We start from the raw sequence: 57,671 nt of genomic DNA, 5'->3' as shown, positions 1-57,671 counted from the left end.
TCTGAAAAAAGCCATTATTGCTAAATTCAAAAACGATAACGGCCTAAACTACGAAGCCAACCAAATTCTTGTTAGTTGCGGTGGCAAGCAAAGCTTCTTTAACTTGAGCCTTGCATTATTAAATCCAGGCGACGAAGTCGTTATTCCTGCACCTTACTGGGTAAGCTACCCAGACATGGTCAAAATCGCCGAAGGCGTACCTGTAATTATTGAAACCGATGCCTCAGCACGTTTCAAAATTACACCAGAACAACTTGATAACGCCATTACAGACAAAACAAAGTTAGTGGTCCTTAACAGCCCATCTAACCCATCAGGTATGGCTTATACCAAGGCCGAGTTCGAAGCGCTTGGCGACGTGCTGCGCAAATATCCAAATGTATTAATTGCAACCGACGACATGTATGAACACATTCTTTGGACCGAAGAAGACTTCAACAACATCGTCACCGTCAATCCAGATCTATACGAGCGCACTATCGTACTTAATGGCGTAAGCAAAGCGTACAGCATGACAGGTTGGCGTATTGGTTACGCAGCTGGCCCACAGCCATTGATTGCCTCCATGAAGAAAATTCAAAGTCAGAGCACATCTAGCCCTACCTCTATCGCGCAGGTTGCGGCTCAAGCCGCCCTTGAAGGCAACCAACAGTGTGTGAAAGACATGGTCACGGTATTCAAAAAACGTCATGACTTCATGGTCGACGCCCTAAATGAAATCGACGGTATTGAATGTTTAAATGGCGACGGTACCTTCTACTTATTCCCAAGCTTTAAAGGCGCTCAAGCCAAACTTAACTGCGAAACCGATACGGATCTTGCAGAAAAGCTACTGGAAGCGGGTGTTGCCCTAGTACCAGGCAGCGCATTTGGCACACCGGGTCACATGCGTATTTCTTTCGCTACTAGCGACAGCAACTTAGAGCAATCGATTGAGCGCTTGAAGAAAGCGCTTGGATAAACACCGGGTTATTCTCGCGGTACACTGTGATTCTCGCGATATACTGTGATTCTCGCGATACACTGTCATTCCCGCAGTACTCTTCGTCATTCCCGCGAAGGCGGGAATCCATTACGAGCAATACCCGACTTGATCTGGTATCCAATACCCGACTTGATCGGATATCCATTGATTGACTCGAAATAAATTAGATGGCTCCTCAGTCAAGCTGAGAATGACACGCCCCGTCATACCCGACTTGATCGGGTATCCATTGATTGACGCGAAATAAATTAGATAGCCCCTCAGTCAAACTGAGAATGACATGCCCCATTGTCATTCTCCGGCGTCGCGAAGCGACAGACCGGAGAATCCATCAATATGATGCAACATTCACAATTCGACATTCTTCCGCTCTTCCCGCGTCGAACAAGAAGAATGGGAATGCACCTGAGACGCCAAAAAGAGAACCGTTAAAACATAAAAGTGATTAAAAATATCATGCTCAAACAACGCAACACTCAAACCCGCCACAAAATAAACAATCAAAACCGATATTCCGCAGAAGGACAAATAAGCAACACTACCAGTGCCTCTATTCACCAGGAATGCCTTTAAAAACAACAACCCTGGAGCGACAAACAGCAACAGCATAGAGATCAGGCCAATCACTCCTTTCTCTACAGTTGCGTTCAAAATCTCATTATGAGGGTTATGCCAGCGCCCCACTTCAGGGTTCATGCCTGGTGTATTTTCACGAATCTCAGTCGCATTAGCGCTATAGCTATTCAAACCATGACCGAACCAAGGGCGCTCATTAATTAACCACCATGCGGTTTTGAACATGTCTAGGCGTGCGCCGAGTGAAGAACCTGAATTCCCCTCCATATACATTTCAAAGGCACGCTCAGTCTTGTGTATACGTTGCTCCACAAAATCAAACTGCGCTACAGATACCACAACGATAATTGCTACAGCAAAAAAAGCTACCACTCGCTTTCGATACCCTAGGTAAAAGAACGCACACCCGTACGTAAACACCAAGGCAAAAAAGGCCAACCACGCTCCACGAACCTGAGTCAAAGCACATGCAATACCCGCAGAAATCATCGCCACAAAAAGTAAAGTCTTAATTAATGCAGATTGTCTTTTTACAAAAACCAAAGCATTTAAAGCAAAAGCAAAAAAGATCAATGAAATCGCTGCGTAACGCATAGGATTCACCACACCACTCGGGCGATTCCAAAACTGGGCCATTGGATTATCAAAGGTCATAAAATAACCACTTCCCGACTGCATACTCCAGAGTTGGAGCAAAGACACCACACCTAGCAGGGTCGCCACAAAAGAGAAAAGAACTACAATCGTGTTTAGCTTAAAACGCCACTGCCTAAGCAACAGAAACATAGGTAATATCAACATAAAGGTCGCATAATCCTCCATACGGTAATGGCTCATGCGGCTGTACGGAAACACCAGAAAACTAATAAAAGAAATAAAAGTAAACGCAGAGAAAACCCAGATCAGCAAACGCTCCTCCGGAGAGAAACCAATCAATAACTTACCTCGATACACTGCAAAGCCGACAATCCCCACCAACAGCAGAAGCAATGCGATTCCCTTTGGCACGATGGGAAGCACTAGCAAAGTAATAAAAAAGACTGCATAGAGCGAAAACACGAAATTCCGAAGAGAAATAAAAGATCCCATTGCCGTAGCCAACATTGTCACCCAAATCTTTAAATAAACTAATTTTGCGCGCGCACTATAACAAACTAACGTCATTCAGTAACCAAACTAGAAGCTGCTAGCAGACAAATGATTTCAAGCAGTCTACACTTTAACAAGTATTTGAACGCCTGCTACCAAACGACAATCAAGTATTGACAAAACCTGATAAATCAATAACATAGCAAATGTTGTTCCCCGATAGCTCAGTTGGTAGAGCAGTAGACTGTTAATCTATTGGTCACTGGTTCGAGTCCAGTTCGGGGAGCCACTTTAACCAAAAGGTGCTAGGATGCACATATCCAACATTAGCAACGATGCACAGATACTCCCCTTGATTCAAAAACCTTATACCCAAAGTAAAGTAAACACGCATCGATCAAAGATCCTACTGGTACGCTCTTTACTTGCCGTTGCATGCTTTTCAACCTTATACGCACCTTTTATTAATTCCAATGTGAGCAGCGCGGCACTGAATTCTATCATTGCCTGCATGATGACCTTCATTGGCACAACATATGCCATGACCAAGCTGTCTCGCTACCCTGGCAACTCCTCACTGATGAGCTTGCCGAGCTTAGTGCTCATTCACGTAACGATCGCCGCCCTTATTTTTATTAGCTTTCGATTAGAATATTCAAGACTGGTACTAAGCATAGGTATCCTAAGCGTCCCGATCACACTATTTGTACAGCATCATTTAATTAAAAGACTGACTCAAGCAAGTACATACCTAGTGACACCATTTGGGTGCTTTCAATCACTGAAGTCAAATAGTCACAATCAGTTTATATTACTAAGCACGCCAGGGTTTGGTGAAAACAACATCAAGCACATCGATGGTGTGCTGTTTGATCAGCATGAAAAACTGGATGGCCATTGGCAACAATTCCTTGCTTCCTCAGCCAATCGAAACATCCCACTTTACGATACAACAGAAGTTTACGAGTCTATTAATGGTAAAAGCCCTTTAGATCACCTTCCTGAACTAAGCTCTGGTTCGTTAAAACCCCACTGGTTATACCGCTCGACCAAGCGAATTTTGGAATCATTATTAATTCTTGTAACAAGCCCGGCCTGGCTATCACTAGTATTATTCACTGCTCTATTAATTAAGCTTGAGTCGAAAGGACCAGCTTTTTTTATTCAGCGACGCGTCGGCCAAGGCGGAAAGGAGTTTAGCATGGTGAAGTTGCGCTCGATGAGAACCGATTCGGAAGCCAATGGCGCACAGTTCGCTGGGGAAGACGACCCAAGAATCACCAAGATAGGAAAGTTTATTCGCAAAGTTCGTATCGATGAAATACCTCAATTCTTCAATGTTTTAAAAGGCGAAATGGCATTAATTGGGCCGAGACCAGAGCAAGCATCGTTTGTAAAAGAGTTTGAAGAAAAAATCCCCCTTTATTCCATGCGCCACGTAGTAAAACCAGGAATTACTGGCTGGGCACAAGTAACCCATGGCTATGCTGACGACGAAGAATCTACCAAAGAGAAGTTAGCCCACGACTTTTACTATGTGAAGAATATTTCACTTTGGTTGGATATCATGGTCGTCTTTAAAACAATTAAAACTATGTTGATAGGGTTTGGGGCAAGGTAGTTTCTTATTCTCATAACCAAGACTATTTCAGTGTAGGCAAATGCTCCCTTAATTTTGTAGGAGATCCGCTTGCCATATCGCAGGAAACGAAGCACGATAGCATTTAACGCGCGAACTTATAAAACATAACTTTTAAAAAATTCGGCGATAAACGCAGAGCACTCCTAATCAAAATAATCTTGCAATATTCAAAATATGAAATAAAACCTTCAGCTCTCATATACTGATATATTTTTATTTCGCCCTTTAAAAACTCGTAGCCTCTGCGTGTAATAAAGGCCTGATCTGTACGCATTTTTAGAAGAACTTCAGGGATATTAGCTAAATTCGAACCATTAATTATCATTTTAACCCAGAGCAAATAATCCTCTGGATATAACTCAGGATAACCCCCTACGGATAGAACCGCTTGTTTTCTGAAAATAGTAGCTGGGTGACTAAGCGGACTACGCTTTTTCGCAAAAATTTTAACATCACCCGGTAAGATAGGTAATTTTCGTGTCGAAACGACCTTACCAGAAGCATCGAACTCATCAATATATCCACTTGAAGCATCAATATTAGGATTTTGCTCCATAAAATCTAATTGTTTTTCAAAACGGCTTGGTAGCGATATATCATCAGAATCCATTCTAGCCACCAAATCGTATTCGCAGAACTTTAAACCTTCATTCAATGCCTTTGCGAGACCCTGATTTTCTTCGAGCGTTACTGAATGTATATTTAAAGTTTGCCTATATTCTTCGATAATTTCATGTAAAGAATCAGAAATCGGGCCGTCTTCAACCAAGACTACTTGATTAGGCTTGACGCTTTGTCGGCACAAACTATCGAGGCATTCTGCCAAATTTTCAGATGTTTCTTTAATATAGACAGACATTAGAACAGAAAAATTCATTGCAAATACACCTTATTACTTACGATAATCAGATTTTGATAAGGTTTCAAACTCTCGAAGAATAGATTGCTTACGAGTGATCAGTAAAAAGCCCATAGTACGATAAACTAAGTAATAGAAAGCAATCACTGCATAAATCCGATTACCGTTGGCACCAACCAATACGAAAATCAAGAGTAAAAGGACGACAAAGAAATAGTATTTAATTCTGAAAACATCAACATTACCAACAGCCTTAGACAATAAATCCAGACTAAACTTTTCTTGTTTTGAAAATTCAAGTGTTTTGGAGAGTGGATATAAAATAATAGTGAAACACAAAAACTCGAAGCTTTCTCGCACAGGAACAAAAGGTAATATAAAGCCATAAAACCTAATATAGCTAAGAGGCAGTATTAAAAATAAGTTAATACGGCCTCGACACGAATTATAAACCAAATACAACGCCTGCAAGACCATTGAAACAAATACAAGGTACAGCGTTTTGAATAGATCCAAATCAATTAGATAATACAACCCAAGTAACGCGGCTAAAATAAAAACTCTTAACGATATCAACCTACCCCAATACAAATTAAGTTTTTTTAAAGTGGCAAGTTCCAATCTCATTGTTGGATTTGCCTCATTCTGAACTGTTTTTACATCGTTTTGAAGATAGCCGTTCTCATAAATGTAGTTAATAATCAAAATTCCAAGTACACAATTGAATACACCAGCATAGGATAAACTCTCTTGGAATGTGAAAAATAAAAGAATACTAGGTACAAAATATATAAAGCACCATGAGAGCCGCTGAAAGCGACCTATCAATCGTGTTTTCAAAAAATAAGCGTACGGTATGACAGTATAATAAGGCACACGCTAAACCTCTATTAAAGAAAGGTTAGTTAAAGATTTCTCTTTCCAATATTGCATATTCGCTCTCTTGGATACAATAACGACTTCACGGGCCTGCTTGCACAACAAATAATCACTCTTATTATCAGTAACCACCAAATCAATATCAACGCCTTTAAACAAGCTATGTTTATTACCTAAAAGATCGTTTTTGATTTCTCCATCGTACCTGCCCTTTTTGATGCATAACGTCGATGCCAAGTATGAAGGCACGCCAAGATATTCAGCTATAGCTTTTGCAACAGGTTCAATAGTTGCCGAAACTAAAACAACACTGCTCAGATCCTTGCTTTCAAGAATCTGGTGTACTGGCAACACCTTGAAGTCGGCTAACACTTCTTTCACAAACCTTCTAGCTGAGATTTCAATCTCCGACTCAGAGCAACCCTTTAGAGTACGCAAGTGCAAAACGCGAATTAGGTCTATTGCAAAAAATTTTTCAATCAGCCGATTACCTGCTTTTAAAGGTAAGGTTTTGGTTAGCCACAACAAAGACCGATAAACTAACCTTCGCTCGCGCCATTTACAAAATTCAAAGGTTGTATTACAAGAATACAAAGTTCCACAGATATCAAAGATGCTCATACTAACTCTCTTTAAGGACCGTACTTGCCATAGTGGGAAAAGCTAATCCGATCCATAGTACAGGCGAATACATCATATCCACAAAAAATACAGAAGCAGATATTGCAGAAAGCATAGCAAAATTAATGGATAAAAGCTCTTTACTGGTGGATCGTATACAGCCTAAAACTGCAAGAAAAAAAACAAGAAGAAATATAAAAAATCCGATTAAGCCAAACGACAAAAAAATCTGCAAATAAGTATTATGCATTGTAGTACCTTTAAACCAATCAAATAAATCTATTAAACCAACTCCAAATAAAAACTCATGCAAATCTGAGGACCAAATACGATCAAGGTAAAAAGACCATTTAAGTATACGCGGGTTATCGCCAACGTCCTCTCCAAATAATTTCAAGTCAACAAAATCTTTAACAGTAGCCTCATTCACATATAAAAACATAATGAAACTCACAAAAACAAAAGAGAAAAAAATGAATTTAAACTTCTTTATCCAACTAGGAGTTAAAGAAAAATACACGAACAAAGACAAAAAGAAAGCCACATAAGTGCCACGAGAAAATGTTAAAACCAAGCTAATAACTGACAAAACCATCGTAAACAAAAATAGCTTTTTCGAATAGAGATACCCTTCTTCCCTAGCTATGCATACTAAAACGACAAGAAACCAAAATGCGAAGAGAGCATAAACGCCCCAGACATTGGGATCTAAGTTATATCCGTTGAACCTTAAAATAGATCCACCGTACTCCGGAAATACAAATGAATACCAAGTATTAGCAACATCTACTCGAGATTCTAAGCTATGAAATAAATGATAAAAGTCGGAGCCTTTGTAATAATGGGTGATTCCTAAATAGATGAGAATTGATAAGGAGAAAAGTAGAGCATGAATAAACAGGACAATATTAGGGTGCCTTAAAAATAGAGGAATATTTGAAACGAACACCAACGAAAATGCAAAAATAATGAGCAAGTAGGCGGTGTACTTTACACTTTGAATCCCAAAAACCGATGTGCACGACGACACCAAGGCCAATACTATTAGTAGAATATAGAACTTTGATATTAACAATATAAGATTGTATTCCCACATTTTGAACGAATAGTACCCAAAACAAAGAATGAGAAAAGCAAACACTATTGCGAGGTGATGAAACTTTATACCTAGAAAAAATGAAATGCTATGCACATATAGGCCTCCAATCATCAACGCTATTAAAAGCATCAATCCAAAATTAGAGACCCTCACAAATATCCCTCCATTTCTTAAAATTCTCCCTGATTATAAAGTTTTCTGTGAACTCTATTACTTTTTTCCTGTCAAAATTTTTAGGACAAGACAGTATGAACGAAGCAGCATCAATATTATCATCAACCAAGCAACCGGTATTTAAATCAACGACTTCTACTGTTCCTCCTTTATTCCTTCCAATAGATCGCGCTCCGCACGCCTGAGCTTCAAGATAAACCAAAGGAAAGACCTCATCGTAATTAGATAACAACATAAAGATATCAATAAACGAATAAAACGAACTCAACTCTGTGTAGTCAAACGCACCTAAAAAAGTCACAGAGTTTTCTAGTCCAAGAAATTTGATATAGTCTTTAATATCTAAGGCATCTTCTCCATCTCCTGCAATATACCATAAAAGACTTGAATCTTTCTTATGAGCCATGGCAAATGTATCCGCCATTTCTTTGTAACCCTTCTGCCAAATCAACCTACTACAAGTACCAATTACTTTTGATTCCACAACACTCTGAAACCTTTGATCTCGTTCTAGCGTGGGCTTGTAATGAAAGATCTCTGGATCAATCCCAAGGTATGCTACATCAATAAATCTTCTATAGTCTGAAGGCAATGCACGACACATTTTAGCTCTCATAGCTTCGCTTAACGCGACAACCTTTTTGCTAATACGAACGGCTCTTTTATAAAATCTAGATAAACCAAGTACCCTGTGAACTAATTGCTTACTATTGATCACACCTTCTACTTCAAGCCCATGAGCAATAATTACACACTTTGATAAATCTGATTTCGAAAAAAACATACCAGCTGCAATGGTGGGGGCTGCTTCATTTAAGTAGATCACATCGGCTTCGCGAAAAAGGCGCCGATTAAAAAAGTAAAACAATGCATAATTGAGAAACCAGATCTTTGGTAGTGTAAAAACCCGATTTACTTTAACTCTATTAATCAACTTCGGGGTTGGTTTGGAGCGCGTGACGAGTGAGGCTTCTACACCTACAGTCCGTGTATAAAGCTGAAGAAGATCGTAACCTATACGACCGACACCGCCAATATAAGGAGGAAACTCGTGTGAAAACAGAATTACTTTCATAGTTTATTTAAATTTAATAAAACCGAGGAATGGGCTAAATTCTAACGGCATTATTTTTACATTTTCTAGCATTCTAAATAACTTCCCTAACCGCTCTACTTGACCAATAAATTACGTAAAATTCTCTTCTAAACGACACTAAGCTATAATTCTATTTTTTAGCTTTAATAAAAATCTCAAAATTTTAAAATTTCTCTTAAAAATCACCAATACTGCTTGATTAAAATTAATATACTTACACTCACTATATGAAGTTGATTTTTCAACCAACGATTTAGCAAGTTCATCACAATTATTTTTCATTGAATTCCATGCGCAACTCACCAGCTCAAATGCTAGAGCTCGCAAAATTTCATTTTTAAATTTAACATTTTCAGCACCAAAAGCAGTGAAACAGTATATGTGATTATTGGCATATTCTTCGATTTTTTGACATTCCATTTTTATATGCATAGAGGACCAAGACCCAGGAATATTGGTTCTATAAGCTCCATTCTTTTGAGGCATGTATATTGCCCCACCTCCCAATGAAGCAATCATTTGTATATACATATCGCCAACCGGCGCATGCGTAGAAAACCACTCAGGTAGATTCTTTAGAATAGCTGTTTTAACCATTAGACTATTTGTGGGCATAAATATTCCTCCGCCCAAAATAACTTCTTCTGGACTATATTGCCTTATAACGTCACTATAATCGCATAAAGTCTTAGCCTTACTAAATTCAAAACCTTCAACTTGATAGACAGGATGAAATGAAATATTGATATGTGGGTATTGCTTCATAAGCGTAATTTGTTCTTTTAGCTTATCACTAGCGACCCAGAAATCATCACCTTCACATAAAGCAATATACTCCCCTTTAGCTCGAGAAAAGTTATATACTAAATTAATCTTAATTCCTTTTGAGTACTTATTTTCAGTTTGATATATGGGCTTAATGATATTTGGATATCTTGCTTGATACCTTCGAACAATATTCGCCGTATTATCCTCAGAAGCATCGTCGTGAATTAATATTTCAAAAGGAAAATCGGTTTCCTGAATCAAAAAACCTTCTAACGCATCTTCTATATAGGGTTCATGATTAAAAGTAAGACAACAAACACTCACTACAGGCTTATCAATACCATTTTTCCAGTTGGAAATAATTTCTTCTTCGGTTCGTAAATCTCTCATATTAATTCTTTAATAGTCTGAAAATTCTTTGTCGTATTGCTGATGAACTCAAAGCAGACACTGATAAAAGTAGCAAACCAAGGCTTATCAATTTAGCGAACAAATCCAATCTATTCTGGTTTAAGTCTAAAGTTATCAAGAAGTGCATAGCTAAAGCTACACACATTGTAACAATAGCTATTGGCAATATTCCCTTAAGCATCCACCTCAAATGAAAGCCTGGAATGAATTGCCTGTGTACGACTGGTGTCCAGCACAAAAACCAAATAGTCCTAAATGCAAACCACGTTATACCCGCTCCTTGTGCCCCATAGTTCGTTGCAGCATAAAATATTAACGGTACCTGTATTATTGCGGATAATGTTGAACCAATCACATGAAGCCTTAATTGACCAAATGCACTTTGGAGATAGTATTGAAACGCAGCAATAGCCAATACACCATTGCCAAGAGCAAACCATATCAGTACACCTGCACCCCACTCAGCAGCCTCTCTATCACCAGCCCACGCGTAAATGAGAGGTTCAGCGTACAAACCAATCATTAGTGATACAGACAAAGAAGTAACAGTAACTAATTGGCTAGCATCACTATAGAGGCTTAATAGTTCATTCTTATTATCTTGAGAATATAACATTGTTAGCCGTGGCATTATTGCCTGTGATATAGGGCCCGAGAGCATAACTATACCCCCTGCTACCAAAGAAATCATGCTAAAGTACCCAAACTCAGCCAACGACAGAACACCCGATAAAATTAACTTATCTGTTTGTGTGATAAGTACCCATGTACCTGCAGTGTAAGCAATGCCCACTGCAAAAGGCGCAACGTCTTTGACAACTGACCAATAGAAAGCGACTAAAGGCGTTCTTGTTTTTGTCACTGGTAGGATACTGTAAAAGCGTATTGAAAAAGCTGCTAACTCTATTAAACCAATAAGAACTTGATATTCAAAAAAGTGTCTAATATCCTGACTGATGAACGCTAGTAAACATAGAGCTCCAAGAAACTTTAGCGACGTTAATATTATATTAGCTACATTTAGCCAAACTTGATCTTCTAGTCCATTAATCCCACTGCGATACAAACCTGAAAACCATCTTAAACCAATCATTACTCCCATTAATACAACACAATATACAAGCGTCTCTATGGCAATGCTTTCTGACTTAATCCAGCTAATTGCAATCCAGTCACTAAGAATATAAATGGCGAATACTATAATTACCGCCAAGACAAAGAAAATCACTTCAAAACTTTTTAATAAGCGCTTAAAAGTCTCAAAGCCTTCTACTTGACCTCTTGCATAAGCGGCTTGACGACCTAGCGTTGGGCCCAACCCCATATCCAACAGATTCATCCAAGCTTGCATTAATGCAAAAAAGCCTACTAAACCATAGGCTTCAGCACCTAAGTGCTGTAGGTATAATGGTGTTACTACGATGCCGATTAGCATCATGTAGGCTTGACCAATATAATTCGCCAATGTATTTTTTCTTAACGAATTGCTATTGATCAAGCACACTCTTCAGAACCTCAAAGTTTTGACGTGCTAGTTTTTTTACAACCGGTATACGCTTATTTAGACTCTCTTTATATTGCTCTCTCTGCGAGTAACATTTAAAAACTTTGGTTTTTAGATCCGTAAGGGAACAAGGATCAGCCACATACTCTTCAACTTGTGCGACCTTGGCAAATCCAACCAACTTATGAGCTTTGGGTTCGTGTCCATAATCAATTATAACTGTTGGTACTGATTGTGATAAACCAGATACCGCTGCATGTACCCTGCCACTAACGAGCATGTCAAACTCATTGATAATAGCTTTAGTTGTCCATGTGTCGTATACACCATTTAAAGTAAAGAAATCTTTAGAAATAGAACGCTCATCTAGTATTTTTTCTAATTGCTTAGTGATAACGTAATCTCGGCCATGTTTTAATTTAAAGGGTGCAGGCGGTATATCAAATCCGTTTGAATGAGACATTAAGCAAACCCTTACCCCAAGCTCCTCCGTAAGATATTCAACGGTCTCAGCAAACTTGGTGAAATCCTCATCATCTCTGTTCTCTTTATCAAATGGACCTACTTCAAAGTTCCAACCACATAGAATAAAACCAACAATTGGCTTATCCTTATTGCGTAACCCCTCTTCACTGAGTAATTTATCAACATCTGCACCTTCAGCACGATCAAACAAGAACGCCGGGCAAGCTAAACTTAAAGTTTTAGAAGTGTCAAAACCATCTTTTTTGAGCAAATCAATGCTTATTGGTTCTCGGTTTGTTATTAAGTCAAAACACTTAAAAACTTCTCGGGCAAATGGGAGGTTATCTTTGTTCGAAAAAGGTCCTGGTGAACCCGCTAACATTACAACTTTCTTGCCTAGTAATTGAGCTACTCTATCTTTTATGAGGCCAACCAAAAAACGGTCATCGCCAAGAAAGTTCGCATTGTCCCCCCAAATATCGCCACTAAAGTCAATCACAAGATCTGCTTGCATGACCTCTTGAATATAAGGGGTTTCTTTCTTTAAACAGCCAGATTCAGCGTAGGCTTCGGCGAGCTTAAGCTCTTCTTGAGCAATCTCAAGATCATTCCCTGTCCAACCATAATATAAATTCATTGGCAATAAGGTAACTCTCTCACCCTCACAAAACCTTTCTGACATTTGCATTGTTGTTTTAATAGAGGCATTAGGAAAAACCCTATGCAGTTCCCTCATAAACGGCTCAATGATATAGTAATTCCCAATATTTCCGAATTCCATTCTTCCCCAGTGTAAGGAGCATTGGCCAATAATTAGAATATTCATAAGTGTAATCCAAGGTAGTTTTATTCGATGTTGTAAATTAGTGAATTTTCTTAAAAGCTAATCGACATTAATAGCTTAGCATCACAGTCTTGTTTAATTTTAAACCCATGTTTTTCATAAAGTTTAATTGCAGAAAGATTATCCTTGCGTACTTCCAAACTACATTTTTCAAATTTATTTTTTTTGCAGTGTTCAATCACATAATTAATCAAATTACTTGCTAGCCCTTTACCCCTAAACTCAGGTGCCAGAAGAACTAAAGTAATAAACGCTATTTTTTTTGTTGGTTCATTACAATAAAATGCTATAAAACCTGCACATTGGCCTGATGTATAATGGGTAATAAATTCGGCATTACTTTTTATCTTAAATATATATTTATCTATATCATCTGTATCAATAAAGCTTTTTTTCTGACGCATTTGTTCAGCTTTAATTAAAGATTCTATTTCCGAATAACTCATCTTTCTTCCGTTAAAACCAAAATATCATTTTCCATATTATCGGTCATATCTAACATCGTCTCCATAGACGGATATTTGAGAATCATCATTCCTAGAGTATCTTGTGAGCCGCTAAATTGCCTTACTTCATCACCTGCCTTAGCATAGATATGCTGCTCGACAATATATGGCTTGACTCTTTCTGATAGATAAAGCTCTTTAAATATACCATCCTCACGCGCATGTACGATATAACTTGACCAGTATCCGTTTAGCTCTCTATTGACGCTTTTGTCAAAAGACTTGCCGATGGATTCGTCAACAGTTGCAGCAATCATGTCAACATTTGAAACGTACTTTATTACCTGTGGTATAAGATTGCCACCGTTTCTGGGTCCAATCTCAATAACCCACACATCGCCTTTTTCATCAACGACAAACTCAACATTGAAAGCACCAAACATAAAGCCTAGTTTCTTGAGAATTGCTTCAACTTCATTCTTTGCCTTAACTTGAGCTTCTGCTGATAAAACAGAAGGAAAGCTGATAGCAATAGGAGCATATGGGTGACATAAAATATCCTGATGCTGATCTCCCCAGATCCAAAATACAATCTCGCCTCGGCTCATAAAAATATCACTATCGACTTGGTAACCACTCCGAGCTATCGCTTCTTCCACGACTACTTTTTTCTCACGAGAAAAAGAAAGTGCATAATTAAATGCTTTCTCTAAGTCATTTCGGTGCTTAATATTTGTCACACCTTTACTTCCAGACGAGTCAATTGGTTTAATAAAAGCGGGGGTACCGATGGTATCTAACCATTTCTTTGCTTGATCCAGTTCATAGAAAGATTCTGAACGTGGTGTATTGAAGCCATTCTTTACAAGAAACTCTCTAAAATAGTCTTTTCTTGCCAATATTTCTACAGATTCATACGGATTCCCCACCAACTCCATTTTTTCAGCCACGTAGGCTTGTGTGGGTGCTGCTGGATCAGACGCATAGGCAACGATACCATCAATCTTTAGTTCTCTAGCTAGCGAAAGTACAGCCTCTTTATCAGTTGTAGAAACATTATGCCATTCGTGCGCAAGTTGATGACCTGGATTTCCCGGTAAGTAATCGCAGGTAATAACATAATGTCCCTGATCTAGTGCGTATTTAATTGGTGGAATCTGTTGTGCCGAAGCACCTAAGAATAAAATACGTTTTTGGCTCATTTCATTAGTACCTTTATAACTTTGCTACGCTCTTCATCTGTCATATTCGGAAATAACGGCAAACAAAGTATACGACTGGCAATATCGCGAGAATTGGCACAAACCTGTTCTGATTTAAAATGTTCAAGGTTATCTAAACTTGGATAAAAATAACGTCTTGAGAATATATTATTTTCTTTTAATTTAGCTTCTACTGCCAATAGCTCAGTTTCAGATTCGAATAACACAGGTGCATAAGCATGGTTACTTTCACCATGCTTATTCCATTTTTGAAAAACAACTCTGCCTCTTAATTCTCTTTGATAGGATTGTCCAATCTGTTTCCGATTATTTGTAATCGTTTCCATTTCATCCAGTACACACAACCCCATTGCCGCCTGAAACTCATTCATTTTGGCATTAATACCCGGTCCGGAAATATCTTCGGGTCCAGCAAGGCCAAAGTTAATTATCTGCTGTGCGCGTTCCAGATCGGCCTTGTGTTTAAATACAATCGCACCACCTTCAATGGTGTGAAACAACTTAGTCGCATGCAAGCTCAGGGTGGCGGCATCGCCCCAGTTCAGTAAGCTGTTACCTTTATAGTTCACAGCAAATGCATGAGACGCATCGTAAACCACTTTTAACTGGTGTTTCTCTGCTATCTGGTCTATCGCTTCAACATCACAAGCATTACCAAAAACATGCACTGGTACAATCGCGCGGGTCTTTTCAGTAATGGCAGATTCAATGTTAGCAGGATCGAGGCACCAGCTATCGGCAGAGATATCGGTAAATACCGGCTTCACTCCTTCCCATTGCAATGAGCTGGCTGTTGCCACAAAGGTAAACGGTGTCGTAATGGCTTCTGCGTTTTCAGTACAACCGGTGTTGCTGATACCCAAAGTTTTATAAGCTACCTGTAACGCCAGCGTGCCATTAGATACTAGCAGGATATTTTCTACCCCCAAGTATTCTTCCAACTTCTTTGTCAGCTCTTTTAACAGTGGGCCATTATTAGTTAGCCAACTGCGCTCATAAATACCATCAATATAGGCATCCAGTTTTTCACGGCTAGGTAAATATGGTTTTGTAACAGGTATCATAATTCGCCTTTTGCAAGACTTAGCATATACTTTCCGTAGCTGTTCTTTTGCATTGGTTTTGCAAGTTCTTTCAAATCGGACTTGCTTAGCCAACCATTATTAAAAGCAATCTCCTCTAAACAGGCCACTTTATAGCCTTGCCGACTTTCGATGGTTTCAACAAATTGCGCGGCTTGCAGTAAGCTTTCATGAGTACCTGTATCTAACCATGCAAAGCCGCGACCTAGAAGCTCAACGTTAAGGCTGTTTTGCTCTAGGTATGCATTGTTGATGCAGGTAATTTCTAACTCGCCTCTGTCAGACGGTTTTACTGTCTTAGCGATATCAACAACTCTGTTGTCGTAAAAGTACAACCCTGTGACTGCATAATTCGATTTTGGGTTTTTTGGCTTTTCTTCGATGGAAATCGCTTTCATAGATTGATTGAACTCTACTACACCAAAACGTTCAGGATCTTTTACCTGGTAGCCAAAAACTGTGGCTCCCTTACCTCCTTTCGCGTTTTCAAGTGCTTCTTTTAGCTTAGGTGTAAAACCTTGCCCATAGAAAATATTATCCCCTAAAACCAGAGCCACATCGTCATCGCCAATAAACTCTTCGCCAATGATAAATGCTTGCGCTAAGCCATCTGGGCTTGGTTGTATTTCATAAGAAAACTTAACCCCAAACTGACTACCATCCTTCAACAGTCGCTGATATCCAGTCATGTCCTCTGGTGTTGATATAATTAATATGTCTCGAATACCTGCAAGCATAAGCACAGAAATCGGATAAAAAATCATAGGCTTATCGTATATAGGAAGAAGCTGCTTAGAAACGCCCATGGTAATTGGATACAAACGTGTACCTGAACCACCGGCTAGAACAATACCTTTCATACTATACACTCACTCCTAGACGCTCACGTTGATAGCTACCATCTTGAACATGCTGCACCCACTCTTTATTTGAGAGATACCATTCAACGGTTTTACGAATACCTGACTCAAAGGTTTCCAAAGGCGTCCAACCCAATTCTTTTTGGATTTTACTTGCATCAATTGCATAGCGAAGATCGTGGCCTGGGCGATCTTCTACATATGCAATAAGTCCTTTGAATCCTGATGGATTACCGCCCATTCGAGAATAAGCATTCTCTGGAACGAGTTCCTCAAGTAATTCACAAATGGTTTGAACAACTTCTATATTCTGCTTTTCATTGTGGCCACCAATATTATAGGTTTCACCGATTTGACCTTCGGTAACTACCTTATATAGAGCTCGTGCGTGATCCTCAACATAGAGCCAGTCGCGCACTTGGTCACCTTTACCATAGATGGGTAACTCTTTACCTTCTAAAGCATTAAGAATTACAAGTGGAATTAGCTTTTCTGGAAAATGATATGGGCCATAATTGTTTGAGCAGTTCGTTATTATAGTTGGAAAGCCATAAGTACGCTTCCATGCTCTTACAAGATGATCCGAACTTGCCTTACTGGCGGAGTATGGAGAGCTTGGTGCATAAGCTGTTTCTTCAGTAAATAGATCTTCTGGGTTTTCGAGGTCACCATATACTTCATCAGTTGATATATGATGAAATCGGAATGAATTCTTTTGTTTTTCAGGTAATCCATTCCAATACGCTCTAGCAACTTCTAAGAGTGTGTACGTTCCCACAATATTCGTTTCAATGAAGGCCGCAGGACCGTCAATTGAACGATCAACATGACTTTCCGCCGCTAGATGCATTATCGCATCTGGTTTATGCTCAGCAAACACACGCTCTAACGCTGGTCGATCACATATGTCGACCTGCTCGAAGGCGTATCGCTCAGAACCGGCGATCTCATTCAGGCTCTCTAAGTTTCCGGCATAAGTTAACTTATCAAGATTAACAACTGAATCGTGCGTATCATTCAAAATATGGCGAACGACTGCCGAACCGATGAATCCAGCACCACCTGTTACGAGTATTTTTTTTGACATTTTTCAGTATCTATTTTTGTGGTTTACCGCCTTCGCGGGAAAGACATATATTTGTGTCATACCGATTAATCGATTCCCGCCTTCGCGGGAATGACATTATGTTATAGGGTTCCCGATCAAGTTGGGAATGACGTTGTTTTCTTTGGGTCCTCCGGTCAAGCCGGAGGATGAGGCTACTCACGAGAATGACGCTACATCAGCTATTTGTATCCCGTTGGGTTTTTTTGCTGCCAATGCCAGCTATCCTTCGTCATTTGCTCTTCATTATACTCAGTGCGCCAATCCAATAACTGCTGGGCCAGAGAGGAATCTGCGTAACATGCTGCAACATCACCTGGTCTTCTATCAGTAATTTTATGCGGGATGCTAACTGAGTTTTGTTTTTCAAAGGATTTCACTAAATCTAACACGCTTAGGCCGTTTCCAGTACCAAGATTAATGGCTTTTGCCCCTGTCACGGTGTGACCGATAGCTTCGATGGCTTTTACATGGCCTTTTGCTAAATCCACTACATGGATATAGTCGCGAACCCCCGTTCCGTCATGAGTATCATAATCGCCACCGAATACCTGTAATTCTTTTAGCTTACCAATAGCAACTTGAGTAATATAAGGCATTAGATTATTAGGGATTCCATTAGGGTCCTCCCCTATGTTGCCACTTTTGTGAGCACCCACTGGATTAAAATATCTGAGAATGGCAATGTTCCATTTGATTTCTTGCTCAGTGAGCTGGTCTGCTACTTCTAAGTCACGTAGCATATCTTCAATCATTAACTTACTGCGGCCATAAGGGTTAGTTGCAGAAAGCGGCATATCTTCTGTTAACGGCAATCTTTCTGGGTCGCCATATACCGTTGCAGATGAACTAAACACTAAGTTTTTCACGCCAGCTTTTTCCATCTCTTGTGTTAGAACGATGCTGCCATAGACGTTGTTGTCGTAATAATGCATGGGCATTTCGCAGGACTCGCCGACAGCTTTTAAGCCGGCAAAGTGAATAACACCATAGACATCATGTTTATTGAAAATAGCTTGTAGTACTTCTCTGTCTCGCACGTCACCTTCAATAAACTGTAATGTTTTATCTGTAATCTCTTGCACTCGGTCGAGGGATTTTGGGTTGCTATTACTTAAGTTATCGAGCACCACTACGTCGTAGCCGGCTTCGAGTAGTTCGACACATGTGTGGGAGCCTATGTATCCTGCTCCGCCTGTTACGAGTATTGTTTTTGGCATATTGTTTCGTTTTTATGGATTCCCGCCTTCGCGGGAATGACGTTGTTTTGTTTGGATTCCCGATCGAGTCGGGAATCACGCTTTCTTTTTTGGATCCTCAGTCAAGCTGAGGATGACGTTCATATTTACCTGGATTCCCGATCAAGTCGGGAATGACGCTTGTTTCTTTGGGTCCTCCGGTCAAGCCGGAGAATGACGATGCCCTAACCATTCACCAAATGCTTCGCCGTCAGCTTGGTGTTTTAAGCCATATTCTACAAAGCACTTCATGTACCCGAGTTTACTGCCACAGTCATGACTTTTACCGTTCATATAAAACGCATCCACGCGCTCTTGTTTCATCAAATCAGCGATAGCATCGGTTAACTGGATTTCATCGCCTGCGCCAGGTGGCGTATATTTTAGTAGATCCCAGATTTTTTCACTTAGTACGTATCGGCCAACTACCGCTAAATTGCTTGGTGCTTCGTCTACCTTGGGCTTCTCTACTATTGCTGTCATCGCTTGGCTATTACCAGCTTCTAAGCTTTCGCCATTGAGGTCTACTACACCATAGTTGCTTACCTTTTCTTGCGGTACAGCCTCTACCATGATTTGGCTCACATTGGTTGCATCAAACGTTTTGATCATTTGCGCTAGGTTTTGCGTTTTTAAGTCGCTTTCGTATTGGTCAATTAATACATCTGGCAAGACCACTGCGAATGGTTCCTCTCCTACTACAGGTAGCGCACATAACACAGCATGGCCTAAACCTTTCGCATGGCCCTGGCGAACATGCATGATAGTAACGCCATCAGGCGTGATGCTTTGCACTTCTTCTAAGAGTTGGCGTTTCACTCGCTTTTCAAGTGTGGATTCTAATTCAAACGATGTATCGAAGTGGTTTTCAATGGCGTTTTTTGATGAATGCGTCACCAATACGATTTCAGTAATGCCCGCAGCGGCGCATTCTTCCACGATGTACTGGATGAGGGGCTTGTCTACAATGGGGAGCATTTCTTTTGGAATGGCCTTGGTGGCTGGCAACATTCGTGTGCCTAGACCTGCTACTGGGATAACTGCTTTTTTGACCATATTCTTATCATGTTTCGTTTTTATAGATTCCCGCCTTCGCGGGAATGGCGTTCTTATTTGGATTCTCCGGTCAAGTCGAAGAACCACGGTTTCTCTCAATAACGAATAACTCGTTAATTTATTCCGTTAAGTAACTTCAACGGCCTTCCTATACAGTTACTGACGGCCAATGGATTCCCGCCTTCGCGGGAATGACGTTACCCCCATGGATTCCCGCCTTCGCGGGAATGACGTTACCCCCATGGATTCCCGATCAAGTCGGGAATGACGTTACACACATGGATTCCCGATCAAGTCGGGAATGGCGTCACTTTTTTGGTTCCTCTGGTCAAGCCAGAGAATGACGTCACTTTTTTAGACGACGCGTTTATTTCTCTGGGATGATGACATCAATATCAGGGAAGTCATGATTTAGTTGTGCTCGAAGTTCCCTTTTGGCTGATCCATCTCCGTGTATTAGGCGTATCTTCTTTGGCTTTTGTTTCATACCACGAACAAAAAACTTCAAGTCGCTTTGGTCAGCATGAGCACTGTATCCGCTAATGGTATGAATGTTGGCCTTTATTATTATGCGTTTGCCATCTATGTCGACGTATCCGCCTTTTGGCCCATACTTTTGTATCAAACGACCAATTGTACCTGATGCCTGATAGCCAACAAAGAGCAAATCGTTTCGATTTTCGCCTAACATAGCCTTTAGGTAGTTCATTATTCGTCCACCATTACACATTCCGCTAGCCGCGATAACAATGGCCGGTTTTCTACTGCGCACTAAGTAATCAATCGTTTCTAAATGTTCTTTATGGCTTTCTATTGTAGTCAATTCGTCAAAGTTAAGTGGATGCCTGCCTTGTTTTAGTTTTGCTTGTGCTTCGTCATCCCATAGATGCTTAAGTTCACGGTAGCTTTGGGTGAATTGCGCGGCTAAAGGACTATCTACCATAACATTGAGTTTTGAATGTTTACTGTTGCGCTCATTATTGTGCAGGATATCTTCAATTTCGTAGAGCAATTCTTGAGTTCGACCAATGCTAAACGCAGGAATGAGCACGGTTCCGCCATCTTCCAATGCGCGCTCTAGGATCTTTTGTAGACGCTGCTGCCTTGTTACGCGATCTTCGTGGTTTTTGTCGCCATAGGTGGATTCTAGGACCAGTTCGTCACAGGCTTCTGGTGACTGAAATGAGCGAATAATTGGGCTTTGGGATGCGCCTAAATCTCCAGAAAAGATGATGGTTTTGGTTTCTTTTGGGTTGGTTCCCCGCCTTGGCGGGGATGACGACTTTAGTTCGCAGGTTACATAAGCACTGCCCAATATATGACCTGCCGGGCTTAGCTTAATACTCAAGCTTTCGTCTATGTGTTGAATTTGGTTGTAAGCCAAAGGTCGGATCTGCTGTTTAATCTTACTTAGGAACATATCGATTAACGCCTGGTTACGCGTAAAACCGACCTTTAGCGCATCTTCTAGGACTAATGGGAGTAAGTGGGCACTAGCAACCGTGCAATAAATTGGGGCGTCAAAGCCTTTAGCGATTAAATATGGTATGCGACCCACATGGTCGATATGCACGTGGGTGACTACCAGTGCAGCGATATGATCTATTGGGAAAGGAATGTTTTCGCTCAGTAATTGTTCTTGGGTCTTATCTGGCCGCCCTCCGTTTTGGAGTTCCGCATTAAGCGCTTCATCTCCTTGGAATAATCCGCAATCAATTAAAACGCCTTTTTCTTGGCCTCGGTGTGTATAGCGTAATTCGTGACACGAGCCCGTGACGCCCGATACCGCTCCGTGGTGATTTATCATAGTTTTTAGTTTCCAATACTGTCATTCTCAGCTTGACTGAGAATCCATCCAATTGATTCTCTACTGAACAATGGTTACCCGATCAAGTCGGGTATGACGGATAGAGCATTCCCGGTCAAATCGTGAATGGCGTATAAAACTGACCTAACTATCAAACATTCAAAGCTTGTGTTTCATACTTCTAAAGGCTTTGATTAAGCCAAGGGTGGATGCGTCAAAGTGATTATCGATATTCGTATCGCCTTCCGCTTGTATTGCAGCATGAACTTGGTTGCCTAATTGCTTGCCAAGCTCTACCCCCCATTGATCGAAGCTGTTGATATCCCAGATTTTGCCTTGCACAAAAACTTTGTGCTCGTATAGAGCAATGAGTGCGCCGACGATTTTGGGGTTGGCTTTATCAAAGAAGATGGTATTACTTGGGCGGTTCCCTGGTATTACCTTTTGCGGGGCCAGTACGGCGATTTCCCGTTCGCTTTTACCTTCTTTGCGCAATTCTTCTTTCGCTTCTTCCAAGGTTTTACCCTGCATTAGCGCTTGGCTTTGACTTAAGCAATTACTGATGAGAAGCTCATGAAAACTATCGACTGGATTATGCGTTTGCAGTGGCATAATGAAATCACAAGGAACGAATTGAGTACCCTGATGCAATAATTGGTGATAAGCATGCTGACCATTACTGCCTACACCGCCCCAGATAATTGGGCCTGCTTGGTAATTCAGTTTACTGCCATGTATATCGACGCTTTTGCCGTTGCTTTCCATATCTAACTGCTGAATGTGTGCGGGTAGACCTCGCAGATAATGGTCATATGGCAAGATGGCATGACTTTGTGCATTGAAGAAGTTGATATACCAAACCCCTAGCATGGCCATGATCACGGGCATGTTTTGCTCTAGCGGCGCAGTGCGGAAATGTACATCCATTTCGTGAGCACCTTGTAAAACTTGCTTGAAATTTTCATGACCAATTGTAAGCATAAGCGGCAAGCCGATTGCGCTCCATAAAGAATAACGACCGCCGACCCAGTCCCACATGGGAAAGATATTTTTTTCATTAATACCAAAGGCTTTGGCTTTTTCTACATTGGCGGTAACCGCTGTGAAATGCCTTGGTAAATCGCTTTCTTGTCCGCCGTTATCCAAAAACCATTGACGGCATTCGATCGCGTTTTTTAAGGTTTCTTGAGTACCAAAGCTTTTGCTTTGTACGATAAAAAGCGTGGTTTCTGGGTTTAAGCCTTGTAGCACTTCCGTTAGATTTGAGCCATCAATGTTGGCCAAATAGTGACAGTTTATTTTTTTACCCCAATAAGGCTTGAGGGCTTGTGAAGCGAGTTTTGGCCCTAAAAACGAACCGCCAATACCGATGGACACAACATCTGTGAAAGGCTTGTTACTGAAGCCACGCCAATGCTGATTACGAATACGCCAGCAGAATTCCTTCATGCGAGTCAGCGTTTTCCGCACCTCCGGCATCACGTCCTTGCCATCGACCATAACTGGTCCATCACTGAAATTACGAAGTGCTGTATGAAGCGCCGGTCGGCCCTCGCTGGGGTTAACCAAATCCCCTTTGAACATGGCTTCTATCGCTTCTGGGATGAATCGCGCACGAGCCAAATCCGCTAGTTTCTGCATAGTCTCGCACGCAACTCGGTTTTTCGAGTAATCAAGAGTTATGCCTGCGGCTTGAAGAGTATATTCAGTGAATCGATTTGGGTTTTGTTCAAACCATTGGCGCATGGAGGTCTGTTGAACGTCGCTATAATGCTGTGATAAGGCTTGGTATTCTGGAAGAGAAGTCAGCATATGCGTGCTTATTCCTTAGTGCCGCTGAAGATGGAGCTTATTATTTTGTCTGACGATAGCCAAATAGCTATACTAGACCATCATACTATCGCCGTTCACCAAGTCATTTACCTGCTCGCGCAGCTCTTTTCCTGGCTTAAAGTGTGGAACGTATTTACCTTTTAGTGGGACTGCCTCCCCGGTCTTGGGGTTTCGCCCTACACGAGGATTGCGAAAATGCAATGAAAAGCTGCCAAATCCGCGAATCTCGATACGCTCGCCTTGACTGAGGGCCTGAGACATTGTGTCGAGTATGGTTTTAACGGCCAACTCTATATCTTTGGCTGACATTTCAGGGTGTTTTTCAGTTATTCGCTCTATCAGTTCTGACTTGGTCATATAGGGCTCTCCCTTGTGATTAGCACAAACTAGGCACCTAAGCTGTACAACATTTCATCACCTTATTCGTCCTTGTTTAAACTTTGCCCTATTTCTTTTCTGCTGGCAAGCTAAGTTGCTGAATTTATTGGATAATTCTAACCATATGAGAACTATTAGATATGAACAATAGAAAAGCCAAATTCAGGCTCTAAAGATTTTTTACTACTTCGATAATTTCGGTAGTTGATATTGACGGCGTTCTAGGTAAGTAAACCACATCGCAAAATGCTTTCATGGTATCGAACTTACCACTCCAGTCATCACCCATTACAAGCACGTTAGCATTATACTCTTGAATATAATCAGGCTTCTTTTCTAAAGACTCCTCAACGAATACTTCGTCCACGCATGACAAAGCACTGAGTATTTTCATACGTTGAGACTGACTATAAACCGGATATCGACCTTTTTTCTCAAAATTAAGCTTATCAGAAGAGACACCCACTATAAGGTAATCACCTTGGGATTTGGCTCGTTCCAAGATATTAATATGCCCCACATGAAACACATCAAATGTTCCAAACGTAATAACTCGTTTACTCATGCTTCCTCATAATTGAGTATATATTGCACAATACGCTCACTGGCTTTGCCATCTACATTTCCGGCCAATGATAGCGTATAGCGAGACCTTTGTGATGCGAATTCATCTGGGTGTGTGATTTGTTTTTGAATGACAGATTTTAATTCTCGGTATGATTTGGCATGAGCCGCAATATCTGCATATTTATACAAATCTGGATCCATTCTCTTTCTAAACCTAAATGAGAATATTCCTCGATAAGTCCATCTGAGTTTTAAAAAATCGCACCAAACAACTGGTTTGTTCAGCGCAGCAAACTCGAACAACGTAGAACTAGCATCACTGATTAACACGTCGGCAACGACCATGAAAGGCAATATATTGGATTCATCCACATCAGCCAAATAAACGTTTGGATACTTCGCCCATCTTTCAAGAATGTTTTTTTGCTTTTCATACTTTGATACAGAAAGCGAAAAGAAGTGAGGTTTCAGAATAATGTTGTATTCAGAAAAGTGTAGAGGAAACTGATGGTCGAAGCACTCTATACTGCTTGGGTAAAACGTTGGGGCGTAAAGTAGTGTCTTTTTATTGTCATCTAACCCGTAGTCAGAAGGTTTGGTGCCTCCCAAATCACCATTCACTGCTGGATCCAACTTTGCGTATCCAGTGTCGACAAAACACTGGCCTGGGTACATTTCTTGTAACCGAGCAGTCCGGTAAGGCCCTTCTACAAAGCGCACTGTGGTTGGGGTGTCTGACACAGTGTAATAGCATGATTTTGGCCCAATGCCATGACTGACAAGGGCTGTTTTAGTATTAGGGTGAAGGTCGTCAATACCACTAAAAGAATTACCAAGAATAAGCCAGTCTGGTTTATCGACTATGCAGAGATTCAAGGCTTCTGATTTAGAGGATACAAACCGCACTTCCTCAATACCGACCCCCTCATCAAGCAATATGCGTGGTACTCTATTTGACTGCTGTCCTTGTAAGACAAACACCGTAGTAGCGCCATATAGTCTCAAAATTCTGCGTATTGGCAAATACTGAGGAAGGTAATATAACTCCTCCACATCGAAATACACCGTAACCGCGTTATTAGTTTTTGCGTTCACGTTAAACCCTAATTAGCCAACTTTAAGTATTGGTCAACCACATTGGACAGCTCTACAGCTTTAAGAATAGGCAAGCTTTCAAGATCAGGGTAGTCTACTAGTGCCTTTTTTATGTTCTTGGATAACGCAAAGGGATCACCTGTATCACATAAATACTCAGAAAGCTTGTCAGTCATTATCTCAGAGGGACCGTATGTACAATTGGTCGATACAATTGGCGTACCACATATGAGAGATTCGATCAAAACAGTTGGCAAGCCCTCATAGTCAGAAGATAAAACTGTTAGCTCAGCTCTTTTCATCCATGCGTAAGGATTATTTGTGAATCCAGGTAATACTACGCGATCAGCTACCCCATATTTATCCGCAATAGCCTTAGCCTTTTCTACATCTTTACAAAGACAAACCATGATCTGATCAGGTACAAGCGCAAGTGCAGAGAATAAGATATCATGCCGCTTGGCTTTCACAACGCGCCCAACATGTAAAATAAAAGGTTTATTTGGAATCTCGGGGGCATATTGTTCGGACATGGTTCTAATGAGAGCAACATTGCAAGGATTATAAATAGTAGTCACTGATCTTGGTTTAATTAAACCTAATGTCGCTGCCTCAGTTGCAACACCTTGAGAAACCGCGACCAAGTCTTTATCGTTCATCACTCTCTTTTGCATTATTTTGCGAAAATACTTAAAAGGCCCTAGCCGTCTTTCTCGCTTGACCTCTTTTTCCATAGCACTGTGCAAGACGTATTTGACATTATCAAATTTAGTCAATGCCACAACTCCGTTTGTCGGATCCAAATTAGAAAGGAACAAATGTATCTTACCGTGGCTCGTTTCTATTTCAGATACTAACCCCTCTAATTTTTTGGCAGATTGTAGTCGGGCCTTTTTTCGACGAGTGATAGCCTTTAAATCTCTATCGTCATAAAGAATAAAGACGGGAACTTCTTCATAAACTTGATGATCAATCCTTTTTTCTAGTGCTATAAAAAACGCATTGTGTCCAGATTGAACAATGCCGCGAGCTAGGTCAAGCATCACCCGCTCTGCGCCACCACCGCCTATAGAATCAATTATGATGACTATATTCTTTTTCGTTTTCATACCTGCTAGAAATCGCCCTTAATTTTATTCTCAAAGCATTCAAGATGCTTTGAATCTATATTCCGCTGATAGTTTTGCCAAGCACCAGGCAATAAATATTTATTTTCCAAATATGAGAAAAAAGCTTGGCGCACTTTTTGATCAGGCTGTTCTAAATTATTCAGAATTTCCGCTACTTGACGAAACGAAGTTGAGACATAAACCAGCTTTTGTATTGCATAACAAGCATTCCCTAAAACAATAACTGGCTTTCCTAACATAGACGCCTCGATACCAACGCTAGAATTTAGCGTCAAAACAGCGTCTGCGTTACGAATAAGTTCTTCAGTATTCTCATCAACAAACTGAATACGATCGTGCTTTTTATGCAACTCGGAATACGTATGACTATCAGAAGGATGCTCTTTAATATAAAACAGTAAATCTGATGGAGTTTCTTGAAGTAGTAGCTCAACAAACTCGTAAAGTTTATGCATGGAATTAACTACAGGAGAATTAACAATAACCTGACTATCAAAATTAACCTGAAATGGCACAAAGACATAGCGTTTATTTAAATCTGCCTCAGAGAACCTAAGTTTCTTACGACTTTTGTGCGGCTTTCTTGCGACCAAAGATTTATTTTCCAAACAGTCTACTTTGTCAGTACTCTGTTTAGCGTATTCCAAATAAAAATTAGGATCTTTCGGTAAAGAGCTAAATGCATTTACACCGGAAGAGTCCATGACAGTTGTATTAGGTATTAGGCCATTTTCAAAATAGAAGATCTTAATATCCAATCCACGTGCTGCAGCTTTTACTGCCATTTCAGGAAGTCGATGACCATTCCATATACAAATATTTTTCGGTCTATGACTTGTTAAGTAACGACGAAACTTCAAGTAGATCAGTGAAAAATAAAGTGCAGAAAACGCAGTATAAACCTTCATAACAAAGGCATTCGGGAACTGGTTTGAGTACTTGCGCTTTTTACGCTCTAAGTGAAAATCCAGCCCCTCATTTATCACTTTTTTGTTTAAACCGGTATTGAAAATCTTAAACCCAAATCCCGGAAACAGCGTAACCACTCTCGCCTTGAACAAGGTGTTTTTTGCTAAAGTTTTGTAATAGCGATACTGAGACCCTTTGGAAGATATAAATAAGACGTCCAAACTCAACTTTCTGGTCCCTATGTTTGTTATTTTTAAAAGTCACATGATAACTGATTTTACTGTCAACCAACAAAAAACCCGGCTTTCACCGGGTTTTTTGTACAACTCTAAGACTTACTTTGCAGTATTAGTCTTTCTGAGAGTTAAGCTGCTCTTTGATTAGGTCACCAATAGTGGTTGGACCTGCTTGCTCAGCTTCTTTCTCACGTAGTTGCTTGATCGCTTCTTTGTCGTCAACTTCGTCTTTGCTCTTAACAGAAAGCGCGATGTTGCGATTCTTACGATCTACAGAGATGATCTTAGCTTCCACTTCGTCGCCTTCTTTCAGTGCGTTACGTGCATCTTCTACACGATCACGGCTGATTTCAGAGGCACGTAGAGTTGCTTCAACACCTTCAGCAATCTCGATAGTTGCTGCTTTTGCGTCAACTTCGATTACTTTACCTTTAACGATGGTGCCTTTGTCATTCTCAGCTACGAACTCAGCAAATGGGTCACGCTCTAGTTGCTTAACGCCTAGAGAAATACGCTCACGCTCAGGATCGATAGATAGAATGATGGTTTCTAGCTCATCACCTTTCTTGTAGTTACGAACAGCGTCTTCGCCTTGCTCGTTCCAAGAAATGTCAGATAGGTGAACTAGACCGTCAATGCCACCGTCAAGACCGATGAAGATACCGAAGTCAGTGATAGACTTGATCTTACCGCTGATCTTGTCGCCTTTGTTGAACTGGCTAGAGAACTCTTCCCATGGGTTAACTTGACACTGTTTGATACCCAAAGAAATACGACGACGCTCTTCGTCGATGTCCAGAACCATAACTTCAACGTCATCACCCACTTGAACCACTTTAGATGGGTGGATGTTTTTGTTAGTCCAATCCATTTCAGAAACGTGAACAAGACCTTCAACACCTTCTTCAAGCTCTGCGAAGCAACCGTAGTCAGTAAGGTTAGTCACCTTAGCAGTTACTTTAGTGTTCTCTGGGTAACGAGCTTTGATTGCTACCCATGGATCTTCACCTAGCTGCTTAAGACCTAGAGATACACGGTTACGCTCACGGTCGAACTTAAGTACTTTAACTTGAATCTCGTCACCCACATTAACGATCTCAGATGGGTGCTTGATGCGCTTCCACGCCATGTCAGTGATGTGTAGTAGACCGTCAACACCACCTAGATCTACGAATGCACCGTAGTCAGTTAGGTTCTTAACGATACCTGTTACTTCCTGACCTTCTTGTAGGTTAGCAAGTAGCTCATCACGCTCTTGGCTGTTAGCTGTTTCAAGAACGGCACGACGAGAAACAACAACGTTGTTGCGCTTCTGATCTAGCTTGATCACTTTGAATTCTAATTCTTTACCTTCCAGGTGCGCAGTATCGCGAACTGGACGTACATCTACCAATGAACCAGGCAAGAAGGCACGGATCGAGGCTACGTCGACAGTGAAACCGCCTTTAACCTTACCGTTAATAACACCAGTAACCACTTCTTGTGCTTCAAAGGCTTTTTCAAGCTCTTTCCAAGACTCTGCGCGTTTTGCTTTTTCGCGAGAAAGCTTGGTTTCACCGAAGCCGTCTTCAACTGCTTCTAGTGATACAGGCACTTCATCACCAACAGCAACTTCTAGTTCGCCGTTGTCGTCTAGGAATTGGTTACGAGGAATAACCGCTTCAGACTTAAGACCTGCGTTTACGATTACCCAGTCAGAGTCGATATCAACAACAGTACCAGTAACGATACTACCTTGTTGCATATCTAGACCAGATAGAGATTCTTCAAAGAGTTCAGCAAAAGATTCAGACATTAAAATACCTAGAGGTTTCAACCACCATGCCAGTTGATGGGTCTGTTTTACATTGTATGAGGCGATCCACGTCTGGCAAAGACGACCTCATACAGATAGATTTGGGCGCGAATTATACAGCAGGAAATCGGGTTTGAATAGAGGTTTTTGAGTTGATTAAATGAGGTTCTTTGACTCCAGCTCGGTTATAACCACATCTAATACCTGCTCAATGCTCATATTGGTACTTTCTACGACAAGCGCATCTTCAGCTGGACGCAGCGGCGCTACTTCGCGATTCATATCACGCTCATCTCGTGCTTGAATGTCCATCAAGATTTTCTCAATATCCGCGTCGACACCCTTTTCTTGTAGTTGTAAAAAGCGGCGTTTCGCCCTTTCCTCAGCGGATGCTGTGAGGTAAATCTTCACAGGTGCATCTGGAAATACCACTGTGCCCATGTCACGACCGTCGGCAACAACGCCTGGTGCTTGCGCGAAATCACGTTGCCTCTCTAGCAATGCTTGACGCACTGCCGGCATGGCCGCTACTTGACTGGCCAAATTACCCGCCTCTTCTGTGCGGATAGCCTGACTAACGTCTTCACCCTCAAGAATAGTATTAACCAACCCTTCCTCTTGCGGAAGAAACTGCACATCCAAACATTTTGCCAAAACAGCCACGGATTCTTCGTTATCTAATTCTACATCGTGTTTTTGCGCCGCAAGCGCAGTTAAGCGATATAGCGCACCACTGTCTAGCAAATGCCATTTCAACTTTTTAGCCACCATCTGACAAATGGTGCCCTTGCCTGCCCCACCTGGGCCATCAATGGTGAGTACGGGTACCTGACTCATGCTACTAATCCTTATACTTCTTCTTGTACTTGAATGCCGCAATGGCGTGCCAAATCCACAAAACCAGGGAAGCTCGTGGCAACGTTAGCACAATCTAGTACTTTAATTTGCTTTTCGGCTCTTAGAGAAGCAACCGTAAATGACATGGCAATTCGGTGATCATGATGAGTGACAATTTCGCCACCGCCAAACGCACCTTGCGCACCGAAGCCACTGATAATGGCGCCATCTTCTGTACCTTCTGCTTCTACGCCTAAGATTTTTAGCCCGTCGACCATCGCCTGAATACGGTCACTCTCTTTGACGCGCAATTCCTCAGCGCCTGTTAAGACTGTTTTACCTTCGGCGCAAGCCGCTGCAATAAATATTGCGGGGAACTCATCGATCGCTAGCGGCACCTGATCCTCAGGAATGTTAATACCTTTCAACTGCGCACTTCGCACACGAATATCCGCCACGGGCTCACCACCCACTTCTTTTTCATTGCTCAATTCAATATTGGCACCCATCGCACGCAATATGTTGATCACACCAATACGCGTTGGATTAATCCCCACGTGTTGTAGAGTAATATCACTGTCTGGCGCAATAGACGCAGCGACCATAAAGAAAGCGGCTGATGAGATATCAGACGGCACATCAATTTTGGTTGCCTTTAATTCGTGACCTGATTCTATGGTCACTTTTGAACCCTCGACTGATACTGGGTAGCCGAAACCTTGCAGCATTCTTTCTGTATGATCGCGTGTTGGCGCGGGTTCAACCACTGACGTTGTACCTTTTGCATACAAACCAGCAAGCAAAACACAGGATTTAACCTGAGCACTGGCCATGGGCAACGTGTAGTCAATACCTGTTAAAGCGTCACCACCTTTAATCAATAAAGGTGGACGACCCTCTGCTGCAGTCTCGATAGTAGCCCCCATTTCACGCAATGGATTCGCCACTCGGTTCATGGGACGCTTTGAAAGTGACTCATCTCCTGTCATTTCGACATCAAAGCTTTGCCCCGCCATCAATCCTGCAAGCAGACGCATGGACGTGCCGGAGTTTCCTAAATACAGTGTATTTGGTGGTGATTGCAAACCATGAAGACCGACACCATGAATGGTCACGCGACCACGATGCGGGCCTTCAATGACGACGCCCATGTCACGAAATGCTTGCAAAGTAGCAAGACTGTCTTCACCTTCTAAAAAACCTTCTACTTCTGTTGTGCCAGTCGCAATTGAACCCAACATGATGGATCGGTGACTAATAGATTTATCACCAGGTACACGGAACGAGCCTCGTACCGATGCGCCTGGCGTAGCAATATAATTAATAACGGTATTTTTCATAGGCTCTAAGTAAGCTCGACGGGCTAATATTGTGGAAAAATGATCTCTGGCTACTTTAGCACGAGTAAAGACGCCCATCATAGCTGTGCTATCAGACGTTTCTACCGCACTTCTTAGCTTGTTTAAATCTTCTGTAAATAAATCTAGGGCATGTAAAACAGCATCTTTATTGGCCGTAAATATGTCATGCCACATAGTTGGGCTACTTGCTGCTATTCGAGTGAAGTCACGAAAACCACCTGCAGCGTAATTGAAAATTTCTTTATTTTCGTGACTGTGAGCTAGTGTATCCACAAGCGAATAGGCTAACAGATGCGGCAAGTGACTAGTCGCGGCAAGCACTTCATCATGATGTTCCACTGACATGGTTTCGACTTTCGCACCTGCCACTTCCCACATTTCAATCACAAACTGCAATGCCCCGGGAGAGGTTTCAGGCAAAGGAGTCAAAATCACTTTGTGATTTTGATACAGGGTTTCATCCGCAGCGGTTACGCCACTCTTTTCACTGCCGGCAATAGGATGGCCTAATATAAAATTAGGCAAGTCTTTGGCAAACACTCGGCGAATATCGCGAGCCACACTACCCTTAACACTACCTACGTCCGTGATGATCGCATCAGACTTTATTGAATCTTTTATTGTTTGCAATATAGATTCAATCGCCAAAATGGGCACAGAAATAATAATAAATTCAGCGTCCTTCACCGCGAGAGCAAGGTCTTCTGTGTATTCGTCAATGAGACCTGTCTCTTTTGCCAGCTGCATAGAATCCAGATTACGATCATAGCCAACCACAGGTCCGACTTTATCTTGGCCGCGTAATGCTTTAATCCAAGAAGCGCCAATTAGTCCAAGACCGATAATACATGTAGTCGGTTTTACTCGATTCATTACGCTAACCATCAACCTTGCAGCAACGACTTCAACGCGAGTAAAAAGGTTTCATTTTCTTCATATGTACCAATGGATACACGAAGATGATCGGGCATTTCGTAGCCTGCGACTGGGCGAACAATGACACCTTTTTCTAACAAGCCTTGATAAATCTCAGCGGCCTTCCCTGTTACCTCAAAACAAATGAAATTCCCCACAGAGGGTATCCACTTCACGTTTAACTGATCAAAACCCTGTTCCAATTGCGCCATGCCGTCGTCGTTCAACTGTATACTTTGACGAACATAGGCATCATCCTTCAGCGTAGCCTCAGCCGCAGCCAATGCTAAAGAATCAACGTTAAAGGGTGGACGCACACGATTCATTAAGTCCGCTAATTCTTCGCTGCTTATGCCATAGCCGACGCGCAAAGACGCCAAACCATAGGCCTTAGAGAAGGTACGGGTTACGACTAAGTTAGGGTAGTCTTTTAAGTAATCAATCCCATTTGGATAATCAGGCTTGTGAACATATTCGAAGTAAGCCTCATCTAGCAATACAACCACATGCTTTGGCACCTTAGCCAAAAACGCATCGACTTCGGCTTTTGTATTCCAAGTGCCTGTTGGATTATTTGGATTGGTAACAAATACGACTTTGGTTTTATCCGAAATTGCTGCGGCCATGGCCTCTAAGTCATGCCCCCAATTTTTTGCAGGGACCTGAGTTACAACGCCACCTTGCATCTTTGCTACTAAACCATAAATAGCGAATGCATGCTGACTCACAACAACTTCATCACCATCATTCACAAAGCACTTAACAATAAATTCTAGAATGTCGCTTGAACCATTTCCTAAGGTAATTTGGGCAGGAGCCACTTCAAGCTTCTCACTCAATATTTTTTTTAGGTTAAAACCATTACCGTCCGGGTAACGGGTCAATTCCTTAAGTGCTTTTTCAATAGCTGTGATCGCCTTCGGGCTGGGTCCTAACGGATTCTCGTTACTGGCAAGCTTGACAATATCTTCGACTGCTAGACCAAATTCACGGGCTAGCTCATCAATGGGTTTGCCGGGTTGATAAGGACGAAGTTCCTTAACCGCTTGTACTGCGTGATCTAGTAAAGTCATAAATGGTTTAGTGTTGAATGCTTAATATTTAATATTTAATATTTAGTGTTTAGTGTTTAGTGTTTAGTGTTTAGTTTATCGTCATTCTCAGCTTGACTGAGAATCCAGCTAGTTTATTTCATACCGCTCAATGGATTCCCGATCAAGTCGGGAATGACGGGTTGAACTCAACATTCAACACCAAACACTCAAAACTATCAAAGTACGGCTTTTGGATACGAACCTAATACTTTCACTTCCGTTGCTGAGGCCGACACCTTGCCTAAAACCTCTTTTATGTTTTCGTTTGTCACATGCCCTTCAAAATCAATAAAGAAATTATAATTCCAAGTACCGACACCTGATGGACGTGTTTCAATACGCGTTAAGCTAATGTCTTTTTCGTGAAAGGGCGCGAGCACATGATACAAAGCACCTGGTTGGTTACGACTGCTTACCATAATCGATGTCTTATCATCACCGCTTGCGTCAGTTTCGTCTCGTCCAATAATCAAAAATCGAGTCGTATTGTCTGGCATATCCTCAATGGAAGAAGCCAGCACCTTGATACTATACAACTCTGCAGCGGCATCACCCGCTATGGCTGCGGCACCCTCTTCGCTCGCCGCTCGTCGAGCTGCTTCAGCATTAGAACTGACAGGAATGCGCTCGATCTTTGCCCAACGACTATCAAGCCACTGACGGCACTGAGCTAAGGATTGCGGATGACTATAAACGCGTGTAATTTTTTCTGGATCCGTATTGGATAAGAAATGATGATGAATACGCAACGCAACTTCGCCACAGATCTGTAGGCTGGAGCCAGCAAAACTGTCTAGCGTGTGAGTAACAACCCCTTCAGTGGAATTTTCGACAGGAACAACACCGTAATTCATGGTTCCGGCTTCCACTTCACGAAAAACATCAGAGATAGAAACTTGGCTTTCACAAAGGACGCTATGTCCAAAGTGTTTGAGTGCAGCAGCTTGTGTGAAGGTACCTTGTGGACCTAAGTATGCAACCTTAAGCGGCTCTTCTAACGCCAAGCACATAGACATCACTTCACGGAAAAGTCGCGCCATATCTTCATTAGCAATCGGACCTTGATTACGATCCATTACCTTTCGAAGCACTTGAGCTTCACGTTCTGGGCGATAAAACTGGATCTGCTGTCCCTGAGCATAACGCTCTTTCACTTCGGCCACTGCTTGTGCGCATTTCGCTCGATCATTCACTAGCTGCTGTATTTGCTGGTCAATTTGATCAATTTGATCACGCAATTTGCTTAACTCTTGTTCTTCACTCACTGTTTATTCTCAGTTTTAACAGCCAACTTTGTTTGGTTATTAATGCTTAGTATTTAGTTTATCGTCATTCTCAGCTTGACTAAGAATCCATCTAGTTTATTTCATACCGCTCAATGGATTCCCGATCAAGTCGGGAACGACAGGTTGTATTCGTCATTCCCAGCTTGACTGAGAATCCATCCAATTTATTTCATACCGCTCAATGGATTCCCGATCAAGTCGGGAACGACAGGTTGTATTCGTCATTCTCAGCTTGACTGAGAATCCATCCAATTTATTTCATACCGCTCAATGGATTCCCGATCAAGTCGGGAACGACAGGTTGTATTCGTCATTCTCAGCTTGACTGAGAATCCATCCAATTTATTTCATACCGCTCAATGGATTCCCGATCAAGTCGGGAACGACAGGTTGTATTCGTCATTCTCAGCTTGACTGAGAATCCATCCAATTTATTTCATTTCGTCCAATGGACTACCTATCGAATCGGGAATGACATGTAAAAATCAACACTTAACATTCCAAACTCAATACAAATTAAATAGATTCTCCGGTCCATGTCGCTTCGCGACGCCGGAGAATGACGATATTGTTTGACATAAGTATCAATAAATAAATCATCGAACACTCACGACTCAACACTAACTATTACTATTAGCAAATTCATCCATGTAGGCAATTAATGCATCTACCGCCTCTTCTGGTACGGCGTTGTAAATACTCGCACGCATACCACCAACACTGCGATGCCCTTTTAAATTCAACAAACCGGCTTTATCGGCACCCTGCAAAAACGCTTTGTCTAAATCACTATTCTTGAGAGTGAAAGGTACGTTCATTTTAGATCTGTTATTGACGGCCACTGGATTCGCATAAAAATCACTTTGATCAATATATTTGTACAGTTTACTGGCTTTGCGATCGTTAATCACAGCAATGCCTTTCACCCCACCCTGCTGCTTTAACCACTCAAACACCAAGCCTGCTAAATACCAAGAGTAGGTTGGCGGCGTGTTATACATTGAGTCATTATCCGCTGCCACTTTATAATTCATGGAGGTCGGCGTTTCAGTTCGTGCGTCGCCTAATAGATCTTCACGAATAATCACAATACATAAACCTGCCGGACCTATGTTCTTCTGAGCCCCCGCGTAAATCATACCGAACTTAGAAACGTCCAACTCCTCACTTAAAATAGAAGAGGAAAAGTCTGCTACTAACGGAACATCTCCAGTTTCGGGAATGTAATCAAACGCAACTCCCCCAATCGTTTCATTGGGAGTGTAATGCACATAGGCGGCATCAGGATTTAAGTTTAAATCTGATTGTGTTGGAGCATAACTAAAGTTTTTATCTTCCGAACTCGCTACAACCTTCACGTCACAATATCGTGACGCTTCTTTAATAGCCTTAGCAGACCACTGACCGGTATTAATGTAATCCGCACTTTTTTTATCGCCCAACAAATTCAATGGGATCATAGCGAACTGGGCGGTTGCACCACCCTGCATAAACAACACTTTATAGTTACTAGGAATATGCAATAAATCGCGTAAGTCCTGCTCGGCTTTTTGTGCTATCGAAACATACTCGTCACTACGATGAGACATTTCCATTACAGACAGTCCCATACCGTTCCAGTCTAGCATCTCTGCTGATGCCTTCTCGAGAACCGCGGTCGGCAAGGCCGCAGGGCCTGCACAAAAATTATAAACTCGACTCATTTATCCGTTCTTCTTTTCTAAACGCTTTAACGCTCTGCGACGACGAGCTTCTTTATGTCGCTTAAAAGCCGCCATTATTAGGGCTAGCATTATACCGCCAAACAAGCCTGCGACACCTGCTAGCGCTAAAATAAGTAATTTCTTCGGCTTGATTGGGGAAGTTGGCGGAATAGCCTCCTCGTCGATCAATGCGAGTTTTACTTTTGAGTAATCTACTTCCAGTTTTTTCAGCTGATCAATACGATAAAGCAACTGAGAAACGCCTTCGATAAAGTATTCTTCACCAAAGGAAAGATCTTTTGCCATTGAATCTCGATTCTTGATAGCACCAATTTCTGCATTCAACGCTTTAGAGCCATACATATACAAAGGCGGCTCTTCAGTTAACACTTGATTTTTATCAAATGCTGGCTTGTTGATACCTACTTTTTCAGCAATGTGTTTCGCTTCATTAAGTAATAATAGGGTGCGATTGCGCTCACCCTTATACTCTTCTTTTAGCTTATCTACTTGATACTGTAGATTTAAAATTTCTGCCTGTACCTTACCTGAAAGCGTTGTTTTGATTTCCTCAAGTTTTTTAACCAAAGCATACACAACAAACGCGTTTAACAGCTCGGCACTTTCTTGGGAATCAGGGAATTCAAAGCTTAGCTTGGTAAACTGCTCTGTATCTTTTTTAGCATTGGAAACAGAAAAAGAGAAAAGCCTATCGAAGTTGGCAAAGTTCTGATTCATCAATAGCTTGTCACTATAAACCGTACCGAACTCCTCAATAACAGGAATGTGATCCTTAAAAAAAGCTTTTCGATATTCTTTAGACAAGACGGCCTTCTGCGCTTCTTGATAGGCCTGTTCGGCAGTTAGCCCAAATATCTCGTCCTCATATATGACTGCCTCGCCCTTACTACTGAGCTTTGTCGCACTCAACTGAGGTGGATTCAATTCCAACACATGAACATCCGATGGCGGCTTAATAACCACTTGAGTTTCAAAAATCTCAGTAGCACGCAATAGATATAATGCCGCCAAGATAATACAGCCAAGCAAACCAGCTAAAACCCAGACCTTGTTTTCGACAACATCATCCCATAAATCAAATAAATCAATTTCATCTGAATTATTTGGACGATTATCTAATTGCTCTTCGACATATCCTTCCGTCATCGATTATTCCTCACCGCTGGCTTCTTCGGAGTCATCTTCCGCAGGTAGAGTTTGCTCATTCACAACCGAATCCATATCTTCGTCTTCATCCATAATCGGCGCAATACCCACTAAACGCTCGCCTTCTTGAACACGAATTAGGGTGACACCTTGAGTATTTCGACCAAGAGTAGACACCTCACTCACGCGAGTACGAACTAGAGTACCTTGGTTTGTGATCAGCATAATTTCATTGCCATCAAACACTTGCACAGCACCCACCAACTTACCATTGCGGTCGTTAGTGACCATACCGATAACACCCTGTGTACCGCGGCCTTTGGTTGGGAATTCGTCTACGTCGGTACGCTTACCATAACCATGCTCACTAGCGGTCAGTACGGTGGCACCTTCTTTTGGAATCATTAGTGAAACGACTTTTTGATCGTCTTGCATCTTGATACCACGAACACCGCGTGCGGTGCGCCCCATGGCACGAACATTACTTTCAGCAAAACGAACCGCTTTACCCACGTCGCTCATGAGCAATACATCTTGGTTGCCGTCGGTAATTTCAGCACCCATCAAGGTGTCACCTTCTTCCAACTCTAAAGCAATCAAACCGCTAGAGCGTGGACGAGAAAACGCTGTAAGGTCAGTTTTCTTCACTGTGCCCTTGCTGGTCGCCATAAAGATGTAGTGGCCTTCTGTGTACTCCCGAACAGGCAGAATCGTTGTGATCCATTCATCTTGCTCAAGCGGCAATAGATTAACGATTGGACGACCGCGACTTTGACGACTGGCCACTGGAATATCGTAAACCTTTAACCAATAAACTTTACCAGCATTACTAAAGCAGAGGATGGTATCGTGGGTATTCGCTACTAATAAATGCTCGATAAAGTCTTCATCTTTAATAGCAGAAGCAGACTTTCCACGACCGCCTCGGCGCTGAGCTTGGTAATCAGTTACTGGCTGAATCTTGGCGTAACCACCATGAGACAGCGTCACCACCATATCTTCTTCAGCAATTAAATCTTCCATCGTTAAATGACGGCGCGTTTCAACAATTTCTGTCAGACGTCCATCGCCGTACTCATCTTTAATGCTTTCTAATTCCTCACGAATCACTTCCATCAAGCGCTCGTGACTAGCAAGAATCTGCAAGTATTCTGCTATTTCATCTACTTTGACTTTGTATTCGTCGATAAGCTTGTCGTGCTCTAGGCCGGTCAACTTCTGAAGACGCATATCCAAAATGGCTTGAGCCTGAGCAGGTGAAAGATAGTAATTACCATCACGGAAGCCAAATTGCGGATCTAAATCATCAGGACGACACGCATCAGGACCTGCACGCTCCAGCATTTCCATGACATCACCTGGTTGCCAAGCCGTACTGATTAGCTTGTCTTTAGCTTCGGCCGCTGTTGGAGACGCTTTAATGGTTGCGATGACAGGATCGATATTCGCCAGCGCCACTGCTAGACCTTCTAAAATATGACCGCGCTCGCGGGCTTTTCGCAGATCATAAATCGTACGGCGTGTCACCACTTCACGGCGGTGACGTACGAAGGCTTCCAACATATCCTTCAGGTTTAGAATCTTCGGCTGACCATCTACTAGAGCCACCGTATTAATACCGAATACGGTTTGCAGCTGAGTTTGTGCAAATAGATTATTCAGTACTACTTCAGGCACTTCACCACGGCGCAATTCAACAACGATGCGCATACCATCTTTATCGGACTCATCGCGAAGCTCAGTAATCCCTTCGATTTTTTTGTCTTTTACTAGCTCAGCGATTTTTTCAATCAAACGAGCTTTGTTCACCTGGTACGGGATCTCAGTAAAGATAATCGATTCTTTACCGTTCTTATCATCCATCTCAAAATGATGACGGGCACGCATTTGAATACGACCACGGCCTGTGCGATAGGCATCAACAATACCGTCGCGACCGTTAATGAGGGCTGCTGTTGGGAAATCAGGGCCTGTGATGTATTGCATCAGACCATCAACATCGATTTCTGGATTTTCAATCAATGCTAAACAACCAGTGATCACCTCAGTTAAGTTATGAGGTGGGATATTTGTTGCCATACCCACTGCAATACCACTAGAGCCATTCACCAATAGTGATGGGATTCGTGTCGGCAATACTTCAGGGATTTGTTCAGTACCGTCGTAGTTGTCGACAAAATTAACGGTTTCTTTATCGATATCCGCCAGCATCTCATGTGCGATTTTTGCCATACGCACTTCGGTATAACGCATTGCCGCAGCGCTATCACCGTCAATGGAGCCAAAGTTGCCTTGACCGTCAACCAATGTGTAACGCATCGCAAATGGCTGGGCCATTCGAACGATTGTGTCATAAACCGCGCTATCGCCGTGTGGGTGGTATTTACCGATTACATCACCCACCACACGGGCCGATTTTTTGTAAGGTTTATTCCAGTCGTTATTCAGAATGTTCATGGCGTGAAGTACACGACGGTGAACAGGTTTTAACCCGTCACGAACGTCTGGTAACGCACGACCCACGATTACGCTCATGGCGTAATCCATGTAGGATTGTTTCAGCTCGTCTTCAATATTTACGGGCAGGATTTCTTTACTTAAGTCACCCATGCAGGTATCCCTTGTTTACCGAAGTCGCTCGAGACTATCGAACGTATCTAAACCGGTGTTATTGTTATTTCGCGAAGCCCAGAACTTTACCACAAATCAAGGCATTAGCTCCAATTAATGGCGCTAAAATACACCCAAATCCGGTATACTGACGTACAAGCGGTATGATTTTTATACACCTCAAGGCTAAGGAGTCTCATAATGGCCAATCCGAAATCCATTATATTGTCACCTAAGTGGTTACTCACCATGGAATCGGATGATGTACTTGTTAATCACAGCGTGGTGATGAAGGCGGATGTGATCCAAGCCATCATGCTCACTGAACAAGCATTGATCGAATTCCCTGAGGCCAAACATATAGCATTGGATGATCAGTTGCTGATGCCTGGGCTAATCAACACCCATGGGCATGTGGCGATGAATTTGTTCAAAGGTTTAGCCGACGACTTGCCACTGATGGAATGGCTAAACGATCATATATGGCCCGCAGAGGGTAAATGGGTCAGTGAAGACTTCGTCGCTGATGGTGCAAAAATCGCCATCGCTGAAATGCTACAGTCCGGTACGACCTGCTTCAGTGATATGTATTTCTACCCTGATGCCGTTGCGAACGTCAGTGCCGAAATAGGGATGCGTGCAACGTGCTATGGACCGGTACTGGACTTCCCAACTCCCTATGGATCTGGCTCGGATGATTACATTGAAAAAATTGTCAAAGCCCACGATGAATTTAAACACCATCCACTCATCAATATTGGCTTTGGTCCGCATGCGCCCTACACCGTCAGTGACGAACCTTTGAACAAAATTCGTACGCTGAGCAATCAACTCGGTTTGCCCATTCAAATCCATTTGCATGAAACCGAATTCGAAGTGGCTGATGCATTAGAGAAAACAGGAAAACGCCCCACTGAACGCTTAGAAGATTTGAATTTTTTTGGTCCTGATGTACAAGCGGTTCACGTAACTCAGGTCAATGAGACTGACGTAGAAATATTAAAACGCAATGGAGTCCATGTGATTCACTGCCCTGAGTCGAATTTAAAACTGGCCAGTGGTTTCTGCCCGATTCATAAACTTTCTCAAAACGGCATCAATGTCGCTCTTGGAACCGACGGCAGCGCTAGCAACAACGATCTAAACATGTTTGGTGAATTACATACTGCTGCTCTTCTAGCCAAAGCCGTGGCAAAAGACGCTTCAGCCATCCCAGCAATCGATGCTTTAAAAATGGCAACGATTAACGGTGCAAAAGCATTGGGCATGGAAGATCAAATTGGTTCATTGGCCAACGGCAAGCAAGCGGATATGATTGCTATCTCATTTAATCATATTGCGGCACAGCCAGTATTTGATCCGGTTTCTCATTTGGCCTATAACACAGGCCACCGCGTTAACCATGTTTGGGTAGCTGGACGCCAACAAATAAAAAACGGGCAATTTTGCCATTTAAATGAATCGCAGTTAATTGAGTTAGCGCAAGACTGGTCGAATCGAATTGTGAATGATGAGCTATGAGATTATTTTCGTGTTGAATTGTGAATGATGGGTGTTGAATTATTGGTTGGCCGTCATTCTCCGGCGTCGCGAAGCGATAGACCGGAGAATCCATCATTTACAACTCAACATTCAAAATTAATAAAATGGATTCCCGCCTTCGCGGGAATGACAACAAAGTAAGCACTAAACAATAAAATACTATTAAAAATAGTTCCCGCCTTCGCAGGAATGACGATAATTTAAACATTAAAATTTAAGCACTAAATAATTATGGCAAATGTAGATCAATCAGAAGTCGCGAAATTCGAAGCACTCGCCAGTCGCTGGTGGGATAAAGAAAGTGAATTCAAGCCACTGCACGACATTAACCCACTACGTACCAATTTTATTGATGGTCACGCAGGTTTAGCAGGAAAACGTGTTTTAGATGTAGGCTGTGGCGGTGGTATTTTAAGCGAAGCCATGGCGCAACGGGGTGCTCAGGTCACCGGTCTTGATATGGGTGAAGCTCCTTTGACGGTTGCTAAATTACACGCCTTGGAGTCACAGTTAAACATTGACTATAAGCAATTACCGGTCGAAGAGTTAGCCGAACAAGAACCTGCAAGTTTCGATGTCGTTACCTGCTTAGAGGTGTTGGAGCATGTGCCTGATCCCGCCTCTATTGTTAAAGCCTGTTTTGATTTATGCAAACCCGGCGGCCATGTATTTTTCTCAACACTTAATCGCAATCCTAAAAGCTACTTGCTAGCAATCATTGGTGCGGAATATGTGTTAAATATGCTGCCAAAGGGCACCCATGATTATCGTAAGTTCATTCGCCCGAGTGAATTAGCAAAGTATTGTCGAGAGGCTGGTCTTCAAGTGGGTGAATTAAAAGGCATGACCTACAACCCGATCACTAAAACGTACAAGCTAGCGCGAGATACCGACGTTAATTATCTGTTGCAAACCTGCAAACCCGCGAGCGGTGAATAATGATCGAAAACAAACACTATGACGCAGTTTTATTCGATCTTGATGGCACCTTGGTCGACACCGCTCCTGATTTCTTTGTGGTGATTAATGAGATGCGTATGGCCGATGGCTTGGACGCCCTCTCCTATGAAAGCGTTCGCTCAGTTGTCAGCAATGGTGCCCGCGCCTTGATCAACCTAGCTTATGATATAGACGAAGGTCATCCCGAATATGCTCGACAACGTCAGAGACTATTGGACCTATACCTTCAAAATGTAGCGCAAGAAACCCGACTATTTCCTGGGTTTGACGCGATGTTGCTGCACTTCAAAGAACAAGGCATTCCAGCCGCCATCGTCACAAATAAACCTCGCTTGTACGCCGATGCCCTACTAAAACAGCTAAAAATCAATCATGGTGTTCTTGAGGATTACATAGACAGTTTAGTTTGTCCGGATGACGTTACGCATCGAAAACCCAATCCTGAAGCGCTACTGCTGGCTTGCAAGGAGATGTCAGTAAACGCAAGTAACTGCATCTATGTTGGCGATCATCTACGCGATATTCAAGCAGGTAAAGCCGCGAGTATGACAACACTGGCCTGCGAATTCGGTTATGTCGGAAGCCCCCAAGAAGCGAAATCATGGCAAGCTGATCAGACCTTTGCGACAAGCGAAGCACTGGCGCAACATCTGATTTCAGTTACAATGCGCCGCGAACGCCAATAAGTGCCGCTCTAATATTAGCTAAACACGGCAAGCGGCAACGAATGACCGCTCCAAAGTGAACAATCAGCTCGGATAATCCTATGACAGACTCACACTCAGTCCTTCCTCTAGATCAACGTGTCATTTTAGTGACAGGCGCTAGCAAAGGTATTGGCCGTGCCATGGTGTATGGTTTTGCTGAGGCAGGTGCCACTGTCATCATGTTGGCCCGCAATGAAGAAGCTCTCAATCACATACACGATGACTTAGTGGCGAAAAAGCTGCCACAACCTGTGATCGTTCAGTTTGATTTGGAGCATGCACCCGAAGAAGCGTATTTCCAGCTTCGCGATATGATTAATGAAGAATTCGGTCGTCTAGACGGTTTATTGCTCAATGCGAGTTTATTGGGTCAGCGCACGCCGCTATCCAACTATAACTGGCAAACCTGGAATCGTGTCATGAACATCAATGTGAATAGCACTTTTCTGCTTGCTCGTACACTGCTGCCGGTTATGGAGCAAAGCCCTGCCGACGCCAGTATTCTTATGACTTCTTCGAGCGTCGGCAGAAAGTCGAAAGCTTATTGGGGAGCTTATGCAGTTTCAAAATTCGCCACTGAAGGCTTGATGCAAACCATGGCGGAAGAACTAGAAAACACGAGTAATGTACGTGTTAATAGTATTAATCCCGGTGGCACTCGAACCGACATGCGTGCAGAGGCCTATCCGGCGGAAGACCCTGCTACAGTGAAATCACCGGAAGACTTAGTTGCACGTTACATTTACTTAATGAGTGCCGAAAGTAAGGGCATAAACGGCCAAGCGCTGGATATCTAGTGTTTATTGCCCAATATCGTCATGCCCAGCTTGACTGAGAATCCATCTAATTCGTTCAAATACGATCAATGGATTCCCGATCAAGTCGGGAATGACGGTTTGTATCCGTCATTCTCAGCTTGACTGAGAATCCCTCTTGATGGTTTTGAATGCGTAGTTATGAATTCTGAGTGATGGATTCTCTGGTCAGTCGCTTCGCGACGCCAGAGAATGACGGCAGGTAATGTCATTCCAGCGAAGGCGGGAATCTATTTTTCAGGTTGAAATCAACTGAAAGGATTCTCAGTCAAGCTGAGAATGACAATGTTCACTACTCAAACCCTTAGTTGTTCAATTTCCTGACGCCATTGCGTTTTGATCATAGACCAGCAGCGACAAAATGACGTCGGGTCGTTACATCCACTTACAAAACCACCCTAACATATTGTTTTTTAAGTAATTTCTTCTTCAAAAACTACTTGGCATATTTCTCGCATATTCTCAATCTGAGTCTTTGAGAATGAGGTCCCAAGATGGTGACTCAAGTATCGAACATTTCGGCGCTACAAGATGACAAGCTCACGCCGTTCAGTGAATTAGCTGCGAAGCCACAGATCAAGTCTGATGTTCTGGTGCGCTTAGCCACTTTTTTACAAACCACCCTAGATTACAAACAACTTTTAACGCTATTTAAACGAGAAATCGCTTCGTCGGTATTAGTTGAGGGTATTGAATTTTCCAATGCTGAGCATCAAGTACATTACTTAGATGGCCAAAAAGGCCCTCACTCGTGCAACTACACACTAAGCGCTCAGGGCCAAGGATTAGGTGAAATCACCTTTTTCCGCACTACACGTTTTCGTGAGCATGAAATGGCCAATCTCGAAGCGTTAATGGGGACTTTGATATACCCATTGCGCAATGCCATGCGTTATCGCAGCGCTCTGAATCAGGCGTTCAAAGACCCGCTTACAGGTGCAGGCAACCGCATCGCATTGAATGAATCACTTCAACGTGAAATGGAACTAGCCAAACGCCATGGCCACGACCTTGCCATTCTCATGTTGGACATCGATCACTTTAAAACCATCAACGACCGTTTCGGGCACTTGGTCGGCGATGAAATGCTAAAAGCCACGGTGAATACCATCACCCAATGCGTTCGCCAAACAGACATTTGTTTCCGCTATGGTGGCGAAGAATTTGTTGTTATTCTCAATAACTGTAACATCGCCAACGCGCGCTTAATTGCCGAGCGCATTCGTATGGATGTATCCGAAACCGTTTTGCAAACTCAAGATGATAACTTTTTACAAGCTACCATCAGCTGTGGGTTAAGCGTTTATGATGCGAATGATACTTTGGAAAATCTTATCCATCGTGCAGACATCGCACTCTATAAAGCAAAAAACTCTGGGCGTAATAAGGTCTGTGTGCAAGAGCAAACTAAAAAAGAAGAGACTGTTTAGGTCTCTTCTTTTAACTTGTGTGGCTTTGACGCAACTCGTTGGGTGTACAATCAAACCAACGATGACACGCACGATAAAAAGTAGAGCTTTCTGCAAACCCTAAATCTTCAGCAATCTGTTTCAAACTGCGATCCGTTTTAATAATTAGCTCCTCAGCTTTAACCCGTCGCTGCTCATCCATTACATCAATAAAGTTTGTATTTTCTTGTTGCAATCGCCGCTGTAAAGTACGTGTACTCACATTTAACTTGTTAGCCACTTGTTCCCGTGTCATATGATAATGACCGCTTTCTACCAAAGTTTTGATCACCTTGGCTTTCCAGCTGGTATTACTGTGAGCAGCAAGAAGTTGATCCGCATGAGCGCGATGCAATGTATGTAAACCTGCATCACTCTCTTTCAACGGACGCTGAAGCACAGCTTTCTCAAACTCCATGGCAGTAATATTTTGTGAAAAACGTGGCGTGACACCAAACACTTGCTGATATTCCCAACTACCGGGACCAGTGTCCGTAGCAAATTTCACTTCTATCGGCGTCACACTTTCATCCCCAAGGAGCCAACGACTGAAAGCCAGTAAAAGTGCCATCACCGATTCGTGTTGATGGCGACTAAACGCCTTATAATCTGGCACCGGCGTGTATTCAACCCAAATACGGTTTTGCTCATGACTCATTGAAAGAATAGCGCCCTCACTGATTAGCGGCATATAACGCTGGAAGCTTTTAAAAGCTTCAAACAAATTTGCACTTGTCATAGCCACATAAGCCACAGCATGAAAATACGATGGCCTCACGTTTTGCCCCATACGCAAACCAAAGAACTCATGACCTGATAAGGTTTCCGCCGCTTCCCATATGTCCTGTGTTTGATCCAGTGACAAATAGGCAGGCTCATTACGATCAAGATCCAACGTAATATTCACCTTTTCTTGAATAGCATTCGCGTTAATACCCAAGGATTCAGCCGCGGCTAATATAGCTTTGATCCAATGTATGGATACACGCTTATGGGTTGGCTGATCAAGCTGAGACATTCGGTAATACCTGGTTTTAGTTATTAGTGTTGAGTTATGAGTGATGGGTTCTCCGGTCTGTCGCTTCGCGACGCCGGAGAATGACGATTATACTTGACTTCCAAAGTTCAAGACACATCATTGAATACTCACAACTCACAACTCACAACTCACAACTCACAACTCACAACTCACAACTCACAACTCACAACTCACAACTCACAACTCACAACTCACAACTCACAACTCACAACTCACAATTCAGCATTCAACGCTGATGTTGGTAATGTAGGCCTTTTTGGCACACAAGGTCAACCACAAAGGCTTTGAGAGGCAATGCTCACATAGCGGACTTTGCTAAAGTAGAGTCATACACATAACAACAAGTAGAGAGGGTATTATGGCGAAATCCATACAACAATGGCTCGACGAGTATGGTGAGAGTCATCAGAACAAAACCAATAAACGCATTCATTGGTTCTGTGTACCGCAAATTGTTTGGACTGTGATGGCGTTTATTTACGTCATCCCGGTACCCGAAGCCATGGCTAGTGTGAGTCCACACTTAAATTGGGCAGTGATCGTTTCGGTATTGGCTATTGTCTTTTATTTACGACTTTCTCTAACGCTAGCCATTGGTATGACCGCTTTCTTAGCAGCCTGCTATGGCCTGATTTTAGCTTTTGTAAGCGCTTTTCCAGGCTATCTTTTATGGTTCGCAGGAATTTGGTTTGTCATCTTATGGGCTCTACAATTCTACGGCCATGAAGTAGAAGGTAAAAAACCATCGTTTTTGAAAGACCTTCAATTTCTAATGATTGGGCCCGCTTGGTTAATGTCATTCATTTTTCAAAAAGTGGGTTTGAAGTACTAACCCGCTGCATGAGAGCCTTCGGCTCTCGCTTTTTTACATCTGATTGTGACCATTCTTCCGATACAGCTCATCATCCAAAATGATTTCCTGTCCGTAGCATCAATAATTGTCTATATTTGTTAATTTAAAACTAGCTTGTGTATGGCATTATCTGACTGAATTACAAAGGGAGCTTTGCGTGGATAAACTAAACATCATCGTCATTTGTGGTAGCACTCGAGAAAATGCTGCATCTGCCAATGTCAGTCAATACCTCCTCGAAACACTTACTACCAAGGGCGTGAATGCAGGGCTATTAGATTTGCATAAGGCTAATATCCCACTTTGGGATGAACATGCAAAAACTGATGAAAAAATAAAAGAGCGTTTAAACCAAGCCGACGGTTTTGTGTTTGCGATCCCAGAGTGGCACGGTATGGTACCCCCAGCGGTTAAAAACCTATTTTATTATTTTAATAAGTGTTTTAGTCACAAACCCGCTTTTTTGATCGGTGTCAGTGCCGGAACTGGTGGGCGTTACCCACTTACTGAAATGCGCTCTTCCACCTACAAAAACAGCTTTATTAATTACATTCCGGTCAGCTGCGTCATCGATAAAGTCAATGATACCTTCAATGACAAAGGAGAATTCATAGCCGAAACGGATTACATTGCTCGTCGATTAAACGAAGGCTTATCCTTTTTACAAGAGTATGCCAAAGGCCTACGTCACGTGAGACAAAGCGACATCTTTGAAAAATCGGAATTCGCGAACGGAATGTAGCTAGTAACCTAAACCTACAGTTTATCCTGATTGAAATCTCGCACACCATGGTGAATTCGATATTCACCTGGTGTCATACCTGTCCAACGTTTAAACGCGCGTTGAAAAACACTTTGCTCTGAAAATCCGAGTATTTGCGCGATATATGTCATTTTATAATTGGTCTGCAAAAGATAAGTGAAGGCATACTCTTTGCGAATATCGTCAACGATGGTCTTAAAGTTTGTACCCTGTTGTTTAAACTTTCTCTGCAAATTACGTGCGCTAACACCCAAATGCTCAGCCACATCCTGGAGGGTTGGTACTTTGTGTTGCAAGCTATCTATTACAAACTGCGTCACCACTTCGTTAGCCGCATTCTTTTGCTTTTTTAGTACAATTAAATCTGCATAACCTGTCAGAACCTTGAGTAAGTCGGGGCTATGCCCCATTAAAGGCATCTCAATTATGCGCGTATCAAACTCGATTCCTGTAAACGTGCTAGAAAAATAAACTGGACACTCAAAAAAAACTTCAAACTCTGATTTGTCAGCTTCCTGTTCATGGGTAAAATGAATGGCATGAGGGGATAGCTTGACTGCCAGTGCTTTTTTAGCAAAAGCAACCCAACTTGTGACCACTTCTTCTGTGATATGGCGGCTACATTGATAGTGCGGCAACCATTTAAGCACACCATACTGATTTTCTATCAAAAACTCCGAACGAGAAACATTGCCTACCAAGCTTTGATACCTTTTTTGATACTCTAACGCCTGAGCAATTGTAGAAGCACTATCGACAATATGCCCTAATACGCCCCAGCGACCACTATCCCCCCACTGACCAACTCGAAAGCCTATATTGTTGCAATCAAGATACTGAGCGCCAAAATCGTAAATGGCTTCAATGATAGATACGTCCACCATGCGATCAGGCTCGTCCAGTTGTTCTCGATTAAGACCCACAATCTCAAACAGTGGGGCTTGCGGCACCCCATGATGAATTAAATATGCCAGTGTGGTTCTCACACTGAATGCTGCCACCTGTAATTGCACAGAAATCCCGTTAATTATGATTATTGATGGGTAGACTTCGCATATTACCTGAATATGGACAACGATGGTGCTCTGCTGGGATTTGGGATCAATACTTGGCGCTTAACGCCAATCATAAAAAAACCCGTACATTCTATAAGAATGCACGGGTTTTTAAGAAGAGAGTCAGACTGACTTATTCTGCAGCAACCGCTTCTTTAGCATCTTCTACTGCTTCTTCTGCAGAATCAGTCGCTTCTTCAGCTAGATCTTCTGCATCGTCAGCTGCTTCTTCTGCCATATCTTCAGAAGCTTCTTTCACATCCGCCATAGTTTCTTCTGCTTCAGATGCCGCTGCTTCAGCTTGTTCCATCGCTGCGTCTGCCGCTGCTTGTGCTTCTTGAGCAGCTGCGTCAACTTGCTGAGCCGCTTCTTCTTGGCTACATGCCATTAGACCGATTAAAGACAATACAACTAATAATTGCTTGATCATTGGGACTTTCCTTTTTATTGAGTGCATAAAAGCGCCTTTAGACTACCGAATTTTACAGTGCAATGCCTACCCAAATAGCCAAAACGTGAAGAACTTCTTATTTTTGTCATCTTCATGGAACCCAAATAATTGTCTATTCTTAAAAAATACAAGTACTCGCTATCACCTTGTGTTTAATATAACCAATAGGCGCAAAATGTGCTGACACTCTCACAACGACTTTGGTTTAGCTTTGCAGCTATTCTAGCCATTACTATCACGTTGGCGACGGTCATTGTCGTTAACAGCAACAATGTGAGTGCAACCGCGCAAAAGCTAATCGAGCAACAACTGCCCAGGTTAGCACTCATAAAACAACTGCGAGCTGCTATCAGTGAACATGAGCGCCTCCTTTATGAGTATTACGCCACCATAGATCGTCGTTCTATTTGGCCGGAAATCACCAATAAAGATCAAACTCTCCAAGATCTCATGGTTACGGCCCACCAATCCTTCAGTAGACAAATTCTGACCCTGCCCAATATTTACGCTGATATTAAATTTTATCGTCAGTCATTAGATGAAAATTTAAAAAGCCGAAGCATTGACTGGGATCGAGCAAGATCCGATCTTGCTGGTTTAACTGAAGCGGGTGAAAAAGCAGAAATTACCCTCTCTAAATTGACCGAGGATGTCCAAGAAAGTGCATGGCAAGGGGCAGAATCAACTAAAGAGGAAATAAACCGCATTCTGATATTTGTTTTGATTTTCACTATGGTCACGCTAATCGCAGGGATCTATGTAGCTTATATCACACAAATAAATTTAAAACGCCGGGCTCAACGGCAAGCACTGGCCATGTTCCCCGAACGCAATCCTAGTCCAGTCATGAATTTAAATTGGCAAGGCCAAATCTTATTCGCTAACCCGGCCTGCTCTGAACTATTGCAACGCCTAAATATGGACATAAATCGAACAGAGGAGCTATTACCCGCTAATTTCTATCGAAACTTAAAACGTTGGCAAAATGATCGCAAAACATTGGAATGCTTTGAAAGTGAAATTAAAGGTCGCCAACTGGCATACAACCTTTCACTATTACCAGATCTAGGAAGCTGTCACCTTTACATCGAAGACATTACCGAACGCAAACAAGCAGAAGAACAACTGCACTACCAAGCCTACCACGATATACATACGGGCTTAGCCAATCGTCGGCAGTTTGAACTGGACCTTGGCCTCATTATCGAACAAAAGTTACCTATTTCTGTCATGTTCATCGCTATTGACCGGTTTAAATTCATTACTGCCAGCCAGGGCTACTTCATTGGTGATCAGATCATCAAAGAATTTGGAAGACGTCTCGTTCATGAATGCGAACAATTAGATTTTGAAGCATTAAGTTATCGTTTGGATGGCTCTACATTTTGTGTACTCGTGAATAGCCCAAAATCTCAACATGCTTGGGATACATCTCACGCAATACAAAATAGTATGGATGCTCCTTTGCAAGTTGGTGAACATCGATATTATCTCACACTTAGTATGGGATTTTGTCATTTCCCAGAAAACGGCCGAGACGCCAAGGCATTAATCACTAACGGCAATGCCGCCCTTAATAGTGCCAAACTTAAGGGAGATAACATTGCTCAATACAGCGAGCAACATCATGCTCAGGAGCAAAGCTGGCTACCTATTGAAGAAAAAATCCGAAAAGCGTTGGAGTGGGATCAATTTGAACTGCATTATCAAGCCAAAGTAGATGGGCAAGATCATAGTATTAAGGGCGCTGAAGCTCTGATTCGCCTAAAAGACGAAAATGGAAATCACATTAGCCCTGGCCGCTTTATTCCCGTGGCCGAGCAAACAGGTTTGATTATCAAAATAGGACAATGGGTCATAGAAAAAGGATTTCGACAAGCCAAGGCTTGGGATGATCAAGGTGATAAAATCAAACTGGCCATAAACATTAGTGCACGACAATTTCAAGATCGTAATTTCCTTATTCACCTACAACAACAATTAAGTGAAACTCAAGTCAATCCTGCATTAATTGAGCTAGAGATTACCGAAAGCTTATTAATGGATAACGCAGAACAAAGTATTTTTATCATGAAACAACTGAAAGCAATGGGGTTTGCTTTAGCTATTGATGACTTTGGCACCGGCTATTCGTCTTTAGCCTATTTAAAACGCTTCCCGATTGATACATTAAAGGTCGATCAAGCTTTTGTACGGAATTTAGAAACAGATAAAGATGATCAAAATATTGTGCGCGCAATTGTCTCCTTGGGCCAACATCTCAATTTAGAAATCGTCGCGGAAGGTGTAGAGACAAGTGGGCAATTATCGTTTCTAAATACATTAAACGTGAATTACATTCAAGGTTTCTTGTTCAGTAAGCCAGATGTGGCAGAGAAATTGTTTGAGTCCTGAAAAAGAAACAAAAAAGGCCCTTTCGGGCCTTTCATTTTGAGCATTGCAAGCTGCTTTGATTACTCAGCCGTAGTGCTCACTTGAACTGTCTCTTCAGTTTGTGCAGCTTCAGCAGGAACTTCCAAGCGCTCCCATGTCTGAGAACGACCAGCCCAACTAAAACCAATATAACCGCGAACATCCAGCTTTTCACCACCGTCTACCACTTCGATTTTAGAGCTGTACTCCGAACCGCTGGCAGGATCAAGAATAGTACCGTCATCCCAAACGCCGTCTTGCTCTGTTAGACCCCAAACAAACTGCATACCGACAATCGGCTGATCTTTTTTGTCGCCTTCACACTCGGTGCAAACTGGGTTTTCTTCTTCGGGGTCGATTAGTTTAACAATCTTACCCTTAAGCTCACCCTCATCGATCCAAATCTGAACATGGCTTTTAGGCTTGCCTGTTTCATCATCGATGGTTTGCCACATGCCTTCAGGGGAGTCAGTGCCTGCATGTGCGGTAAATGCTAGCAATAAGCTAGACATGGCCAATAGTTTTTTCATTATATTTATCCTATGTTGTGTAACCCGTTGGCTTTTCAGCCAAGCGCTACCATACCATATTGTTTTTCGCTGCCAATGTCTTATTTGGCTGCCATCCGTATGGCGCCATCTAAGCGAATGACCTCACCATTGAGATAGTCGTTCTCAGCCATGTGCACCACTAGTTGGGCAAACTCTTTGGGGTTACCTAAACGCTTAGGGTACTCAACACTGCCACCAAGGGAATTGATTACATCTTCACCTAGGCTTTCCGCAAGCGGTGTTAAAAATAAACCCGGTGCAATGGTATTGACGCGAATCCCTTGTCGAGCGAACTCACGCGCAATGGGTAACGTCATACCGACAATACCCGCTTTACTTGCTGCATAAGCTGGTTGGCCAATTTGCCCATCAAATGCGGCTACGGATGCCACATTGATTATGGTACCACGACCACCATCATCATTTAGCGTGTCTTGCTTAGCCATGCGCGCAGCAGCTTTGCTCAGTACATTAAAAGTACCAAACAGGTTTACATCTACAATTTTTTTGAATTGGTCTAACGGTAAAGGTTCGCCCTCGCGATTGATGACTTTGCCCGGAGGACCGATGCCCGCACAATTCACCACAATGTGCAGGTCGCCATAGTGCTTGTATAACGTTTCGAGGGCTTGGGCCACATTCTGCTCATCAGTGACATCCACCTGAACAAACAACGCTTTGCCTTCTTCTAATTCTTGCACCACGGCTTCGCCATTGGCTTTATCAAAATCAAAGATTGCAACCTTGGCACCCTTCTCAATCAAGCTGCGACAAGCCGCTAAACCAAGACCTGATGCACCTCCGGTGACCAGCGCAACTTTACCTTCAATATTCATTTATTATCCTTCTTATTTTTACTATTTATGCAGCCCGTATAGAAACAGGTACGCCATTGACCGCTGCATTTCCACATAACTCATCAATCAGTGTTTCATCGGTTAAATCGTTCACACTGACACCTGCGTGCTGGCTAGCGGTGGATTGCTTGACGCCCTTGCGACCGTGCCCCCAGCCGTGAGGAATACTCACCACATTGGGCATAATTTCATCACTGATTTCCAGTTCGATTTCCACCCGACCAACGCGCGAGCTTACCGCAACCATTTGCCCAGTGCTTAACCCTAATTGCTTGGCTTGCTCTGGATGCATTAACAGAGTGCATCGATTTTTGCCTTTGACTAGACGTTTTGAATTGTGCATCCAACTGTTGTTTGTACGCACATCACGTCTACCAATTAACAATGCATTGCTGCTTTTTTGTTCGTTGAGGGTTTGCTCAATCTTCTTGCTCAAACGATCTAAATCAGCAAAATAAAACGCCGAATTAATGTGAATCTTTTTATCTATATGAGAGAGCACAGCGGGCAGTTGTGATTGAAGTGGACCTAAATCAATACCATGAGGTTGTTTTTTCAACTGCTTCAATGACAGACTGTAGGGTCCGCGCTTGAGCATGGCGTTAAGCAAGAAATCAGGGCCCAACCAACGCGTAAGACCGCGCATAAGTTTTTGCGAAAAGCTGACGCCTTTGGCCAAACGTTGATGTAGTCCTAAATAAATTTGCCAATCATGTTGCTGCTCTTTATTTTTTTGCAAAAATGCTGGGCTGTATTTGGCGTGATTATGCACGGCCAAGTTATGGAAGCTTAAATCATAATGCTCGCGCTCTAGCGGAGACACGGGCGGCAAAATAATATTGGCATGGCGTGTGGTTTCATTGATGAAATAATCAATACACACCATAAAATCCAAGTTATCTAGCGCTTCATCCAGTTTTTCACCATTAGGCGTACTCAACACCGGATTACCCGCAACCGTAAGCATGGCTTTTATTTGGCCGTCACCGGGTGTGAGAATTTCGTCGGCCAACGTCGCGACAGGAAATTCGCCATTGAAATCCGGTAAATTGCGAACGCGGGAATGGCGCTTAGCTACATAGCCAGGACCCGAGTTTTTCACGATATCCGCAGCGGGTTTGGCGAACATCATGCCGCCCTCTTCGTCCACACGACCGGTCAAAAGGTTAATCAGCATGATCACATATTGGCTCAATAAGCCGAACTCTTGCACGCTCACGCCCATTCGTCCATAAAGCACCGCTTTTTCCGCAGCAACAAACTCATTGAAAACCTGTTTGAGCTCTGTTTCTGGAATACCGCAATACTTCGATGCATATGCAAAACTGTAATCCGTCAATTGAGACGATAACGCAGAAACATCTTCATCTACCAAATCCAGCGCTGAACTTGGTTTAATATGATTACCATCGATGATTTCACGTAAGAAACACAATAACATGCAAGCGTCCGTGCCGGGCTTAATGAAAACATGTTGATTAGCAAGTTTGGCGGTTTCTGAACGTCGTGGATCAATCACCACCACTTTGCCGCCGCGTTTTTGGATGGCTTTAAGTTTGTCTTTTACCCCTGCCACCGACATGATGCTTCCATTAGATGCCAATGGATTCGCCCCCATGATGACCATGTGTTCACAGCGGTTGATATCCGGCACAGGAATGCGCAATTGGTGACCAAACAAATGGTTGCTCACTATATGATGAGGCAATTGATCTACAGAGGTTGCACTAAATCGATTACGGGTCCCGAGAGCGGTTAACAAATATTTAATAGTGAGCATGCCGCCTAGATTATGAACATTGGGATTACCTAGATAGACACCCAAGGCATTTTTGCCATGTTGTTTTTGCACCTTGGCTATTGAAGCCGCCACTTTATCCAGAGCTTGTTTCCAAGTGAGCGGTTTCCAGCCTTGCTCAGTACGCTCCATAGGTTGGGTTAAACGCTCGCTATCTTCATACAAATCTTGCAATGCGACGGCTTTCGGGCAGATATGGCCTTGACTAAAAGGGTCTTTTTCATCGCCCTTGATGGATAGGATTTTCTCCCCTTGGTGTTCTATTTTAATGCCGCACATGGCCTCGCACAGATTGCAGGTGCGGTAGTGAATTTCTGTTTTTATTGTCATGACTCACTCCCTCTTTTCGTAATAAACTAACCACTTAGGGGATATTTGCAATGTCTTTTTACCTCCAATTTCTTGTCCATAAATGACTCTAATGGAGCAATATAAACGCCGCTCAAGTAACGACGTTATCTTGCTCATAGATTGAGATAAAGAAGAAATGCTGGTTAGTTAGAGAAAGCGAGTGAAACTTAAACCTCCAGCACCTTAAGAACGCTCTCAGGATCAATGTTCTGACTAGACTTGATCGAAACTTCCGGTTGCGCTTGAATATCCTCAACGATATCGATTGCTTGACCAACATCCTCCGCATTGGCTCGCAAGTCCATATCATCAAATTGTTCAAAGACAGAAGCATCCACCAAAGTTGACGCCTCCAACGAACTTAATTGATTGGTTTTCAGTAAGGACTCAGTTTGTAGCGGGTTTTGAGTTGCTTGCGTATTCGTAATACTCATGAACTCCACCTCCTTGGATTCAGCCTATACTCTGAGCAACTCGTAGTGAAATCATGATCCTTTATAAAGAACATTCGGTTAGTCTTATAACTCATATAGCTTGCGCATTGTTCACTTTGATCATTGAAATGCCCAGTTCGGTCATTTACCTAGGAGCTCGCTGTACCTATATTCCACAGCATAATAAACAGAGGACAACTTGATGAGCCAACAGTATCCAAACCTTTTTGAACCCCTTGACCTAGGTTTCACAAAACTAAAAAACCGCATCATGATGGGCTCCATGCACACTGGCTTGGAAGATCGCCCTTGGCACTTTAAACAATTGGCCGAATATTTTGCCGAGCGTGCTCGCGGCGGTGTTGGCCTGATGGTTACCGGCGGCTTCTCACCCAACCGTCGCGGCGAATTGCTGCCACTGGGTTCACGCCTAAGTAGCCCGCTTCAAGTTCCGATGCATAAAAAAGTAACCAAGGCAGTACATGAAGCAGACAGTAAAATCTGCTTGCAGATTCTGCATGCCGGTCGCTACGGTTATACGCCATACAATGTAGCGCCATCTGCCATTAAATCTCCGATTACCCCGTTTAAACCAAAAGAGCTTTCCACTAAAGCGGTTTACAAGACCATTCGCCAATATGGGCGCAGTGCCAAGCTCGCTAAGCAGGCCAATTATGATGGTGTGGAAATCATGGGTTCTGAAGGTTATTTCATTACTCAGTTCTTGAATGAACGTACCAACCAGCGTGACGATGAGTTCGGTGGCAGCTATGAAAACCGTATGCGTCTTCCGCTAGAAATCGTTCGCGAAGTACGTAAGCAAGCGGGTGACGATTTCATCATTATCTTCCGCCTTTCTATGCTCGACTTGGTTGAGGGTGCTTCTAATA

The 57,671-nt window shown here is 42.5% G+C and carries 49 protein-coding genes and 1 tRNA gene (2 of these 50 only partly in view); 12 read left to right on the top strand and 38 right to left on the bottom strand.

Annotation, left to right across the window (positions count from 1 at the left end):
- Window positions 1–961, top strand: the 3' portion of a protein-coding gene (locus tag HF888_RS06635) for a pyridoxal phosphate-dependent aminotransferase (RefSeq protein WP_007017533.1). 218 nt of this gene lie to the left of the window's left edge; the window shows 961 of its 1,179 coding nt (coding positions 219–1,179); the start codon falls outside the window, past its left edge; the stop codon is at window positions 959–961.
- 372 nt (window positions 962–1,333) lie between these two features.
- On the opposite strand, the gene HF888_RS06630 is transcribed toward HF888_RS06635, so the two are convergent.
- On the bottom strand, window positions 1,334–2,725 hold the full coding sequence (locus HF888_RS06630; protein WP_040297673.1) for an O-antigen ligase family protein: 1,392 nt from the start codon (window positions 2,723–2,725) through the stop codon (window positions 1,334–1,336).
- 138 nt (window positions 2,726–2,863) lie between these two features.
- On the opposite strand from HF888_RS06630, the gene HF888_RS06625 reads away from it, so the two are divergent.
- Window positions 2,864–2,939 (top strand) — tRNA-Asn (locus HF888_RS06625).
- Window positions 2,940–2,960: 21 nt separating this feature from the next.
- A complete protein-coding gene (locus HF888_RS06620; RefSeq protein ID WP_007017531.1) occupies window positions 2,961–4,271 on the top strand; it encodes a sugar transferase in 1,311 nt (436 codons plus the stop codon).
- A gap of 103 nt (window positions 4,272–4,374) precedes the next feature.
- Here the strand turns inward: HF888_RS06620 and HF888_RS06615 are convergent, their stop codons facing one another.
- The 30 genes from HF888_RS06615 to gyrA all read right to left on the bottom strand — a co-directional run bounded on the left by HF888_RS06615 (window position 4,375) and on the right by gyrA (window position 40,745).
- Window positions 4,375–5,169: a glycosyltransferase gene (locus HF888_RS06615; protein WP_007017530.1), complete on the bottom strand. Its 795-nt coding sequence runs from the start codon at window positions 5,167–5,169 to the stop codon at window positions 4,375–4,377.
- 15 nt (window positions 5,170–5,184) lie between these two features.
- Entirely contained in the window at window positions 5,185–6,027 is an 843-nt protein-coding gene (locus HF888_RS06610; RefSeq protein WP_007017529.1) for a hypothetical protein, read from the bottom strand.
- Window positions 6,028–6,030: 3 nt separating this feature from the next.
- Window positions 6,031–6,651, bottom strand: coding sequence for an HAD family hydrolase (locus HF888_RS06605; protein ID WP_007017528.1), 621 nt, complete (start codon window positions 6,649–6,651; stop codon window positions 6,031–6,033).
- A gap of 1 nt (window position 6,652) precedes the next feature.
- Window positions 6,653–7,627 carry an O-antigen ligase family protein gene (locus HF888_RS06600; protein WP_165837028.1) on the bottom strand — a complete coding sequence of 325 codons (975 nt, stop codon included), beginning with the start codon at window positions 7,625–7,627 and terminating at the stop codon, window positions 6,653–6,655.
- Between the two features lie 262 nt (window positions 7,628–7,889).
- Complete coding sequence (locus HF888_RS06595) at window positions 7,890–8,999, bottom strand: glycosyltransferase family 4 protein (protein WP_007017526.1); 1,110 nt, start codon at window positions 8,997–8,999, stop codon at window positions 7,890–7,892.
- A gap of 138 nt (window positions 9,000–9,137) precedes the next feature.
- Window positions 9,138–10,178, bottom strand: a complete 1,041-nt coding sequence (locus tag HF888_RS06590; RefSeq protein ID WP_007017525.1) for a glycosyltransferase family 2 protein — start codon at window positions 10,176–10,178, stop codon at window positions 9,138–9,140.
- A gap of 1 nt (window position 10,179) precedes the next feature.
- Window positions 10,180–11,697 carry a lipopolysaccharide biosynthesis protein gene (locus HF888_RS06585; protein ID WP_040297702.1) on the bottom strand — a complete coding sequence of 506 codons (1,518 nt, stop codon included), beginning with the start codon at window positions 11,695–11,697 and terminating at the stop codon, window positions 10,180–10,182.
- Window positions 11,687–12,994 (bottom strand): polysaccharide pyruvyl transferase family protein, encoded by a 1,308-nt coding sequence (locus HF888_RS06580; RefSeq protein WP_040297672.1) that lies wholly within the window; start codon window positions 12,992–12,994, stop codon window positions 11,687–11,689. The genes HF888_RS06585 and HF888_RS06580 overlap by 11 nt, the downstream gene beginning before the upstream one ends.
- 50 nt (window positions 12,995–13,044) lie before the next feature.
- The gene (locus tag HF888_RS06575) at window positions 13,045–13,458 is read right to left on the bottom strand and encodes a GNAT family N-acetyltransferase (protein ID WP_007017522.1); all 414 of its coding nucleotides are present in this window, start codon (window positions 13,456–13,458) and stop codon (window positions 13,045–13,047) included.
- Window positions 13,455–14,660 (bottom strand): ATP-grasp domain-containing protein, encoded by a 1,206-nt coding sequence (locus tag HF888_RS06570; RefSeq protein WP_007017521.1) that lies wholly within the window; start codon window positions 14,658–14,660, stop codon window positions 13,455–13,457. The genes HF888_RS06575 and HF888_RS06570 overlap by 4 nt, the downstream gene beginning before the upstream one ends.
- Window positions 14,657–15,745, bottom strand: a complete 1,089-nt coding sequence (locus HF888_RS06565; protein ID WP_007017520.1) for a DegT/DnrJ/EryC1/StrS family aminotransferase — start codon at window positions 15,743–15,745, stop codon at window positions 14,657–14,659. Before HF888_RS06565 ends, HF888_RS06570 begins: the two co-directional genes overlap by 4 nt.
- Complete coding sequence (rfbA, locus tag HF888_RS06560; RefSeq protein WP_007017519.1) at window positions 15,742–16,623, bottom strand: glucose-1-phosphate thymidylyltransferase RfbA; 882 nt, start codon at window positions 16,621–16,623, stop codon at window positions 15,742–15,744. Before rfbA ends, HF888_RS06565 begins: the two co-directional genes overlap by 4 nt.
- A 1-nt stretch (window position 16,624) precedes the next feature.
- Window positions 16,625–17,710 (bottom strand): dTDP-glucose 4,6-dehydratase, encoded by a 1,086-nt coding sequence (rfbB, locus tag HF888_RS06555; RefSeq protein ID WP_007017518.1) that lies wholly within the window; start codon window positions 17,708–17,710, stop codon window positions 16,625–16,627.
- Window positions 17,711–17,910: 200 nt separating this feature from the next.
- Complete coding sequence (galE, locus tag HF888_RS06550) at window positions 17,911–18,948, bottom strand: UDP-glucose 4-epimerase GalE (protein WP_007017517.1); 1,038 nt, start codon at window positions 18,946–18,948, stop codon at window positions 17,911–17,913.
- 180 nt (window positions 18,949–19,128) lie between these two features.
- The gene (gene galU / locus HF888_RS06545) at window positions 19,129–20,022 is read right to left on the bottom strand and encodes a UTP--glucose-1-phosphate uridylyltransferase GalU (RefSeq protein ID WP_007017516.1); all 894 of its coding nucleotides are present in this window, start codon (window positions 20,020–20,022) and stop codon (window positions 19,129–19,131) included.
- Between the two features lie 367 nt (window positions 20,023–20,389).
- The gene (locus tag HF888_RS06540) at window positions 20,390–21,829 is read right to left on the bottom strand and encodes an MBL fold metallo-hydrolase RNA specificity domain-containing protein (RefSeq protein ID WP_007017515.1); all 1,440 of its coding nucleotides are present in this window, start codon (window positions 21,827–21,829) and stop codon (window positions 20,390–20,392) included.
- A gap of 159 nt (window positions 21,830–21,988) precedes the next feature.
- Window positions 21,989–23,641 (bottom strand): glucose-6-phosphate isomerase, encoded by a 1,653-nt coding sequence (pgi, locus tag HF888_RS06535; RefSeq protein ID WP_007017514.1) that lies wholly within the window; start codon window positions 23,639–23,641, stop codon window positions 21,989–21,991.
- A 72-nt stretch (window positions 23,642–23,713) separates the two neighbouring features.
- Entirely contained in the window at window positions 23,714–24,019 is a 306-nt protein-coding gene (locus HF888_RS06530; protein WP_007017513.1) for an integration host factor subunit beta, read from the bottom strand.
- 190 nt (window positions 24,020–24,209) lie between these two features.
- Window positions 24,210–24,605 (bottom strand): FAD synthase family protein, encoded by a 396-nt coding sequence (locus tag HF888_RS06525; protein ID WP_007017512.1) that lies wholly within the window; start codon window positions 24,603–24,605, stop codon window positions 24,210–24,212.
- The gene (locus HF888_RS06520; protein WP_007017511.1) at window positions 24,602–25,702 is read right to left on the bottom strand and encodes a CDP-glycerol glycerophosphotransferase family protein; all 1,101 of its coding nucleotides are present in this window, start codon (window positions 25,700–25,702) and stop codon (window positions 24,602–24,604) included. The genes HF888_RS06525 and HF888_RS06520 overlap by 4 nt, the downstream gene beginning before the upstream one ends.
- Window positions 25,703–25,710: 8 nt before the next feature.
- Complete coding sequence (locus HF888_RS06515; protein WP_007017510.1) at window positions 25,711–26,811, bottom strand: glycosyltransferase; 1,101 nt, start codon at window positions 26,809–26,811, stop codon at window positions 25,711–25,713.
- Window positions 26,812–26,816: 5 nt separating this feature from the next.
- Window positions 26,817–27,962 (bottom strand): capsular polysaccharide export protein, LipB/KpsS family, encoded by a 1,146-nt coding sequence (locus tag HF888_RS06510; protein WP_168367052.1) that lies wholly within the window; start codon window positions 27,960–27,962, stop codon window positions 26,817–26,819.
- A 127-nt stretch (window positions 27,963–28,089) separates the two neighbouring features.
- Window positions 28,090–29,772: a 30S ribosomal protein S1 gene (gene rpsA, locus HF888_RS06505; RefSeq protein ID WP_007017508.1), complete on the bottom strand. Its 1,683-nt coding sequence runs from the start codon at window positions 29,770–29,772 to the stop codon at window positions 28,090–28,092.
- Between the two features lie 156 nt (window positions 29,773–29,928).
- Window positions 29,929–30,609: a (d)CMP kinase gene (gene cmk, locus HF888_RS06500; RefSeq protein WP_007017507.1), complete on the bottom strand. Its 681-nt coding sequence runs from the start codon at window positions 30,607–30,609 to the stop codon at window positions 29,929–29,931.
- Window positions 30,610–30,620: 11 nt separating this feature from the next.
- A complete protein-coding gene (locus HF888_RS06495; RefSeq protein WP_207798120.1) occupies window positions 30,621–32,843 on the bottom strand; it encodes a bifunctional prephenate dehydrogenase/3-phosphoshikimate 1-carboxyvinyltransferase in 2,223 nt (740 codons plus the stop codon).
- Between the two features lie 11 nt (window positions 32,844–32,854).
- A complete protein-coding gene (gene hisC / locus HF888_RS06490; protein ID WP_007017505.1) occupies window positions 32,855–33,958 on the bottom strand; it encodes a histidinol-phosphate transaminase in 1,104 nt (367 codons plus the stop codon).
- 197 nt (window positions 33,959–34,155) lie between these two features.
- Complete coding sequence (gene pheA, locus HF888_RS06485) at window positions 34,156–35,244, bottom strand: prephenate dehydratase (RefSeq protein ID WP_007017504.1); 1,089 nt, start codon at window positions 35,242–35,244, stop codon at window positions 34,156–34,158.
- 641 nt (window positions 35,245–35,885) lie between these two features.
- Window positions 35,886–36,968, bottom strand: coding sequence for a 3-phosphoserine/phosphohydroxythreonine transaminase (gene serC / locus HF888_RS06480; protein ID WP_007017503.1), 1,083 nt, complete (start codon window positions 36,966–36,968; stop codon window positions 35,886–35,888).
- Window positions 36,969–38,135: a Wzz/FepE/Etk N-terminal domain-containing protein gene (locus HF888_RS06475; RefSeq protein WP_007017502.1), complete on the bottom strand. Its 1,167-nt coding sequence runs from the start codon at window positions 38,133–38,135 to the stop codon at window positions 36,969–36,971. It abuts the gene before it with no gap.
- Between the two features lie 3 nt (window positions 38,136–38,138).
- A complete protein-coding gene (gene gyrA, locus HF888_RS06470) occupies window positions 38,139–40,745 on the bottom strand; it encodes a DNA gyrase subunit A (protein WP_007017501.1) in 2,607 nt (868 codons plus the stop codon).
- Between the two features lie 201 nt (window positions 40,746–40,946).
- Here gyrA and HF888_RS06465 point away from each other — a divergent pair, with 201 nt between their 5' ends.
- The 5 genes from HF888_RS06465 to HF888_RS06445 all read left to right on the top strand — a co-directional run bounded on the left by HF888_RS06465 (window position 40,947) and on the right by HF888_RS06445 (window position 46,199).
- Entirely contained in the window at window positions 40,947–42,266 is a 1,320-nt protein-coding gene (locus HF888_RS06465) for a TRZ/ATZ family hydrolase (RefSeq protein WP_007017500.1), read from the top strand.
- A gap of 252 nt (window positions 42,267–42,518) precedes the next feature.
- Window positions 42,519–43,226 (top strand): bifunctional 2-polyprenyl-6-hydroxyphenol methylase/3-demethylubiquinol 3-O-methyltransferase UbiG, encoded by a 708-nt coding sequence (gene ubiG / locus HF888_RS06460; RefSeq protein ID WP_007017499.1) that lies wholly within the window; start codon window positions 42,519–42,521, stop codon window positions 43,224–43,226.
- Window positions 43,226–43,933, top strand: coding sequence for an HAD family hydrolase (locus tag HF888_RS06455; protein WP_007017498.1), 708 nt, complete (start codon window positions 43,226–43,228; stop codon window positions 43,931–43,933). Before ubiG ends, HF888_RS06455 begins: the two co-directional genes overlap by 1 nt.
- An 80-nt stretch (window positions 43,934–44,013) precedes the next feature.
- A complete protein-coding gene (locus HF888_RS06450; RefSeq protein ID WP_007017497.1) occupies window positions 44,014–44,751 on the top strand; it encodes a YciK family oxidoreductase in 738 nt (245 codons plus the stop codon).
- 512 nt (window positions 44,752–45,263) lie between these two features.
- Entirely contained in the window at window positions 45,264–46,199 is a 936-nt protein-coding gene (locus HF888_RS06445) for a GGDEF domain-containing protein (RefSeq protein ID WP_007017496.1), read from the top strand.
- A gap of 10 nt (window positions 46,200–46,209) precedes the next feature.
- Here the strand turns inward: HF888_RS06445 and HF888_RS06440 are convergent, their stop codons facing one another.
- On the bottom strand, window positions 46,210–47,235 hold the full coding sequence (locus HF888_RS06440; RefSeq protein ID WP_007017495.1) for an AraC family transcriptional regulator: 1,026 nt from the start codon (window positions 47,233–47,235) through the stop codon (window positions 46,210–46,212).
- A gap of 379 nt (window positions 47,236–47,614) precedes the next feature.
- On the opposite strand from HF888_RS06440, the gene HF888_RS06435 reads away from it, so the two are divergent.
- Window positions 47,615–48,088 (top strand): Mpo1 family 2-hydroxy fatty acid dioxygenase, encoded by a 474-nt coding sequence (locus HF888_RS06435; protein WP_007017494.1) that lies wholly within the window; start codon window positions 47,615–47,617, stop codon window positions 48,086–48,088.
- Window positions 48,089–48,266: 178 nt separating this feature from the next.
- The gene (locus HF888_RS06430; RefSeq protein ID WP_007017493.1) at window positions 48,267–48,851 is read left to right on the top strand and encodes an NADPH-dependent FMN reductase; all 585 of its coding nucleotides are present in this window, start codon (window positions 48,267–48,269) and stop codon (window positions 48,849–48,851) included.
- A gap of 14 nt (window positions 48,852–48,865) precedes the next feature.
- Here the strand turns inward: HF888_RS06430 and HF888_RS06425 are convergent, their stop codons facing one another.
- Window positions 48,866–49,885 carry an AraC family transcriptional regulator gene (locus HF888_RS06425; protein WP_007017492.1) on the bottom strand — a complete coding sequence of 340 codons (1,020 nt, stop codon included), beginning with the start codon at window positions 49,883–49,885 and terminating at the stop codon, window positions 48,866–48,868.
- A 175-nt stretch (window positions 49,886–50,060) separates the two neighbouring features.
- Window positions 50,061–50,357, bottom strand: a complete 297-nt coding sequence (locus tag HF888_RS06420) for a hypothetical protein (protein WP_007017491.1) — start codon at window positions 50,355–50,357, stop codon at window positions 50,061–50,063.
- A 198-nt stretch (window positions 50,358–50,555) separates the two neighbouring features.
- Here HF888_RS06420 and HF888_RS06415 point away from each other — a divergent pair, with 198 nt between their 5' ends.
- A complete protein-coding gene (locus HF888_RS06415; protein ID WP_168367051.1) occupies window positions 50,556–52,772 on the top strand; it encodes an EAL domain-containing protein in 2,217 nt (738 codons plus the stop codon).
- A gap of 59 nt (window positions 52,773–52,831) precedes the next feature.
- On the opposite strand, the gene HF888_RS06410 is transcribed toward HF888_RS06415, so the two are convergent.
- From HF888_RS06410 to HF888_RS06395, 4 genes are all read right to left on the bottom strand, one after another.
- Window positions 52,832–53,320, bottom strand: coding sequence for a DUF2147 domain-containing protein (locus tag HF888_RS06410; protein ID WP_007017488.1), 489 nt, complete (start codon window positions 53,318–53,320; stop codon window positions 52,832–52,834).
- Window positions 53,321–53,400: 80 nt separating this feature from the next.
- A complete protein-coding gene (locus HF888_RS06405) occupies window positions 53,401–54,177 on the bottom strand; it encodes an SDR family NAD(P)-dependent oxidoreductase (protein ID WP_007017487.1) in 777 nt (258 codons plus the stop codon).
- 25 nt (window positions 54,178–54,202) lie between these two features.
- On the bottom strand, window positions 54,203–56,326 hold the full coding sequence (locus HF888_RS06400; RefSeq protein ID WP_007017486.1) for a molybdopterin oxidoreductase family protein: 2,124 nt from the start codon (window positions 56,324–56,326) through the stop codon (window positions 54,203–54,205).
- Between the two features lie 188 nt (window positions 56,327–56,514).
- A complete protein-coding gene (locus HF888_RS06395) occupies window positions 56,515–56,781 on the bottom strand; it encodes a hypothetical protein (protein WP_007017485.1) in 267 nt (88 codons plus the stop codon).
- A gap of 202 nt (window positions 56,782–56,983) precedes the next feature.
- Here HF888_RS06395 and HF888_RS06390 point away from each other — a divergent pair, with 202 nt between their 5' ends.
- Window positions 56,984–57,671, top strand: the start of a protein-coding gene (locus tag HF888_RS06390; RefSeq protein WP_007017484.1) for an NADPH-dependent 2,4-dienoyl-CoA reductase. Its footprint extends 1,364 nt past the window's final position; only the first 688 of its 2,052 coding nucleotides appear in the window; its start codon is at window positions 56,984–56,986; the stop codon falls past the right edge of the window.

This window comes from Bermanella marisrubri, from assembly GCF_012295615.1.
Taxonomy (GTDB): Bacteria; Pseudomonadota; Gammaproteobacteria; order Pseudomonadales; family Oceanobacteraceae; genus Bermanella; species Bermanella marisrubri.
The sequence above is the reverse complement of the archived record's forward strand: the minus strand, read 5'-3'. Positions and strand labels throughout refer to the sequence as shown.

Coding starts and splice junctions, on each gene's coding strand:
- HF888_RS06630 (WP_040297673.1), bottom strand. CDS start 2,725: ATGACGTTAGTTTGTTATAGTGCGCGCGCAAAATTAGTTTATTTAAAG.
- HF888_RS06620 (WP_007017531.1), top strand. CDS start 2,961: ATGCACATATCCAACATTAGCAACGATGCACAGATACTCCCCTTGATT.
- HF888_RS06615 (WP_007017530.1), bottom strand. CDS start 5,169: ATGAATTTTTCTGTTCTAATGTCTGTCTATATTAAAGAAACATCTGAA.
- HF888_RS06605 (WP_007017528.1), bottom strand. CDS start 6,651: ATGAGCATCTTTGATATCTGTGGAACTTTGTATTCTTGTAATACAACC.
- HF888_RS06595 (WP_007017526.1), bottom strand. CDS start 8,999: ATGAAAGTAATTCTGTTTTCACACGAGTTTCCTCCTTATATTGGCGGT.
- HF888_RS06590 (WP_007017525.1), bottom strand. CDS start 10,178: ATGAGAGATTTACGAACCGAAGAAGAAATTATTTCCAACTGGAAAAAT.
- HF888_RS06580 (WP_040297672.1), bottom strand. CDS start 12,994: ATGAATATTCTAATTATTGGCCAATGCTCCTTACACTGGGGAAGAATG.
- HF888_RS06575 (WP_007017522.1), bottom strand. CDS start 13,458: ATGAGTTATTCGGAAATAGAATCTTTAATTAAAGCTGAACAAATGCGT.
- HF888_RS06570 (WP_007017521.1), bottom strand. CDS start 14,660: ATGAGCCAAAAACGTATTTTATTCTTAGGTGCTTCGGCACAACAGATT.
- HF888_RS06565 (WP_007017520.1), bottom strand. CDS start 15,745: ATGATACCTGTTACAAAACCATATTTACCTAGCCGTGAAAAACTGGAT.
- rfbA (WP_007017519.1), bottom strand. CDS start 16,623: ATGAAAGGTATTGTTCTAGCCGGTGGTTCAGGTACACGTTTGTATCCA.
- rfbB (WP_007017518.1), bottom strand. CDS start 17,710: ATGTCAAAAAAAATACTCGTAACAGGTGGTGCTGGATTCATCGGTTCG.
- galE (WP_007017517.1), bottom strand. CDS start 18,948: ATGCCAAAAACAATACTCGTAACAGGCGGAGCAGGATACATAGGCTCC.
- galU (WP_007017516.1), bottom strand. CDS start 20,022: ATGGTCAAAAAAGCAGTTATCCCAGTAGCAGGTCTAGGCACACGAATG.
- HF888_RS06540 (WP_007017515.1), bottom strand. CDS start 21,829: ATGATAAATCACCACGGAGCGGTATCGGGCGTCACGGGCTCGTGTCAC.
- pgi (WP_007017514.1), bottom strand. CDS start 23,641: ATGCTGACTTCTCTTCCAGAATACCAAGCCTTATCACAGCATTATAGC.
- HF888_RS06530 (WP_007017513.1), bottom strand. CDS start 24,019: ATGACCAAGTCAGAACTGATAGAGCGAATAACTGAAAAACACCCTGAA.
- HF888_RS06525 (WP_007017512.1), bottom strand. CDS start 24,605: ATGAGTAAACGAGTTATTACGTTTGGAACATTTGATGTGTTTCATGTG.
- HF888_RS06515 (WP_007017510.1), bottom strand. CDS start 26,811: ATGAAAACGAAAAAGAATATAGTCATCATAATTGATTCTATAGGCGGT.
- rpsA (WP_007017508.1), bottom strand. CDS start 29,772: ATGTCTGAATCTTTTGCTGAACTCTTTGAAGAATCTCTATCTGGTCTA.
- cmk (WP_007017507.1), bottom strand. CDS start 30,609: ATGAGTCAGGTACCCGTACTCACCATTGATGGCCCAGGTGGGGCAGGC.
- HF888_RS06495 (WP_207798120.1), bottom strand. CDS start 32,843: ATGAATCGAGTAAAACCGACTACATGTATTATCGGTCTTGGACTAATT.
- hisC (WP_007017505.1), bottom strand. CDS start 33,958: ATGACTTTACTAGATCACGCAGTACAAGCGGTTAAGGAACTTCGTCCT.
- serC (WP_007017503.1), bottom strand. CDS start 36,968: ATGAGTCGAGTTTATAATTTTTGTGCAGGCCCTGCGGCCTTGCCGACC.
- HF888_RS06475 (WP_007017502.1), bottom strand. CDS start 38,135: ATGACGGAAGGATATGTCGAAGAGCAATTAGATAATCGTCCAAATAAT.
- gyrA (WP_007017501.1), bottom strand. CDS start 40,745: ATGGGTGACTTAAGTAAAGAAATCCTGCCCGTAAATATTGAAGACGAG.
- HF888_RS06465 (WP_007017500.1), top strand. CDS start 40,947: ATGGCCAATCCGAAATCCATTATATTGTCACCTAAGTGGTTACTCACC.
- ubiG (WP_007017499.1), top strand. CDS start 42,519: ATGGCAAATGTAGATCAATCAGAAGTCGCGAAATTCGAAGCACTCGCC.
- HF888_RS06455 (WP_007017498.1), top strand. CDS start 43,226: ATGATCGAAAACAAACACTATGACGCAGTTTTATTCGATCTTGATGGC.
- HF888_RS06450 (WP_007017497.1), top strand. CDS start 44,014: ATGACAGACTCACACTCAGTCCTTCCTCTAGATCAACGTGTCATTTTA.
- HF888_RS06445 (WP_007017496.1), top strand. CDS start 45,264: ATGGTGACTCAAGTATCGAACATTTCGGCGCTACAAGATGACAAGCTC.
- HF888_RS06440 (WP_007017495.1), bottom strand. CDS start 47,235: ATGTCTCAGCTTGATCAGCCAACCCATAAGCGTGTATCCATACATTGG.
- HF888_RS06435 (WP_007017494.1), top strand. CDS start 47,615: ATGGCGAAATCCATACAACAATGGCTCGACGAGTATGGTGAGAGTCAT.
- HF888_RS06420 (WP_007017491.1), bottom strand. CDS start 50,357: ATGATCAAGCAATTATTAGTTGTATTGTCTTTAATCGGTCTAATGGCA.
- HF888_RS06410 (WP_007017488.1), bottom strand. CDS start 53,320: ATGAAAAAACTATTGGCCATGTCTAGCTTATTGCTAGCATTTACCGCA.
- HF888_RS06405 (WP_007017487.1), bottom strand. CDS start 54,177: ATGAATATTGAAGGTAAAGTTGCGCTGGTCACCGGAGGTGCATCAGGT.
- HF888_RS06400 (WP_007017486.1), bottom strand. CDS start 56,326: ATGACAATAAAAACAGAAATTCACTACCGCACCTGCAATCTGTGCGAG.
- HF888_RS06395 (WP_007017485.1), bottom strand. CDS start 56,781: ATGAGTATTACGAATACGCAAGCAACTCAAAACCCGCTACAAACTGAG.